Origin of the sequence: Mycobacterium sp. E2699 (assembly GCF_001666745.1) — a bacterium.
Classification (GTDB): domain Bacteria; phylum Actinomycetota; class Actinomycetes; order Mycobacteriales; family Mycobacteriaceae; genus Mycobacterium.
Map to the genome: position 1 here is coordinate 1 of NZ_LZJH01000149.1, position 50,937 is coordinate 50,937.

54 protein-coding genes and 2 tRNA genes are annotated in these 50,937 nt (G+C 68.7%); 32 read left to right on the forward strand and 24 right to left on the reverse strand.

The genetic code is table 11. The features are described from left to right. Both selA and A5696_RS26515 read right to left on the reverse strand, forming a co-directional pair. The coding region (gene selA, locus A5696_RS26510) for an L-seryl-tRNA(Sec) selenium transferase (RefSeq protein ID WP_156738604.1) at positions 1-1,168 on the reverse strand (1,168 nt) is incomplete at its 3' end. Positions 1,169-1,186: 18 nt separating this feature from the next. Next, a tRNA-Sec gene (locus A5696_RS26515) sits at positions 1,187-1,281 on the reverse strand. A gap of 27 nt (positions 1,282-1,308) precedes the next feature. Here A5696_RS26515 and selD point away from each other — a divergent pair. From selD to A5696_RS27470, 10 genes are all read left to right on the forward strand, one after another. After that, positions 1,309-2,301: a selenide, water dikinase SelD gene (gene selD, locus A5696_RS26520; protein WP_067884289.1), complete on the forward strand. Its 993-nt coding sequence runs from the start codon at positions 1,309-1,311 to the stop codon at positions 2,299-2,301. A 39-nt stretch (positions 2,302-2,340) separates the two neighbouring features. Beyond that, positions 2,341-5,658: a formate dehydrogenase gene (gene fdh, locus A5696_RS26530; RefSeq protein ID WP_231964597.1), complete on the forward strand. Its 3,318-nt coding sequence runs from the start codon at positions 2,341-2,343 to the stop codon at positions 5,656-5,658. Next, positions 5,621-6,592, forward strand: a complete 972-nt coding sequence (locus tag A5696_RS26535; protein ID WP_067884393.1) for a 4Fe-4S dicluster domain-containing protein — start codon at positions 5,621-5,623, stop codon at positions 6,590-6,592. The genes fdh and A5696_RS26535 overlap by 38 nt, the downstream gene beginning before the upstream one ends. A 7-nt stretch (positions 6,593-6,599) precedes the next feature. Beyond that, positions 6,600-7,685 (forward strand): NrfD/PsrC family molybdoenzyme membrane anchor subunit, encoded by a 1,086-nt coding sequence (gene nrfD, locus A5696_RS26540; RefSeq protein WP_067884297.1) that lies wholly within the window; start codon positions 6,600-6,602, stop codon positions 7,683-7,685. A 140-nt stretch (positions 7,686-7,825) separates the two neighbouring features. Beyond that, complete coding sequence (locus tag A5696_RS26545; RefSeq protein WP_067884300.1) at positions 7,826-8,812, forward strand: LLM class F420-dependent oxidoreductase; 987 nt, start codon at positions 7,826-7,828, stop codon at positions 8,810-8,812. A gap of 179 nt (positions 8,813-8,991) precedes the next feature. Continuing rightward, positions 8,992-9,936 (forward strand): SRPBCC family protein, encoded by a 945-nt coding sequence (locus A5696_RS26550; RefSeq protein WP_067884306.1) that lies wholly within the window; start codon positions 8,992-8,994, stop codon positions 9,934-9,936. Beyond that, positions 9,933-11,102: a zinc-dependent alcohol dehydrogenase gene (locus A5696_RS26555; protein ID WP_067884307.1), complete on the forward strand. Its 1,170-nt coding sequence runs from the start codon at positions 9,933-9,935 to the stop codon at positions 11,100-11,102. The genes A5696_RS26550 and A5696_RS26555 overlap by 4 nt, the downstream gene beginning before the upstream one ends. 14 nt (positions 11,103-11,116) lie before the next feature. Beyond that, on the forward strand, positions 11,117-11,671 hold the full coding sequence (locus A5696_RS26560; RefSeq protein WP_067884396.1) for a type 1 glutamine amidotransferase domain-containing protein: 555 nt from the start codon (positions 11,117-11,119) through the stop codon (positions 11,669-11,671). 110 nt (positions 11,672-11,781) lie between these two features. Then, the gene (locus A5696_RS26565; protein ID WP_067884309.1) at positions 11,782-12,471 is read left to right on the forward strand and encodes a HemK2/MTQ2 family protein methyltransferase; all 690 of its coding nucleotides are present in this window, start codon (positions 11,782-11,784) and stop codon (positions 12,469-12,471) included. After that, positions 12,468-12,731: a CDGSH iron-sulfur domain-containing protein gene (locus tag A5696_RS27470; RefSeq protein ID WP_082956214.1), complete on the forward strand. Its 264-nt coding sequence runs from the start codon at positions 12,468-12,470 to the stop codon at positions 12,729-12,731. The genes A5696_RS26565 and A5696_RS27470 overlap by 4 nt, the downstream gene beginning before the upstream one ends. Here the strand turns inward: A5696_RS27470 and A5696_RS26570 are convergent. Genes A5696_RS26570 through A5696_RS26595 form a run of 6 tightly spaced genes read right to left on the reverse strand, consistent with a single transcriptional unit; the run spans position 12,673 to position 18,279 of the window. Next, positions 12,673-13,698, reverse strand: a complete 1,026-nt coding sequence (locus A5696_RS26570; protein WP_067884310.1) for an iron-containing redox enzyme family protein — start codon at positions 13,696-13,698, stop codon at positions 12,673-12,675. The two genes, A5696_RS27470 and A5696_RS26570, sit on opposite strands and share 59 nt — an antisense overlap. Positions 13,699-13,741: 43 nt before the next feature. Next, positions 13,742-15,958, reverse strand: a complete 2,217-nt coding sequence (locus A5696_RS26575; RefSeq protein WP_067884314.1) for a SpoIIE family protein phosphatase — start codon at positions 15,956-15,958, stop codon at positions 13,742-13,744. Next, entirely contained in the window at positions 15,955-16,527 is a 573-nt protein-coding gene (locus A5696_RS26580) for a SpoIIE family protein phosphatase (RefSeq protein ID WP_082969161.1), read from the reverse strand. The genes A5696_RS26575 and A5696_RS26580 overlap by 4 nt, the downstream gene beginning before the upstream one ends. Positions 16,528-16,573: 46 nt before the next feature. Beyond that, positions 16,574-16,984, reverse strand: a complete 411-nt coding sequence (locus A5696_RS26585; protein WP_067884320.1) for an ATP-binding protein — start codon at positions 16,982-16,984, stop codon at positions 16,574-16,576. Continuing rightward, complete coding sequence (locus A5696_RS26590; RefSeq protein ID WP_067884322.1) at positions 16,974-17,363, reverse strand: STAS domain-containing protein; 390 nt, start codon at positions 17,361-17,363, stop codon at positions 16,974-16,976. Before A5696_RS26590 ends, A5696_RS26585 begins: the two co-directional genes overlap by 11 nt. A 22-nt stretch (positions 17,364-17,385) precedes the next feature. Next, positions 17,386-18,279: an STAS domain-containing protein gene (locus tag A5696_RS26595; RefSeq protein WP_067884323.1), complete on the reverse strand. Its 894-nt coding sequence runs from the start codon at positions 18,277-18,279 to the stop codon at positions 17,386-17,388. Between the two features lie 152 nt (positions 18,280-18,431). Here A5696_RS26595 and A5696_RS26600 point away from each other — a divergent pair, with 152 nt between their 5' ends. Both A5696_RS26600 and A5696_RS26605 read left to right on the forward strand, forming a co-directional pair. Continuing rightward, a complete protein-coding gene (locus A5696_RS26600) occupies positions 18,432-18,800 on the forward strand; it encodes an STAS domain-containing protein (RefSeq protein WP_231964598.1) in 369 nt (122 codons plus the stop codon). Positions 18,801-18,858: 58 nt separating this feature from the next. Continuing rightward, positions 18,859-19,359: a DUF6328 family protein gene (locus tag A5696_RS26605; RefSeq protein ID WP_067884401.1), complete on the forward strand. Its 501-nt coding sequence runs from the start codon at positions 18,859-18,861 to the stop codon at positions 19,357-19,359. Here A5696_RS26605 and A5696_RS26610 read toward each other — a convergent pair. Next, positions 19,333-20,037 (reverse strand): HAD family hydrolase, encoded by a 705-nt coding sequence (locus A5696_RS26610; protein ID WP_067884326.1) that lies wholly within the window; start codon positions 20,035-20,037, stop codon positions 19,333-19,335. The two genes, A5696_RS26605 and A5696_RS26610, sit on opposite strands and share 27 nt — an antisense overlap. Before the next feature lie 161 nt (positions 20,038-20,198). Here A5696_RS26610 and A5696_RS26615 point away from each other — a divergent pair, with 161 nt between their 5' ends. The 5 genes from A5696_RS26615 (at position 20,199) to A5696_RS26635 (ending at position 23,410) form a co-directional block, all read left to right on the forward strand. Beyond that, positions 20,199-20,510, forward strand: a complete 312-nt coding sequence (locus tag A5696_RS26615) for a hypothetical protein (RefSeq protein ID WP_369803397.1) — start codon at positions 20,199-20,201, stop codon at positions 20,508-20,510. Between the two features lie 54 nt (positions 20,511-20,564). Then, a complete protein-coding gene (locus A5696_RS26620) occupies positions 20,565-20,837 on the forward strand; it encodes a hypothetical protein (RefSeq protein WP_067884331.1) in 273 nt (90 codons plus the stop codon). Between the two features lie 140 nt (positions 20,838-20,977). Continuing rightward, a complete protein-coding gene (locus tag A5696_RS26625; protein WP_067884334.1) occupies positions 20,978-21,280 on the forward strand; it encodes a DUF4193 domain-containing protein in 303 nt (100 codons plus the stop codon). 34 nt (positions 21,281-21,314) lie between these two features. Continuing rightward, positions 21,315-22,724, forward strand: a complete 1,410-nt coding sequence (locus A5696_RS26630; RefSeq protein WP_156738605.1) for a cytochrome P450 — start codon at positions 21,315-21,317, stop codon at positions 22,722-22,724. Positions 22,725-22,810: 86 nt separating this feature from the next. Next, positions 22,811-23,410, forward strand: coding sequence for a restriction endonuclease (locus A5696_RS26635; RefSeq protein ID WP_067884335.1), 600 nt, complete (start codon positions 22,811-22,813; stop codon positions 23,408-23,410). Between the two features lie 61 nt (positions 23,411-23,471). On the opposite strand, the gene A5696_RS26640 is transcribed toward A5696_RS26635, so the two are convergent. From A5696_RS26640 to ponA2, 7 genes are all read right to left on the reverse strand, one after another. Further along, positions 23,472-23,876 carry a YkvA family protein gene (locus A5696_RS26640; protein WP_067884336.1) on the reverse strand — a complete coding sequence of 135 codons (405 nt, stop codon included), beginning with the start codon at positions 23,874-23,876 and terminating at the stop codon, positions 23,472-23,474. Between the two features lie 26 nt (positions 23,877-23,902). Beyond that, a complete protein-coding gene (locus A5696_RS28600) occupies positions 23,903-24,313 on the reverse strand; it encodes a hypothetical protein (RefSeq protein ID WP_082969163.1) in 411 nt (136 codons plus the stop codon). A 109-nt stretch (positions 24,314-24,422) separates the two neighbouring features. After that, entirely contained in the window at positions 24,423-24,644 is a 222-nt protein-coding gene (locus A5696_RS27480) for a three-helix bundle dimerization domain-containing protein (RefSeq protein WP_156738606.1), read from the reverse strand. A 169-nt stretch (positions 24,645-24,813) separates the two neighbouring features. Then, a tRNA-Pro gene (locus tag A5696_RS26645) sits at positions 24,814-24,887 on the reverse strand. 60 nt (positions 24,888-24,947) lie between these two features. Further along, on the reverse strand, positions 24,948-26,063 hold the full coding sequence (locus A5696_RS26650) for a PLP-dependent cysteine synthase family protein (protein WP_067884339.1): 1,116 nt from the start codon (positions 26,061-26,063) through the stop codon (positions 24,948-24,950). Next, a complete protein-coding gene (locus A5696_RS26655; RefSeq protein ID WP_067884340.1) occupies positions 26,060-27,019 on the reverse strand; it encodes a metallophosphoesterase in 960 nt (319 codons plus the stop codon). The genes A5696_RS26650 and A5696_RS26655 overlap by 4 nt, the downstream gene beginning before the upstream one ends. Before the next feature lie 86 nt (positions 27,020-27,105). Beyond that, positions 27,106-29,535: a transglycosylase/D,D-transpeptidase PonA2 gene (gene ponA2 / locus A5696_RS26660; protein WP_067884342.1), complete on the reverse strand. Its 2,430-nt coding sequence runs from the start codon at positions 29,533-29,535 to the stop codon at positions 27,106-27,108. 387 nt (positions 29,536-29,922) lie between these two features. Here ponA2 and A5696_RS26665 point away from each other — a divergent pair, with 387 nt between their 5' ends. Beyond that, positions 29,923-30,273 (forward strand): WhiB family transcriptional regulator, encoded by a 351-nt coding sequence (locus A5696_RS26665; RefSeq protein ID WP_067884344.1) that lies wholly within the window; start codon positions 29,923-29,925, stop codon positions 30,271-30,273. A 483-nt stretch (positions 30,274-30,756) separates the two neighbouring features. On the opposite strand, the gene A5696_RS26670 is transcribed toward A5696_RS26665, so the two are convergent. Further along, positions 30,757-31,911, reverse strand: coding sequence for an ArsA family ATPase (locus A5696_RS26670; protein WP_067884345.1), 1,155 nt, complete (start codon positions 31,909-31,911; stop codon positions 30,757-30,759). Then, a complete protein-coding gene (locus tag A5696_RS26675; RefSeq protein WP_067884348.1) occupies positions 31,908-32,933 on the reverse strand; it encodes an ArsA family ATPase in 1,026 nt (341 codons plus the stop codon). The genes A5696_RS26670 and A5696_RS26675 overlap by 4 nt, the downstream gene beginning before the upstream one ends. A gap of 74 nt (positions 32,934-33,007) precedes the next feature. Between A5696_RS26675 and A5696_RS27875 the strand changes: the two genes are divergently transcribed. The 3 genes from A5696_RS27875 to A5696_RS26685 are packed head-to-tail and all read left to right on the forward strand — an operon-like array spanning position 33,008 to position 34,427. Continuing rightward, the gene (locus tag A5696_RS27875; protein WP_007166633.1) at positions 33,008-33,169 is read left to right on the forward strand and encodes a DUF4177 domain-containing protein; all 162 of its coding nucleotides are present in this window, start codon (positions 33,008-33,010) and stop codon (positions 33,167-33,169) included. A 2-nt stretch (positions 33,170-33,171) separates the two neighbouring features. Beyond that, positions 33,172-33,636, forward strand: coding sequence for a RidA family protein (locus A5696_RS26680; RefSeq protein WP_067884349.1), 465 nt, complete (start codon positions 33,172-33,174; stop codon positions 33,634-33,636). Continuing rightward, positions 33,633-34,427 carry an MBL fold metallo-hydrolase gene (locus A5696_RS26685; RefSeq protein WP_067884350.1) on the forward strand — a complete coding sequence of 265 codons (795 nt, stop codon included), beginning with the start codon at positions 33,633-33,635 and terminating at the stop codon, positions 34,425-34,427. The genes A5696_RS26680 and A5696_RS26685 overlap by 4 nt, the downstream gene beginning before the upstream one ends. A gap of 68 nt (positions 34,428-34,495) precedes the next feature. On the opposite strand, the gene crp is transcribed toward A5696_RS26685, so the two are convergent. Both crp and A5696_RS26695 read right to left on the reverse strand, forming a co-directional pair. Further along, positions 34,496-35,170, reverse strand: a complete 675-nt coding sequence (gene crp / locus A5696_RS26690; RefSeq protein ID WP_036465140.1) for a cAMP-activated global transcriptional regulator CRP — start codon at positions 35,168-35,170, stop codon at positions 34,496-34,498. 97 nt (positions 35,171-35,267) lie between these two features. Continuing rightward, positions 35,268-35,663: a hypothetical protein gene (locus A5696_RS26695; protein WP_067884352.1), complete on the reverse strand. Its 396-nt coding sequence runs from the start codon at positions 35,661-35,663 to the stop codon at positions 35,268-35,270. Between the two features lie 161 nt (positions 35,664-35,824). On the opposite strand from A5696_RS26695, the gene nth reads away from it, so the two are divergent. From nth to marP, 4 genes are read left to right on the forward strand one after another with little or no spacing between them, the layout of a single operon-like run. Continuing rightward, positions 35,825-36,505 (forward strand): endonuclease III, encoded by a 681-nt coding sequence (nth, locus tag A5696_RS26700; protein ID WP_067884357.1) that lies wholly within the window; start codon positions 35,825-35,827, stop codon positions 36,503-36,505. Positions 36,506-36,521: 16 nt separating this feature from the next. Then, a complete protein-coding gene (locus A5696_RS26705) occupies positions 36,522-37,160 on the forward strand; it encodes a TlpA disulfide reductase family protein (RefSeq protein WP_067884360.1) in 639 nt (212 codons plus the stop codon). Positions 37,161-37,177: 17 nt separating this feature from the next. Further along, a complete protein-coding gene (locus A5696_RS26710) occupies positions 37,178-37,999 on the forward strand; it encodes a CoA pyrophosphatase (protein ID WP_067884407.1) in 822 nt (273 codons plus the stop codon). 11 nt (positions 38,000-38,010) lie between these two features. Continuing rightward, complete coding sequence (marP, locus tag A5696_RS26715) at positions 38,011-39,204, forward strand: acid resistance serine protease MarP (protein WP_156738608.1); 1,194 nt, start codon at positions 38,011-38,013, stop codon at positions 39,202-39,204. Here marP and A5696_RS26720 read toward each other — a convergent pair. Both A5696_RS26720 and A5696_RS26725 read right to left on the reverse strand, forming a co-directional pair. Beyond that, complete coding sequence (locus A5696_RS26720) at positions 39,197-40,174, reverse strand: alpha/beta fold hydrolase (RefSeq protein ID WP_067884365.1); 978 nt, start codon at positions 40,172-40,174, stop codon at positions 39,197-39,199. The genes marP and A5696_RS26720 overlap by 8 nt on opposite strands. Beyond that, positions 40,175-40,705 (reverse strand): phage holin family protein, encoded by a 531-nt coding sequence (locus A5696_RS26725; protein ID WP_067884368.1) that lies wholly within the window; start codon positions 40,703-40,705, stop codon positions 40,175-40,177. A 260-nt stretch (positions 40,706-40,965) separates the two neighbouring features. On the opposite strand from A5696_RS26725, the gene A5696_RS26730 reads away from it, so the two are divergent. After that, complete coding sequence (locus A5696_RS26730) at positions 40,966-41,661, forward strand: serine protease (RefSeq protein ID WP_156738609.1); 696 nt, start codon at positions 40,966-40,968, stop codon at positions 41,659-41,661. Positions 41,662-41,674: 13 nt separating this feature from the next. Here A5696_RS26730 and acs read toward each other — a convergent pair whose 3' ends face one another. Next, positions 41,675-43,642: an acetate--CoA ligase gene (acs, locus tag A5696_RS26735; RefSeq protein WP_067884374.1), complete on the reverse strand. Its 1,968-nt coding sequence runs from the start codon at positions 43,640-43,642 to the stop codon at positions 41,675-41,677. Between the two features lie 166 nt (positions 43,643-43,808). Here acs and A5696_RS26740 point away from each other — a divergent pair, with 166 nt between their 5' ends. Beyond that, positions 43,809-44,303: a DUF4232 domain-containing protein gene (locus tag A5696_RS26740; protein ID WP_067884410.1), complete on the forward strand. Its 495-nt coding sequence runs from the start codon at positions 43,809-43,811 to the stop codon at positions 44,301-44,303. Between the two features lie 11 nt (positions 44,304-44,314). Here A5696_RS26740 and A5696_RS26745 read toward each other — a convergent pair whose 3' ends face one another. Next, entirely contained in the window at positions 44,315-44,983 is a 669-nt protein-coding gene (locus A5696_RS26745; RefSeq protein WP_067884377.1) for a hypothetical protein, read from the reverse strand. A 235-nt stretch (positions 44,984-45,218) separates the two neighbouring features. Between A5696_RS26745 and A5696_RS26750 the strand changes: the two genes are divergently transcribed. The 5 genes from A5696_RS26750 to A5696_RS26770 form a co-directional block, all read left to right on the forward strand. Continuing rightward, positions 45,219-46,835, forward strand: a complete 1,617-nt coding sequence (locus A5696_RS26750; protein ID WP_067884379.1) for an ABC transporter substrate-binding protein — start codon at positions 45,219-45,221, stop codon at positions 46,833-46,835. Position 46,836: 1 nt separating this feature from the next. Beyond that, positions 46,837-47,763: an ABC transporter permease gene (locus A5696_RS26755; RefSeq protein ID WP_067884383.1), complete on the forward strand. Its 927-nt coding sequence runs from the start codon at positions 46,837-46,839 to the stop codon at positions 47,761-47,763. Then, a complete protein-coding gene (locus A5696_RS26760; RefSeq protein WP_067884385.1) occupies positions 47,756-48,631 on the forward strand; it encodes an ABC transporter permease in 876 nt (291 codons plus the stop codon). Before A5696_RS26755 ends, A5696_RS26760 begins: the two co-directional genes overlap by 8 nt. After that, a complete protein-coding gene (locus A5696_RS26765; protein WP_067884387.1) occupies positions 48,628-50,226 on the forward strand; it encodes an ABC transporter ATP-binding protein in 1,599 nt (532 codons plus the stop codon). The genes A5696_RS26760 and A5696_RS26765 overlap by 4 nt, the downstream gene beginning before the upstream one ends. Before the next feature lie 34 nt (positions 50,227-50,260). Beyond that, positions 50,261-50,937 (forward strand): oxidoreductase (locus A5696_RS26770; RefSeq protein ID WP_067884390.1); only part of this gene is annotated, 677 nt, incomplete at its 3' end.

Genomic DNA, 50,937 nt, shown 5'->3' on the forward strand with positions numbered 1-50,937 from the left:
CGTCGGCGTACGGCCAGCGCGTGGACAAACTGACCCTGGCCGCGCTGGAGGCGACCCTCACCGGGCCGCCGCCGCCCGTGCAGCAGGCGCTGGCCGCGGACGCGGCACGGCTGCGGGCCCGCGCCGAATCTCTTGCCGCCCAGTTGCCCGGGGCGGTGGCGGTGGAATGCGTTGCGGCCGTGGGCGGCGGCCCGGTGAGGGTCGCCTCCAGCGCGGCCAGGGTCAGTTTGTCCACGCGCAGGGCGCGCGCCGACGGGTGGCGGCGCAGCCGCTCGATGAGTTCGGCACGGCCGAGCAGCAGGCCGGCCTGGGGGCCGCCCAGCAGTTTGTCGCCGCTCGCGGTCACCAGGTCCGCGCCGTCGGCCAGCGTCGACGTCGCGTCCGGTTCGTCGGGCAGCGCGGGATGCGGGGCCAGCAGCCCGGAGCCGATGTCGACGACCAGCGGCACGCCCAGGCCCGCCAACTCGGCCACGCTCGCCGCCGAGGTGAACCCGGTGACGTGGAAGTTCGACGGGTGCACCTTGAGCACGAAACCGGTCTCCGGCCCGATCGCCTCCGCGTAGTCGCGCAGGCTGGTGCGGTTGGTGGTGCCGACCTCGCGCAGCCGCGCTCCGGTCGAGGCCAGCAGCTCGGGGATGCGGAACCCGTCGCCGATCTCGACCAGCTCGCCGCGGCTGAGCACGATCTCCTTGCCCCCCGACGGGCCCCCGGCCAGCGTGAGGGCCGTCAGCAGCAGCGCCGCGGCGTTGTTGTTGACGACGTGCACGCCACCGGCCGTCGGCACCGCCCGGGCCAGCGCGGCCAGCGCGGCCCGGCCCCGGCGGCCGCGTCGCCCCGTCGCCAGATCCAGCTCGACGTCGGTGGTTCCCGCGGCGGCGACCACCGCGTCGACGGCCGCCCGCGACAGCGGCGCCCGGCCCAGGTTGGTGTGCACCACCACACCGGTGGCGTTGAGGACGGGCCGCAGGCTCGACGCGGTGGCGGGAAGCGCGGCGACGGCGCATTCGGCGACCCGCTCGGGGTCGATCTCGCCGGCGCGCGCCCGCTGCTGGGCGTCGGCGATCACCGACTTCACCAGCGCACGGCCCAGCACCCGCTCGGCCTCGGCCAGCCGCGGATCGGCGAGCAGCGTATCGGTGCGGGGCACCCGCCGGCGCGGGTCGGTCATGTCGGGTCCGCTGGAGGATGGCGGAGGCGGACGGGAATCGAACCCGCCAACGGCAGCGACTGCCGCTCGACAGTTTTGAAGACCGCGCCGGTCACCAGACCGGGCACACCTCCTCGAGCCACGCAGACAATTATGGACGCGTGGCCTACCGACTGACTCAGTACGCCCACGGCGGCGGTTGCGCGTGCAAGATCCCGCCCGGCGAGCTGGAGGAGGTCGTCCGCGGGCTGGGGGCGGGCGCGCCGCGCAACCCGGTCGGGGAGCTGCTGGTCGGCCTGGATCACGGCGACGACGCGGCCGCGGTGAGTATCGACGGCGGCACGGCGCTGATCGCGACGACGGACTTCTTCACCCCGGTGGTGGACGACGCGTACGACTGGGGCCGCATCGCGGCCACCAACGCGCTGTCCGACGTCTACGCGATGGGCGGCCGCCCGGTGGTGGCGGTGAACCTGCTGGGCTGGCCGCGCGAGGTGCTGCCCTTCGAGCTGGCGGCCGAGACGCTGCGCGGCGGGCTGGACGTGTGCGGCCTGGCCGGCTGCCATCTCGCCGGCGGCCACAGCGTCGACGACCCCGAACCCAAATACGGGCTGGCCGTCACCGGGATCGCCGATCCGAACCGCTTGCTGCGCAACGACTCCGGCAAACCGGGCACGCCCCTGTCCCTGACCAAGCCGCTCGGCATCGGCGTGCTCAACAGCAGGCACAAGGCCACGGGCGAGCGCTTCGAGGACGCGATCGAGGCGATGACCACGCTCAACGCCGGGGCGGCCGCCGCGGCGCTGGCCGCCGGTATCGAATGCGCGACCGACGTCACCGGGTTCGGCCTGCTCGGGCACCTGCACAAGCTGGCCCGCGCCAGCGGCGTCACCGCGATCGTCGACGCGGCGGCCGTGCCCTACCTCGCGGGTGCGCGCGCGGCACTGGCGGCCGGCTACGTCAGCGGCGGCACGCGGCGCAACCTCGACTGGGTGGCGCCGCACGCCGACCTGTCGGCGGTCGGCGAGGACGAGGCCCTGCTGCTCGCCGACGCGCAGACCTCGGGCGGCCTGCTGCTCGCCGGCGAGATCCCGGGCGCGCCCGTGATCGGGGAGCTGGTGCCGCGCGGCGAGCACACCATCGTGGTGCGCTGAGCGAGCGGGGTTTCGGCGTCGCGCACTAGGGTGGTTGTCATGGCTATGCGCAAGCTTTTCCTGGAGTGGCCCGTCCTGCGGCAGTTGCGTTCACCGGACAAGCTCGGCCGCGGGCCGGCGGTGACCTCCAAGCGCACCCGGGCCATCACGCCGCGCACGACGACGGCCGACCGGGTGGTGCAGAGCATCTGCCCCTACTGCGCGGTGGGTTGCGGGCAGCGGGTGTACGTCAAGGACGAGCGGGTGGTCCAGATCGAGGGCGACCCCGACTCGCCGATCTCGCGAGGCCGCCTGTGCCCCAAGGGCGCTGCCAGCGAGCAGCTGGTCAACTCGCCGGGCCGGCAGCTGCACGTGCTCTACCGCCCGCCGCGCGCGACCGAGTGGCAGCCGCTGGATCTCGACACCGCCATCGACATGGTGGCCGACCGCTTCGTGGAAGCCCGTCGCCACTCCTGGCAGGACATCGACAAGAAGGGCCACCCGCTGCGGCGCACCATGAAGATCGCCACGCTCGGCGGCGCCACGCTGGACAACGAAGAGAATTACGTCATCAAGAAGCTCTTCACCGCCGCCGGCGCCATCCAGATCGAGAACCAAGCTCGTATTTGACACAGTTCCACGGTTCCCGGTCTGGGAACCTCCTTCGGGCGCGGTGGCGCCACCCAAACACTGCAGGACATGGCCAACGCCGACTGCATCGTCATCCAGGGCTCCAACATGGCCGAGTGTCATCCCGTCGGCTTTCAATGGGTCGAGGAGGCGAAAGCGCGCGGCGCCAAGGTGATTCACGTCGATCCGCGCTTTACTCGCACCTCGGCGGTCTCGGACAGGCACATCCCGATCAGGGCCGGCTCGGACGTGGTGCTGCTCGGCGCGCTGATCAACCACATCCTCACCAATGACCTGTGGTTCAAAGAGTACGTCGTCGCCTACACCAACGCGGCCACCCTGATCAACGAAAACTACCGCGACACCGAGGATTTGGGCGGTCTGTTCTCCGGTTATGATCCCGAGACCGGCCAATACGACTCGTCGACCTGGGCGTACGCGGGCCAAGAAGAGGACGAAAGCCGTCAAGAGCACGGCGCCAGCGCATCGGCCCGCGCGGCCGGCGATGTGCATGGCAGCGGCGGTCCGCCGCTGCCCCACGCCCGCGTCATGCGAGACGAGACCCTGCAGCATCCCCGAACGGTGTTTCAGATCGTCAAGCGGCATTACGCGCGTTACACGCCGGAGATGGTCACCGACGTGTGCGGCATCAGCCGCGCGGACTTCGACTACCTGGCCCGCGCCATTGTGGAGAACTCCGGGCGTGAGCGCACCACCTGCTTCGCGTACGCCGTCGGCTGGACGCAGCACACGCTGGGTGCCCAGTTCATCCGCACCGCAACGATTCTGCAGTTGCTGCTGGGCAACGTCGGTCGCCCGGGCGGCGGCATCATGGCGCTGCGCGGGCACGCCACGATCCAAGGGTCGACCGATATCCCGACGTTGTTCAACCTGTTGCCCGGTTACCTGTCGATGCCGAAGGCCGGTGTGCACGACACGTTCCGCGAGTACATCGAAGCGGTCGGGCCGAAGAACCAGAAGGGTTTCTGGGCCGCCGCGGACACCTACATCGTCAGCCTACTCAAGGCGTGGTGGGGAGACGCCGCCCGTGCCGACAACGACTGGGCCTACGACTACCTGCCACGACTTTCCGGCCCGCACGGCACATATCAGACGGTTACGTCGATGCTCGACGACGAGGTCGACGGGTACTTCTTGCTTGGCCAGAACCCGGCGGTGGGATCGGCGCACGGCCGGATGCAGCGCATGGGTATGTCGCACCTGAAGTGGTTGGTGGTGCGCGATCTCAACCTCATCGAGTCGGCCACGTTCTGGAAGGACGGCCCGGAGATCGCATCCGGCGAGCTGAAGACCGAGGAAATCGAGACGGAGGTGTTCTTCTTCCCGGCGGCGACGCACGTCGAGAAGGCCGGTTCGTTCACCCAGACCCAGCGCCTGGTGCAGTGGCGGCACAAGGCGATCGATCCACCCGGCGACTGCCAGAGCGAGCTGCAGTTCTTCGTCGAGTTGGGCAAGCGAATCCGCCAGCGGCTGGCCGGGTCCACCGACGAACGTGACCGGCCGCTGCTCGATCTGACGTGGGACTATCCCACCGACGAGCATGGCGAGCCTGACCCCACCGCGGTGCTCGCCGAGATCAGCGGCTGTTATCTGACCGGTCCCAAAGCCGGCCAGCCGGTTCCGGGATACACCGAGTTGGGTGCCGACGGATCGACGTCATGCGGATGCTGGATCTACTCGGGCGTGTACGCCGAAGGCGTCAACCAGGCCGCCCGCCGAGCGCCGCTGGGCGGTCCCAGTCCCAGCCAGTCGGAGTGGGGGTGGGCGTGGCCGGCCGACCGCCGCATCCTGTACAACCGTGCCTCCGCCGACCCGGACGGCAAGCCGTGGAGCGAGCGCAAGAAATACGTCTGGTGGGACGCGGAAAAGCAGCGCTGGGTGGGATACGACGTGCCCGACTTCGTCGCCGACCGTGCGCCGGGCAGCCGGCCGGATCCGGACGTCGGCGGCCCCGACTCCCTGGCCGGCGACGATCCGTTCATCATGCAGGCCGACGGCAAGGGTTGGCTGTTCGCGCCGAAGGGCATGGTCGACGGGCCGCTGCCCACACACTACGAACCGCAGGAGTCACCGGTTACCAACGCGCTGTATCCCCAGCAGCGGAATCCGGCGCGAATCACCTTCCCGCGCAAGGACAATCTGAGTGCGCCCAGCGCCGGCGAACCGGGTGCCGACGTCTACCCGTATGTGTTCACCACCTACCGGCTCACCGAACATCACACCGCCGGCGGCATGAGCCGGTGGCTGCCCTACCTCTCGGAGCTGCAACCGGAGATGTTCTGCGAGGTTTCCCCGGAGCTGGCCGCCGAGCGGGGCTTGGAGCCCTACGGGTGGGCCACCATCATCTCCCCCCGCGCGGCGATCGAGGCGCGGGTGCTGGTCACCAAACGCGTTGCCCCGCTGGTCATCAACGGGCACACGGTGCACCAGATCGGGCTGCCCTACCACTGGGGAGTAGGGAGCGACGCCGTGGTCAGCGGGGACGCGGCCAACGATCTGCTCGGCGTGACGCTGGATCCGAACGTGCAGATTCAGGAGTCCAAGGCCGGGTCGTGCGACATCCGCCCGGGCCGCCGCCCGCAGGGCGAGCAGCTGCTGCGCCTGATCGCCGAGTATCAATCCCGTTCCGGCGCCACCACCGAAACCGGCAACGTACGAATCAGCGACGGCGTATGGGAAGGGGGAGCCGATGGGTCAGCTGAGCGGGCCGACCGACCCGACGAGTAACGCCGGTTGGTCAGATCCCAAGCCGCGCAAGGGCTTCTTCACCGACACCTCCATCTGCATCGGCTGCAAGGCCTGCGAGGTGGCCTGCAAGGAATGGAACCGCAACCCCCAGGACGGCGACCTCGAACTGCTGGGCTCGTCCTACGACAACACCGGCTCGCTGGGCGCGAGCACGTGGCGGCACGTGGCGTTCGTCGAGCAGGACCGCGACCGCATCGCGGAGGCGCGCGAATCCGGGCGTGCCCTCATCGATTTGGGGATGCCCGAGATTTCCGCCGCCGCGCGCCGCCCGGACGTCACGCCGCCGGACACCCCGGAGTTCCGCTGGCTGATGTCGTCGGACGTCTGCAAGCACTGCACGCACGCCGGCTGCCTCGACGTCTGCCCGACGGGGGCGTTGTTCCGCACCGAGTTCGGCACCGTCGTCGTGCAGGACGACGTCTGCAACGGCTGCGGCACCTGCGTGGCCGGATGCCCGTTCGGTGTGGTCGAACGCCGCAACGACGGCACGTACACCACGCCGGCGCAGCGACCGGGCCGCCCCGCCGAGAAGCCCGTCTCCGGTGTCGCCCAGAAGTGCACCCTGTGTTACGACCGCCTGGTCGAGGACCAGATCCCGGCGTGCGCCAAGACCTGCCCCACGACCTCGATCAAGTTCGGCGACCACGACGACCTGGTGGTCAAGGCCCGCGAACGGGTCGCCCAGCTGCACGCCCAGGGGCTCACCGAGGCCCGGCTCTACGGCGCCAACGAGCACGACGGCGTCGGCGGCATCGGGTCGATCTTCCTGCTGCTCGACGAACCGGAGGTCTACGGCCTGCCGCCCGACCCGCGGGTGTGCACGGCCGACCTGATGACCATGTTCAAGCGCGCCGGCGTGGCCGCGGCCGGCATGGTCGGCGCGGCGGCCTGGGCTTTCTGGAAAGGCCGGTGAAGTACCGTTGAGCACTTCGGAATTCGACAGCTTCCGTCCGCCGGAGCCCGCGGGGGGCAGGCGCCGGAAAGGCAAGCGGGCGGGCCGTCGGGGCGGCGGCGACGGTTCCCGCGAGATGCCGATGGTCCCCGAGGCCGAGTTCACATCGTATTACGGACGGCCGGTCGTCAAGCCCGCGCCCTGGGGACACGAGGTGGCGGCGTACCTGTTTTTGGGCGGCGTCGCCGGCGGGTCGGGTCTGCTGGCGGCCGGCGCCCAGCTCACCGGACGAAACACGTTGCGCCGCAACACAAGGCTGTCCGCGCTGATCGCGGTGATGATCGGCGCGGTCGCGCTGGTGAAGGACCTGGGCCGCCCCGAGCGGTTCGTCAACATGCTGCGGACGGTCAAACTGACCTCGCCGATGAGCATCGGCTCGTGGATCCTCAGCCTGTTCAGCGCCGGCATCGGGGTGGCCGCGGTCGCCGAGGTCGACCGGATGACCGGTGAACGAATCCCGTTGGGCCCGTTGCGGCCCGTGCTGCGCGCCGCGGAGGGACCGGCCGGACTGGAAGCCGGTGTGTTCGCCGCACCGCTGGCGGTCTACACCGCGGTGCTGCTCACCGACACCGCGACCCCGACGTGGAACGCCGCGTATCGAGATTTGCCGTTCGTGTTCGTCAGCTCGGCGAGCCTGGCCGCATCCGGCCTGGCGATGATCACCACGCCGGTCTGCGAGGCGGGGCCCGCCCGCAGCCTGGCCGTCATCGGCGCGGTCAGCGATCTGATCTCCGCCAGGTTCACCGAGTACCGGATGGACCCGGTGACCAGGGAGCCGTTGCACGAAGGCCGTCCCGGCCGGCTGCTGGCCTGGAGCGAACGGCTCGCCGCCGCGGGCGGTTTGGGCGCCTTGCTCGGGGGGCGACACCGCGCCATCGCCGCCGCGTCCGGCGTGACGCTGCTGGCGGCGTCGGCGCTGCTGAGGTTCGGTTTCTTCGAGGCCGGCCTGGAGTCGGCCCGCCACCCCCGCTACACGATCGAGCCGCAGAAGCGCAGGCTCGCCGCCCGCCGGGCAGCCGGTGTCACCGGGGACTCCATCACCACCGCGGATTGACGGCGGGTCCTGTCCTGCATCGCCGCGACCGTAACCCCACCGCGATTTCCGGCCCGCTTTTTCGTGCTGCAGTTACGCTCGCGGGCGGCGCCCGCCGCTCGCGGCGGTTTGCGCCCCACGGACCGGGGTACGTATAGGGCATGACGAATTTTGGCTACACTCTGATGACCGAACAGAGTGGACCCAAAGACCTTGTCCGCCACGCAATCTCGGCAGAAGAGCGCGGTTTCGACTTCGAGGTCTGCAGCGACCACTTCTCGCCCTGGCTCACCTCTCAGGGGCACGCGCCCAACGCCTGGGCGGTGCTGGGCGCGGTGGCGCACGCCACGGAGCGGGTCGACCTGTACACCTACGTGACCTGCCCGACGATGCGGTACCACCCCGCGATCGTCGCGCAGCAGGCCGCCACCGTGCAGATCCTGTCCGACGGCCGGTTCACCCTGGGCCTGGGCAGCGGTGAGAACCTCAACGAACACGTCGTCGGCGGGGGCTGGCCCACCGTCGAGCGCCGGCAGGACATGCTGCGCGAAGCCATCAAGATCATCCGCGAGCTCTTCGGCGGCCAGCTGGTGAACTGGCGCGGCGAGTACTTCCAGGTCGACTCCGCCCGGCTGTGGGACGTCCCCGACGTCCCGGTCGCCATCGGCGTGGCGATGTCCGGGGCAAAGGGCGTCGACAGGTTTGCCAAGCTGGCCGAGCACCTGATCGCCGTGGAGCCCGACGGAGACCTCGTCCGCGAGTGGCACGCGGCGCGTCAGGCCGCGAACCTCGCCGGGGGCGGACGGGTGGTCGGCCAGATCCCGGTGTCCTGGGATCCCGACCGCGACGCCGCCATCCGGCGCGCGCACGACCAGTTCCGCTGGTTCGGCGGCGGCTGGAAGGTCAACGCGGACCTGCCCACGCCGGCCGGCTTCGCGGGCGCGACCCAATTCGTGCGGCCGGAAGACGTCGCCGATTCCATCCCGTGCGGTCCGGACCTGGACGCGATCGTCGAGGCGGTCCGGCCGTATTGGGAGGCGGGGTTCACCGACATCGCGCTCGTCCAGATCGGGGGCGAGACGCAGGACCTCTTCCTCAAGGAGGCGGCCCAGCCTTTGCTCGACGCGTTGCGCGACGCGTCCGGTTGATCACAAGTTTGGGCCGATTCTGCAGGGGTATCCGAGTGCCATCGTGGGCATCGGGCCACCACCGGCAGTTTGACATACCGACCAAGGCCTAGCACCGGGCGGGCGGACGCCCCGCAAAAGCGCTGTCCAGCAGCCGCATTGCGCTGACATCCGCGTTCGGCAGGGCAAGGGAGCAGACGATGAATGATCAATCCGGCAACCCCACCGCGCCATTGGTGAAGGCGCTCGCGGGTGCCAGCTTCGGGCTCGGCTTGGCCGAGTTGGTGGCGCCGCGGAAAGTTGCTGCCATGGCGGGCGTGGATGACACGCGCCGGTCCCGCCGGGTGATCCGCGCCCTCGGTGCGCGTGAATGCGGTCACGGAGCCGCCCTGCTGGGTGGTTCCGACAAGCTGGTCTGGACGCGGGTCGCGGGCGACGTGTTGGACGTGGCGCTGCTGGCGGCCGGGGTGGCCGCCCGCGGCGCGGGGCGCCGGCGCCGGGGAGCCGTGTCGGCCGCCCTCCTCGGCGGCATCGGGGCGGTCGACCTCTATGCGGCGTTGAGCGCCGGCCGCGACGGCGGGGCCCGGCACGCCAACGGCGCGCGGCACCGCACCCTGCGGGCCGCGGTCACCGTCCGGCGTTCGCCCGAGGACGTCTACCGCTTCTGGCGCGACCTGGAGAACCTGCCCAGCTTCATGCACCACCTGCAGTCCGTCACCGCCGGCTCCGACGGCCGCTCGCACTGGGTCGCCAGCGCGCCGGTCGGCCAGCCGGTGCAGTGGGACGCGCAAATCACCGAAGACCGGCCCAACAAGCGCATCGCCTGGCAGTCACTGCCCGGGTCGGCGATCCACAACGGCGGCAGCGTCGAATTCACGCCCGCGCGCGACGGCGACGGGACCGAGGTGCGGGTTCGGATCGGCTACCAGATGCCGGGCGGCGTCGTCGGCAAGGCCGCGGCGACCCTGTTCGGCGAGTCGCCCGACCAACAGGTCAACGACGACCTCCGGCGTTTCAAGCAAATCCTGGAGACGGGACAGGTGCTGCGGTCGGACGGGTCGCCGGAAGGCACCGCCGCGGCCCGCCAGCTGCGCCAGCAACCCGCCCAGCCCAACGGGCACACCAGCGAAGGAGCCACCGTATGAGAGCCACCGTGTGGGCGGGACGCAACAGCGTTGAGGTGCAATCGGTTCCGGACCCGCAGATCCTCAACGATCGCGACGTCATCGTGCGCGTCACCTCCACGGCGATCTGCGGGTCCGATTTGCACCTCTACGACGGCTACATCCCGACGGTCAAGCGCGGCGACGTGCTGGGTCACGAATTCATGGGCGAGGTCGTCGAGGTCGGCAAGGCGGTGAACAACCTGGCCGTCGGCAACCGGGTGGTGGTGCCGTTCCCGATCGCGTGCGGGGCGTGCTCGGCCTGCGAACGCGACCTGTACTCGCTGTGCGAGAACTCCAACCCCAACGCCGGCATCGCCGAGAAGTTCATGGGGCACTCCCCGGCGGGGCTGTTCGGCTATTCGCACATGCTCGGTGGATTCGCCGGCGGCCAAGCCGAATACGCGCGGGTGCCGTTCGCCGATGTGGGACCCCTGAAGGTCGACGACGACCTCACCGATGACCAGGTGTTGTTCCTGTCGGACATCCTGCCCACCGGTTACATGGGCGCGGAGATGTGCGACATCCGGCCGGGCCAGGTCGTGGCGGTCTGGGGGGCCGGTCCGGTCGGGCTGTTCGCGATCATGAGCGCGTACCTGCTGGGCGCGTCCAAAGTCATTGCCATCGACCGCGTGCCGTATCGGCTGGAGCTGGCCGAAAAGATCGGCGCGACGCCGATCAACTTCGAAGAAACGTCGGTACTGGGCGAGCTTCAGGACATCACCGCCGGGCGGGGCCCGGACCATTGCATCGACGCGGCCGGCATGGAAGCCCGCAACGGTTCGACCCCGGTAGACGCCTACGATCGCGTCAAGCAGGCGATGCGCCTGGAAACCGAACGCCCGCACGCACTTCGGGAAGCGGCGATGAGCTGCCGCAACGGCGGCACCATCTCGATCGTCGGGGTCTACGGGGGGCTGATGGACAAGTTTCCCATCGGCGCGATCATGAATCGCTCGTTGACCATCAAGACCGGGCAATGCCACGTGCAGCGCTACATGCGGCCCCTGCTGGAGCGAATTCGCGGCGGGGACATCGACCCGACCGTGATCATCACCCATCACCTGGGACTCGATCAGGCGCCGCACGGCTACGAGATCTTCAAACACAAGCAGGACGGCTGCACCAAAGTCGTTCTGCACCCGTGAAGGAGGTACCCGCGATGTCAAATGAATTGCAAGGCACGAAGATTGCCGTCTTAGCGGCCGACGGTGTAGAGAAGGTGGAGCTCGAACAGCCCCGGGAGGCACTCGAACAGGCCGGCGCCCAGGTCGAGCTGCTGTCGCTGAATACCGGCGAAATCCAGGCGCGCAACCACGATCTCGAGCCGGCCGGAACGTTCGCGGTCGACCGCGCGGTGTCGGACGCGTCGGTGGGCGAATTCGACGGGCTCGTGCTGCCCGGCGGCACGGTGAACCCGGACAAACTGCGCCTGGATCGGGCCGCGGTTTCGTTCGTGCGCGACTTCGTGGTCTCCGGCAAGCCCGTTGCCGCGATCTGCCACGGCCCGTGGACGCTGGTGGAAGCGGGCGTGGTGGTGGGGCGCACGCTGACGTCGTATCCGAGCATTCGCACGGACCTGCGCAATGCGGGCGCACACGTGGTGGACGAAGAGGTCGCGGTCGACGGCAATCTGATCACCAGCCGCTCACCGTCGGACCTTCCGGCGTTTTGCGAGACGATCATCAAGCAATTCGCCCGCGCCGCTGCGGAATAGCTGAAACCAAATCGTTCACACCGTTTTAACCCCCGAAATTGGGGGCATTACACAGGCCTGGGCCGTGATCGCCACGGCGATCGCTGATAAGGCTGACCGAAAGGCCAACATTGACCACCACCTATCCCGAACCCGCCATTTCGGTTACGCACAACGTTTATCAGCCGCAAGAAGATTCCAGGTTGCTGGTCGACGCGATGCACCATTCCGCGCTGATCCGGGGACGACGGGTTCTCGACCTTTGCACGGGCAGTGGATTCGTCGCGATCGCCGCGGCCGAAATGGGTTGCGCCAGCGTCACCGCCTTCGACATCTGCTCGCACGCGGTCGGTTGCTGCGCGACCAATGCCGCGCTGGCGGGCGTCGCGGTCGACGTCCGTGAGGGATCGTGGATGGACGCGGTAGAGCTCGCGCCATTCGACGTGGTGATGGCCAATCCGCCTTACGTTCCAACACCTCCCGGTGATGACTCGGCATCGATCAGCGCCAGCGCCGGCCCGTCCTTGGCCTGGAACGCCGGGGCCGACGGCCGTCTGATCCTCGATCCGCTGTGCGAGGTGGCGCCCAAGCTGCTGTGCGACGGGGGATCGTTGCTGCTCGTGCACTCCGCGATCGCCGGGGTGCAGCAGTCGCTGGAGCGCCTGAAGTGGGCCGGCATGGCGGCCGAAGTCATTGCCTCCAAGTGGATTCCATTCGGCCCCGTGATGTCGGCGCGCGAGCTGTGGCTGGAGGACACCGGCCGGATCCCGCGTGGCCGCCGCGAAGAGGAACTCGTCGTGATCCGGGCGGACAAGCCATGACGGCCACCCGGGTACAGGTGGTGGCCGGCGGACCCGTTTTGGTGTCCGGACCGGTACGCATCGAGATGCCCGACGGCGACGTCGTCGAGTCCGACCGATTCATGGTGGCGATCTGTACCTGCCGGCGCAGCGCCGACTATCCGTTGTGCGACACCAGCCATCGACGCTGCCGCGGCGCGGCAAAGCGGGCGGCCCGGAATTCTAAGGCCAGTCCAGCGGCAGGCGCAACGACGTCTGACCCCGCTGCCACGACTCCATAAGTCTCTCCGCCAAGCGGTTTTCCACCGCGGCGTGGGCCCTGATCCCGAACACCACGTCGGCGTCGAGGTGCGGTTCCCGGGCGACGAGATCCCCGACGACATCGATGCGCACCACCTGTTCGTGCACCGCGTCGGCCTCGACGTGCTCGCTGTAGAAGCCGATGCAGGCCGACGGTGCCCCCATCCTCTCCAGGGCCTGCACCATCCGGCGCGACCCCGGGGGCGAGCTGATCTCGGTCGACGCGAAATGCCCGATCGCCGCGCCCCGCAACGAGCGGTGCAGCCCGAACAGGGACATGAGATTCACCGCCGCCAACGACTCGGCCGGGACGGCGTCGAGGTAACCGAGGTACGTCGCATCCAGCTCCGCGGCCACCATCAGGTCGGCGAAGAGTTGCTGATGCAGGCGCGCACCGCGACCGGCGCCGTATTCGTCGAACTCGATGGCCACGAACGCCGCCTTGGCGGTACCCGTCAGCCGCGGAATGGCGAATGCGTGCGGGTCGCCCTCTTTCAGGTGATACAGCGACCGGTGCGCGAAGTATTCGCGCATGTGCTGCCAGGTTCCCGTGTCGCGCAGGTAATACGACGGTCCGGTGCCGTCAGCGGGTTCGACGGAGATGGCCTCCATTTCGGCCGCCGCCCTGCGGTCGGGCTCGATGGGGCCGACGTCGCGTCGCACGCCCGCGAGGAACACCCGTTCCAGTTCCGCGCGCAACTGCAGCAGTGCGGGATTCCACTCCCAGGCCGGATCGACGCCGGCGAAGCCCCGGTAGTGCAGCTCATAGCACATGCACAAGGCGAGCTGAAGGTCCAGGCCATAGGGATCGGAGTCTCGGACGGACGCGCCGATACGCGCCAGGTGGTCGTGGGAGGGTGGCCCGACCAGCGCATGCCGGACGGCGGTCGACAGCGGTCCATGTGCCGCCGGGAGCGCGGGCTCCACCGGGATTGATGTGCGGGTCACGCCGATGACTACCCGTCAATCGGGTGGGGCAAACGATGGGTCGTCACTGCCCCGCTGCGGGGACGCGGAAGGTGATGTCGACGGTGGTTCCGGTCGGGGTGTTGTGCAGTTCCACCCCGTCGCTCAGGGCCCTCATCAACACCAGCCCGCGGCCGCCGTTACTTGGCTTGGCCGGCGTGGTCTTCCAGGAGCCGGCGTCGGTGATCCTGGTCCGGACCTGGCCGTCTGCGATTTCCGCTTCGAGCAGCATCGTCCCGATGCGGTGTCCGCGGTAGGCATGCTCGACGCAGTTGGTGCAGGCTTCGTTGACCACCAGCACGATGTCGGCGGCCGTCGCTTCGGGCACGTCGGCGGTGCGAAGCCAGGCCGCGAGCCGATGCCGGATATTGGCCAATTGCCCTGCAAAGGCCTCGCTTTCGATCCGGAGCTGCGTCGGCAGGTGCCGATAGATCACCATCGCGACGTCGTCGTCGTAGCCCGCCGCCGGAGCCAGCGCGCGGACCACCGCCTCCGGCACGCTTTCCAGCGGCATCTTCGTCGTTCCGAGCAAAACGTCTGCGGCGCGGGCGATTCCGATGTCGATCGACTCGTGCTTCCGCTCGACCAGGCCGTCGGTGTACAGCATCAGCGTCGAGCCCGGTGGCAGCACCCGGGAGGCCTGCGGCCGCGGTTCCCGCCGGCGGACCGCGAGCGGCACCGACGCGGCGTCGGTCAGGACGGTCGTGTTCGCGGGCGGCGGGCCGGCGATCATCGCGGGCATGTGTCCCGCGTTGCTGTATTCCAGCACCCCGGTCTCGGTGTTGAGGATCGCGAGAAACACCGTGGTGCAGTACGCATTCGGGATGAGGGAGGCCGCCAGGTCAAGTTGCTCGAGCAGGAGAGCCGGCTGGGCGCCGTTGATCAACAGCGCGCGTGCCGAGCTGCGGAGCTGGCCCATGGTGGCGGCCGCCTGCAGACCACGGCCGACGCAGTCGCCGACGACGATGCCGATGCGGTTGTCGCCGATGGGCAGCACGTCGTACCAGTCGCCCCCGATCTCCAGGGGCGGGACCGCGGGTTCGTAGCACACCGCGAAGCCGGAAGGCGTCTGCACGGTGGGCAGCATGGCGCGCTGCAGGGTCAGCGAAGTTTCGCGGGCACTTTCGAATTGGCGCACGTGCTGCATCGCCAGACTGAGATGGCCGATGAGGACCGTGACCAGCAGCCGATCCTCGGCGCTGACCCAGCGGGGGGACCGGAGCTCCAGCCACAGCGCGAGGTCCCCGGTGTTGGACAGCACCGCGACCAATCCCTGTGCCTTGCCGGGGTTTTCGGGCCGGTCGACGGTCTTGGCCGTCAGCGGCAGCTGGTGGCGCGCGTCCTCGAACGTGCCGCGCAACCAGGGATCGATTGCGCGCCAAGACGTTCCGGAAGGTTCTCCGGCCACCTGGACGGTCGGATCGCCGCCGCCTGCGGGCCACGAAACGGCGATCACGCGGTGAACGTCGATCGCCGTCCGGCACTCGTCGAGAGTGATCGACAGCAGTTCGGCGACGCTCTTGGCCACGGCCACGGCCGTGGCCAGCCGCAGGACCGCGCTCTCCCGCGCGGCGAACGCCCGTTCCGCGGTGACGTCCCGGATCGTTCCCACGTAGACGTCTCGATCGCTGCCGGCCTCGGTGACCGCGTTGATGCTGACCATCACCCACGCGAGATGGCCGTCCCGATGCCGGATCGGGGTTTCGTACTCGGCGCTGCCGTTGCTGCGGACCAGGGACTGCTGTTCACGGGCGGTCTTCTTGTCGACCAGCCACGGGTGCGGCCATCGGTAGGGCAGGCCCGCCGCGGGGTAGCCCAGGATCTCGATGAGGGCGTTGTTCATCTCGACCACCGAGCCTTCGTGATCGGCGACGAAGAAGCCCTCCTGCAGCGAATTCACCAGGGCGGTGCGGAATTTGTCGCGATCGGCCAGGCCCTCGGCACGGGCCCGCTCCCGCGCGTAGAGCCTGGTGCCGTCGAGGAATCCCCGGGTTGCGACGTCGAGCGGCGCCAACGTCTGCAAGAGGAATTCGAGGGCGACCGGCGCCTCGACCGGGTAGTCCCTGGCGATCTCGAGAACCAGCCGCACGTGCTGCTCGATGATGTCGAGCATGCTGATCTGCTGTTCCAAGGCACGGCGTCCGAGCTCATGGCCGACGGACAGGCGGTCCTCGTCGCGCGCGTCCAGATAGGCGCGCAGCGCGGCCGCGTACTCGGCGTGGAACTCGTGGTTACCGCTCATGTCGAAACTCCGCGATGACGCGCGGTCAGTATCATGGCATCGTCGGTTTCCTTGGCGTGCTTACCGAGCAGGTCTTCGGCGATGACCACGGCATGCGCCGCAAAGTCGATGTGGTCCAAGTAATCCTCCGCGATGCCGTCGGTGCTGATAACCAGCAGGTCGCCGGGACGGATCGAAAGCGTCTGGGCGGGCTTGATTTCCGGGATGCGGTAGCCGACGATCCCGGCCGTCAGCCGCGCGCTGGCCCGGATCTCGATGCCGGTCGGGGCCTTGGCCACCAGATCGGCGGTGACGTTGCCGACGCCCGTCCACGTCAGCGTGTTGACCGCGAAATCCACTCGCGCCAAGGTCATGGCGACACCCCGGGTGCCGCCCAGCATGCGATGGCAGAGCTGGACCAGAACCTCGAGCCGCTCGGAACTCGCGCGCTTGACCGCGTCGACGGCGCGCAGCGCGGCCGTGGCGGCTTCCGGGCCGTGACCGAGCCCGTCCACCACGCCGAACAGTGCGGCCTCACCGCCGAGGTCGACCGCGATGCCCTGGTCGCCGGACAGATACTCGCTGGGCATCGGGCGACCCGCCCTTGCCCACTCGATCGGCCCGAAGCGCCCATTCTCATGCACGGGCGGGAACCCACTTCCACATCTCGATGACGGTCCCGCGGCCCAGCGTCGAGTCGATGACCAACCGGTCCATCAGCCGTCGCGCTCCGGGGAGCCCCAGCCCCAACCCGCGACCGGTCGAGTAGCCGTCCTCCAGCGCGCGCTCGATGTCGGCGATGCCCGGGCCGTCGTCCTCGGCGCGCACCACCAGGGCCTTGCGGCCGTCCCGGTCGGTCACCCAGAGATGAACCGTGCCCCGACCCGCGTAGCTGGTGATGTTGCGGGCGACTTCGGAGATCGCCGTGGCGATCATGGTGACGTCGGTCAGCGAGAATCCGAGATCCAGGGCGAGCTCGTGTCCGGCTCTGCGGGCGGCGACGATGTCGTCGGAATTGTTGATGTCGACGACAACGTCAGCCGCCACTATCGCGCCCGATCGTCGATTTCCGCAGTCCCAGTTGCCGGTTCAGCAGGGCCAGGCCCTCTTCCAGGTCCAGCGCGGTGTTCATGTCGTCGAACGCCAGCCCGAGTTGGACCATCGCGAAGGCGACCTCTGGCTGCAGGCCCACGATGACGGTGTCCGCGCCCCGCAGCCGGGTCATGTGCGCGATGGTCCGCAGCGACCGGGCCGCGAAGGAATCCATCACGTCGATGGCGGTGACGTCGACGATGATGCCCTGCGCGCGAAACCTGCTGACCCGCTCCATGAGGTCGAGCCGCAGCCGCTCGGTCTCGGAGTCGGTCAGGGCGGACTGCACCGTTGCGATCAGGATCGCGCCCTGTTTCAGGATGGGGACTGGCATGGGGTGCTCGCGCTGATGATGTCTACCCGGTGGTCTCGCCGGTGCGGGTGACCTCGTAGCCCAGCAGGCGTTCGGCTTCTTCGATGCCGCCCTGCAGGTCGCCGACGGCGTTCATCTTGGACAGGTCCAGCCCGATCGTCACCAGCGTCAGGGCGATCTCCGAGGACAGGCCGGTGATGATGACGCTCGCACCCATCAGGCCCGACGCGTCGACCGTCTGCACCAGGTGGTTGGCCACGGTGGAGTCGATGGTCGGCACACCGGTGATGTCGATGACGACGACCTTCGCGCGGTTGGCGCGGATCGCTCTCAGCAACTGTTCGGTCACCTGGCGGGCGCGCTGGCTGTCGAGGACCCCGATGATCGGCAGAATCAGCAGCTGCTCGCGCACCTGCAGCACCGGGGTGGACAGCTCCCGGATCGCCTCCTGCTGCTGCCGGATGATGCGCTCGCGTTCCTGCACGAAGCTGACGCCCACGGTGTTGGCGATGCGGTTGGCCGCCGGCTCGTAGGCGTCGAGCACCCGGTTGAGCATCTCGAAGTCGGTCTGGTACTTCTCGAACAGCGAGCGGGCCAGCACGTCGCGCAGCAGCAACACGATGCCGAGGACCTCGTCGGTCTCCACGCCCCGTGGGATGATGCGTTCCGACAGGTCGCGCGCGTAGGCCTGCAGCGCCTCGACGCTACCGGTCTCGAGCACCTCGACGTAGTTGTCGTAGACGGCGGTGGCCTCCGAGAACAGCTCCTCGGGGGTCATCGCGGTCAGCAGTTGCGCCTCGGTGATCCTGCGGGCCCATTCCTCCCGCAGGACGGTGCGATTCTGACGCAGGTGCTGGACCAGTTGGGGCAACAGGCCCTCGCTGACCGTCTGCGCGGCGGTGGTCGTGCTCCCGAAATCCGACGACGAATCTGACATCTGGCCTCCCGTTGCCGCGTCACGCTCCGCAGTGCCTAAAGGGGAGACTAGTCTGAGTTGTCGCGTCGCAAGTGTCGAGGGCATATTCTTCTCGCAGTTCGCACGGCAGGTTACGCTTGCAGCACGCTTACGCCCGGGACGAAGGATCGCCATTGTCAGCTCCTGATTCGATTACCACGCTGGTTACCGACCACGATGGCGTGTCGGTGGTCAGCGTCAGCGGCGAAATCGATCTGGTCACCGCGCCGGCGCTCGAACAAGCCATCGGCGCTGTGGTCGCGGACGGCCCGGCAGCACTGGTCATCGACCTCTCCGCAGTGGAGTTTCTCGGCTCGGTCGGCTTGAAGATCCTGGCCGCGACGTATGAAAAGCTCGGTAAATCCACCGAGTTCGGCGTGGTTGCGCGCGGACCCGCGACGAGGAGACCGATTCATCTGACCGGGCTGGACAAAACCTTCCCGCTCTACCCGACGCTGGACGACGCGTTGACCGCGGTCCGGGACGGCAACCTCAACCGCTGAAGGCAGCCACCGCGAGCCTTCGTATCGGTTCGCGGCCGCCGGTGCGATGATCACCACCATGGACGTCGATCATCCCGAGGACGACCAGCGGTGGGACCGCGATAAGCGTGGTGAGACCGAAATTGAACGGCTGGACCGCAATTGGACCAGCCTGCTACAGGAGCTGCGCGTGGTGCAGACCGGGGTGCAGCTGCTCACCGGCTTCCTGTTGACGTTGCCGTTCCAGCAACGCTTCGACATTCTCAGCCAGCCGATGCGGATCGTGTACCTGGCGACGGTCGGGTGTTCGGTGGGAGCGACGGTGCTGCTGATCGCCCCGGTCGGCATTCACCGGCTGCTGTTCCGGCGGCACCGTCTCCAAGTCCTGGTGTCGGCCGCGCACCGGTGCGCCTACGCCGGGCTGGCGCTGTTGGGCGCGGCGCTGACCGGTGTGACCGTCATTGTTTTCGCCTCTGTGGCCGGAAACCGGCCGGCGTTGATAGCGGGAATTTGTGCGCTGGCGTTGTTTACGTTCTTTTGGTGGGTGCTGCCCCTAGTGCTTCGCACCCGCGGTATGTAGCGCCGCGATGCGGGTGGATCCCAGTTGATCGAGCAGATCCTGCGGATCCGCGAAAATCGGTGTCGCCCCGGCCGCCTGCAGTTCGGCACCCGAAATGCCGCCGCTCAACAGTCCGATGCACGGCAGCCCCGCGGCCGCCGCGGCGTGTGCGTCCCAGACGGCGTCGCCCACGAACACCGCGTCATCGGCGCCCACACCGGCGCGGTCCAGCGCGATCTGCACGATGCCGGGCTCGGGTTTGGCGGTGTCGACGTCCCGTGACGAGGTCGTTTCGGCGATGACGTCGTCGCAGTCGAGCACCTTTCGCAGCGCCTCGAGTTCGTCACCGGGCGCCGAGCTGGCCAGCACCACTTGCAGGCCGAGGCCGGCGACGTGCCGGAGCAAGTCGCGGGCGCCGGGCAACGGTGCGAGCAGCGGTATGAGGCCGCGGTAATACCGGCTGTGACCATCGCTCAGCCGGTCCTGCACATCAGCCGGCGCGTCGTCGGACAGCGTGCGCACCAACTTGGAGCCGTCCATGCCGATGCAGCGGTGGATCTTCCAGGCGGCTACGGGCATGTGTTCGTCTTCGAACGCGCACTGCCAGGCGTAGACGTGCAGATAGTTCGAATCGACGAGGGTTCCATCGACGTCGAACAGGACGGCAGGCGTGCCGCGACCGGCTCCGGCGGTTGTCATCTGCGCGGCATACCCACGCCGCGCCGGGCTGACACCAATCGTTTCACGCTCCGGTCGGCGGGTACGCGTTGCGGGAGGCCGTAAGCGGCACCACGTTGTGAAACGGCGAATCGGTGTGCCGCCGAAAAGCCTTGGCAGCAAGCATTTTACAAGGAGTGAACTTGAGGACCCAAAAGGCTGACCCGGTTGACCACGCACGCACATTTCGTCAGCACGCGGGCGAGACGCTCACGCACGGCCCCCACACCGTCGGTGTGGCCGGGGCCGTTGTCGCCGTGGTCGCCCTGGTGATCGGCTTGTGCGCGTTCGCGACAGGGCACGTCACCGGCGGCGCCGTGGCCGTGACAGTGGCCGCCGTGCTGGGCGCCGTGGCGACGGCCTGGTTGCTGCACTCCCATCGCCGGGTACGCGACGCCGAGCTGCGCTGGCACGCCGAGAATTCCGATGAGCCCGCGCCGCCGCCGGCAAGCTGACGGGCCGGCCAGCCGAAACGTTTGAATTCGGGCCTGACCGGGTAAAACGTGGGGATGCTCGACACGTCCAACAGGGTGCACACGGGAATCGATTTCGGGATCCCCGGCCGCGTGGCGGCGGCGCTCTGGGCGGTCGGCGTCCTGGCCGGGGTCCTGGCGTTGCTGACCGGGCACGCCGCGTTGGCCATCATGGGGCTGGTATTGGCCGTCGCGTCGCCATGGTGCGGGCTGGCCTGGGTGTCCCATAGTCAACGTCGGGCCGCCGGTTCGACCTGGGCTACCGGCTCAGCGCCGGTGGTCAGCGGCCCAATCCGCCTGCGCGGCTGAGCTCATCGAGAGCGCAATTGTCGTGGCCGCAATTTTTGTGAACCGGATAGGTGTGACGGGCGCCGGATCGGGGTACCGACTCAGCCACGGGTGAGTACAGGCAAGTGCGTCAACCCGTCATTCAGCAGGAAGGAACACCCATGGCGACCGCAAGCGATTACGACGCACGCCGTGTATCCGACGTCGAGACTCAGGACCCCGCCGCACTGCGCGAGCTGGCGCCCACCCTGCCCCTCTCGTCGACGGCCGTTGTCGACGAGGACCCCAACGATGTGCTCTTCTTCGAGCTGCCCGGCGCGGACCTGTCGAGCGAGGAGCTGTCGGTGACGGTGATCCCCCAGCGGGCCGACGAGTTCACTTGTTCGAGCTGCTTTTTGGTGCAGCACCGGAGCCGCATGCGCAAGTCGGGCTCGGGACTTTCCGTCTGCGCGGACTGCGCATAGCACCGGGCGCGACCGGGGGACCGATCGTCGCACCTTGACCAACCGGGGACACCGTGTTTCTGTCGTCAGCGTGGCAGCATCCGCGACTCGCCCGGACGGTACGCCGGATGCCTTGAGCCGGCCGCCGGGCCTGCCCGCCCCGCGCGCGCTTCGCTCGGCGTTCGCCGCCGCGTATGCGGTCGCCTACCTAATCGGCGGCGAGCGCCGGATGCTGCGGCTGATCCGTCGGTACGGGCCCATCATGACGATGCCCGTGCTCAGCCTGGGCAACGTCGCGATCGTGTCGGACCCGGAACTGGTCAAGCAGGTGTTCACCGCGGCCCCGGACGTGCTGCTGGGCGGCGAGGGTGTCGGGCCCGCGGCCGCCATCTACGGATCCGGATCGATGTTTGTGCAGGAGGAGCCGGAGCACCTGCGGCGGCGCAAACTCTTGACGCCCCCGCTGCACGGCGCCGCGCTGAGCAGTTACGTACCGATCATGCAGAGCTGCGCCCGCGCCGCGATGCACAGCTGGCCCGTTGACCGGCCGTTCGAAATGCTCACGGCGGCGCGGGCACTGACCCTCGACGTGATCGTCCGGATCATCTTCGGCGTTGACGAACCCGACGAGGTTCGGCGCGTGGGTAGGCCCTTCGAAAGTCTGTTGAAGCTCGGGGTTTCCGAGCAGTTGACGCTCCGCTACGCCCTGCGCCACCTGGGCGCGCTGCGGGTGTGGCCCCGGCGCGCCCGCGCCAACCGGGAGATCGACGACGTGGTGATGCCGCTCATCGCGCGGCGGCGAAGCGATCCGCGCCTGACCGAGCAACTCGACATCCTGGCGTTGCTGATGCGCGCCCGCGGCGAAGACGGGAAAGGCCTGTCCGACAGCGAGATTCGTGACGATCTGATCACCCTGATGCTGGCGGGGCACGAAACCACCGCGACCACGTTGGCGTGGGTTTTCGATCTGCTGCTGCACCACCCCGATGCGCTGCGACGGGTGCAAGCCGAAGCACAGAGCGGGGGGGAGGCGTTCACGACCGCGGTGATCCACGAGACGCTGCGGGTACGGCCGCCGGCGCCGTTCACGGCGCGCGTTGCGGCGCAACCCTTTCCGATCGGCGGCTACCTCGTCGACGCCGGCACCCGCATCGTCGTGCACATCATCGCGATCAATCGCAATCCCGCGATCTACGAGCACCCGAACGAGTTCCGACCGGAGCGATTCCTCGGCAGCCGGCCCGAGACGTATGCGTGGGTGCCGTTCGGTGGCGGCGTCAAACGCTGTCTGGGCGCAGCGTTCTCGCTGCGCGAGTTGGTCACCGTGCTCCACACACTGCTGCGCGAGGGCGAGTTCAGCGCCGTCGACGACGAGCCCGAGAGGATCGTGCGCCGCTCCATCATGCTGGCGCCGCGCCGCGGCACCAGGGTGCGCCTGCGCCCCATTCAGGCGGGCGCGCGATAACCGGCTCGTCGCTGTGCGCCTGCGTGTGATTGTCGTACCCATCCACTAGGTTCATCGGCGAGTCCGCGTCGGCACCGTGGGGAGTCATGGAGAAGATACTCGGGTCCTTCCTGCTGTTGGGGTTCGCTCTCCCTTGGTTTTTCACCCAGCACGCGACCGGTAGCGTGGTCGCGGGATTCTCGGCGGGACTCGGCGGCCTCGTCCTGACGGTGCCGGCCCTGTTGTGGCTCGGTGTTCGACGGGACCGCTACCGGGATGAGCGACGGCGCAGGCGCGACCTCCGGTACGCGATGTCGGATCTGGCGGCCGTCGATGACATGTCGGGCGTCGAGTTCGAGGAATTCGTCGCCGCGCGGCTTCGCACCGCGGGGTGGGGCGTCACTCACACCGCCACCACGGGCGACTACGGCGTGGACCTGATCGCCACCAGGGACGGCGCCCGCATGGCGATCCAATGCAAGCGGCAGGCGAAGGCCGTCGGTGTGGCCGCCGTGCAGCAGGTCGTCTCCGGCGCCCGGCACCACGGCTGCAACCAGCCGGTCGTCGTGACAAACCGGGCGTTCACCAAGGCGGCTCGCCAGTTGGCGGCCACGCATCAATGCCGTCTCGTCGGGCGCGAGCAATTGCACATCTGGGCGCGGGCCGCCGGGCCGACAAGCGGCTTCGCAAAGCGACACCGCACGTAAGACCGCTTCGGATATCGAGTGCTCACAAGATGATGCGGCACATGACCCGACCGCGCGTCATTCAGCCCTGTTGGGCCACGCCACAGACGCGACTCAACGCCCGCAGTCCCTCGGGCGTGCCAGGCCAATGTTTTTGCAGCATCTGCGGACCGGCGGTGCGCACGACGACGCGCAGCATGATCGCGACCAGGACGGCGTCGTCGAGGAATCCGATGACGGGGACGAAATCCGGTATCAGTTGGATGGGCGAGAAGATATAGCCCAGCACCAGCATCAGTTCGATGCGGACCATCCGCGGCACCGCGCGGTCGGTGGCCACGCGCTTGAGCAGTCGCAGCAGGTCGGGCAGCAACCGGATTATGTCGCCGAGGCTGAGGTCGTCGGGTTTGGCCACCCAGATGGTGGCAGCCAGGATGAGCCAGGCGAGCATGATGCCGCTGAGGGCACCGGCGAGTATCGACCACACCGCGCGTTATCCGTCGCTCGGAACCGCTAGGGTCGCGGCGACCGAGCGGGGCGCGACCTTGCCGCCGTGTGTGGCGTTGACTTGGGCGAGCCCGAGCGCCCTCTGGTTCTGGAGCGCGAGGTGGCGCGTCGAGCGGGGGTTGGCTTGCGCTGGCCGTCGGATCGGTGCGTCAGATAATGCACGCCCAAAAGCGTTCCGCCAACCGGTAATAGCAGCGGCCACTCCACCAGGCCGGCCGCGCCGACCGCAGCGACCGCTAGCGCCGCCGCGGGAAGGGACCGACTGCCGGTGCGCAATCCGCTTTGGACGCCGCTGACCGCTCCGCGGACGCCGCCCACCACTCCATTGACGGCCGCGCCTCCAACCGCTCCTGCCGCCGCGACGCTCGCGTCAACCGTGCTGCTGGCCGCATTCAGTGCGCCTCGCAAAATATTCATTGTTGCTCCTTCGCCAAAACTCCAATTCGGCGCCTCCCCAATGGGATTCGCTGCTCGCATAGCGCCGCATGGTCTCCGGCTGCTCACCGGGCCGGCGTCCGGGCATCGCCTAGCGGTCCAAAGTGGAGTTAGCCAGTTCTTCTTCGGCGCGGCGCTCTACCAGCAGTGGAACGAAATTGCGTAGCGTGCACTGCTCGAACCGCCCGTAGGTTTGCTCGACTACCGCCGCGACGTGAGCGTGCGGAAGCTGCGCGTACTTCTGGGCAAGACGACGCTGAACCGCCTCGATCTGTGCCCGCTCTTCTTGGAGCACACCCGCAGCCCCATCCACCTATGGAGCTTAACCTAGTAGTCGCCGCAGCAACACCTGGAGTTCACCAAGCCGCTGCGCGTTGCCGCAGGTGCCGTCGCCGCCCGGGTCGGGTACCGGTGACCGATAAGTTTCTTGATATCGGGGATCAGCAAACGTGCTGCGGCCGATCACACTCGTGACCTAACGGTCGGGGTGGCGGGATTTGAACCCACGGCCTCTTCGTCCCGAACGAAGCGCGCTACCAAGCTGCGCCACACCCCGCTTGAAGCCACGACAGCCTATCGCACCGGCCCGCCGGCTGACCAAACCGCAGGCTACGGGCTAGGTCCACGCGCAGGTGCGCTCGAATTCCGCCAGCGCCTCGGCCGGGCCGGTCGGGTCGAGACCCTGGGCGCTGACCCATTCGTCGCTGAAATAGGTGTCGGCGTAGCGGTCGCCGCTGTCGGCGAGCAGCGTGACCACCGACCCGCCGCGGCCCTCGGCGACCATCTCGGCCAGCAGCCCGAACGCGCCCCACAGGTTGGTGCCCGTGGACGGCCCCACCCGGCGCCCCAGAACGGCGCTGACGTGGCGAGCGGCGGCGATCGACGCCGCGTCGGGCACGGCGACCATGCGGTCGACCACGCCGGGCAGAAACGACGGCTCGACGCGTGGCCGTCCGATGCCCTCGATCCGGGAGGACGTCGGTATCACGACATCGTCGCGGTCCTCGGAATAGGAGGGGAAGAACGCGGAGTTCTCCGGGTCGACGACGCACAGCCGCGTCGCGTGGCGCCGGTAGCGGATGTAGCGGCCGATCGTCGCGCTGGTGCCGCCGGTGCCGGCCCCGACGACGATCCACTCCGGAATCGGGTATTGCTCCTCGCCCATCTGCTCGAAGATGGACTCGGCAATGTTGTTGTTGCCGCGCCAGTCCGTGGCGCGCTCGGCGTTGGTGAACTGGTCCAGGTAGTGCCCGCCGGTGTCATGGGCGATACGCTCGGCCTCGGCATACACCTGACTCGAGTCGGCGACGAAATGGCAACGGCCGCCTTGTGATTCGATCAGTGCCACCTTTGCCGCACTGGTTGACGCCGGCATCACGGCCACGAACGGCAGCCCCAGCAGGGCCGCGAAATACGCCTCCGACACCGCCGTCGACCCCGAGGACGCCTCGACCACCGTGGTGCCCTCGCCGATCCACCCGTTGCACAGCGCGTACAGGAACAGCGAACGCGCCAACCGATGCTTGAGGCTGCCGGTGATGTGCGTCGTCTCGTCTTTGAGGTACAGCGCGACCTGCGCATCGGGGCCGCCGGTGTCCCAGGCCGACGGCAGGGGATACCGCAGCAGGTGGGTGTCGGCGCTGCGCCGGGCGTCGGCCTGGATCAGCCGGATCGCGTTGTCCGTCCAGCCTCGCGGCAGGGTGCGGACCGCGATCCGGGTCCGATCGCTCAACGCACCGAAGCGGTTGGCTGCGAACGGCTCAGATCGCTGGTGGTGTCGCGGTCGCCCATCGGGGTGGCGATCAGTGTCAGCAGCGTCGCCTCCGGCCGGCAGCAGAATCGCACGGGTGCGAACGGCGAGGTGCCGATGCCGGCCGAGACATGGAGCTGCATGTTGGCGCCCCATCGGGACGGTCCCTTGGCCCGGGAGCGGTCCAGGCCGCAGTTGGTCACCAAAGCGCCGTAGAAGGGCAGGCAGAGCTGGCCGCCGTGGGTATGCCCGGCCATAACGAGCTGGTAGCCGTCGGCGGCGAAGCGGTCCAGCACCCGCGGCTCGGGGGAGTGGGTCAAGCCGAGCCGCAGGTTGGCCGCCGGGCTGGCCGGGCCGGCGATCGTGTCGTAGCGGTCCCGGTCGATGTGCGGGTCGTCCACGCCCGCGGCGGCGATGTGCAGGCCGGCCACCTCGAACTCGCGGCGGGTGTGGGTGAGGTCGAGCCAGCCGCGCTCGGTGAACGCCGCCCGCAGGTCCTGCCAGGGCAGCGGCTCGCCGCGGACCCGGTGCGACGGGTTGGTCAGGTAGTTCAACGGGTTCTTCAGGCGCGGCCCGAAGTAGTCGTTGCTGCCGAAGACGAAGACGCCCGGCCGCGACAACAGGTCGCCCAGGGTTTGCACCACCGCGGGCACCGCCTTGGGGTGCGCCAGGTTGTCGCCGGTGTTGACCACCAGGTCGGGCTCCCAGGCGGCCAGCTCGCGCAGCCACGCCCGTTTGCGACGCTGGTTGGGCAGCATGTGCAGATCGCTGATGTGCAGCACCCGCAGTGGCGTGGATCCCGGGGACAGGACGGGCATGGTGATCTCGCGCAGAACGAACGCATTGCGCTCCACGAAGGCGGCATAGCCGATGCCGGCCAGGGTCGAGGCAACCGCGACCGCGCCGGTGCGCATCAGGACGGGCGTAACTTCAGCCATGAAGGGCAGCCTACTGCCGGTTGGGTTCTGGTCGCGTATAGCTCGCGCCACGGTGCTTCAATCTCTCGCGCCACGGCGCCTCAATACTATGGCGGCGGCGGCGCTCCCGGGGGCGGTGGCGGGGCCAGCAGCGGAATGGTAATCGGCGGTAGGCCGGGAATCTCGACCACCTGTGACCCGACCACCGGTGGCGCGCCCTCCGGCGGGGGCGGGGGCGCGGGCGGGATGCCGTTGCTGACTTGAATCGTGATAATCGAGCCCGGGATCGTTTGGCCGCTGGGCGTCGTTCCGACGACCTCGCCCGCCTTTGCGCTGCTGTTCACGGAGTTCGTCTGGTCGGCGACCTGGAAGCCGGCGTCCTTGATGCGCTGGCGCGCCATGTCGACGTCCAGGCCGGTGACGGCCGGCACCCGGCCGGCGGGTGAACCCTCGACGTAACGGGGGTCCGTCGGCGGCAATGCCACCGGCCCGAAGTTGAGGGCGATCGGCTTCATCGCGGTGAACCAGGTGCGCGCGGGCTCGTTACCGCCGTACAGGTCACCCTCGCCGCAATGACGAAGCGGGGAGGAGCACAAATCGGTCGGGTTGGTCGAGTCGTCGTAGATGTAGTTGGCGGCCGCGTAGTGGCTGGTGAAACCCACGAAGCCGGACGAGCGGTGGGCCTCGGTGGTTCCCGTCTTACCCGACACCGGGAGGTCCCAGCCCGCCGCGGAGGCCGAACCGGCCGCCGTGCCACTGCCCACCGCGTCCTTGCTCATCGCGTTGGCCATGGTGTTCGCCAGACCCTCGGGGACCACCTGATCGCAGGTCTCGGTGGTCACGGCGACCTCATTGCCGTTGCGGTCGATCAGCTTGTCGATCGGGTTCGGCGGGCACCACACACCGCCCGATGCCAGCGTGGCCGCGACGTTGGACAACTCCAGGGCGTTTACCTCGATCGGGCCGAGGGTGAACGAGCCGATGTTCTGCCGTTTGACGAAATCGGCCAGGCTCTCGTTGCTGTCGCGGTTGTAGTCGCGGGCGGTGCCGGGATTCGCATAGGAGCGCAGCCCGAGCTTGATCGCCATGTCGACCGCGCGCCCGACTCCGATCTGGGTGATCAGCTTGGCGAACGCGGTGTTGGGCGAGGTGGCCAGCGCGTCGGTCACGCTCATGGAGCCGCGGTAGTTACCCGCGTTGACCACGCACCAGGTGTCCTTGGGGCAGCCCTTCGCCCCGCCGCTGCCGAAGCCCTTGGCCTGAAACCGCGGCGGCGCTTCGAGCGTGGCGTTGATGCCCATGCCCATGTCCAGCGCCGCGGCCGTCGTGAAGATCTTGAAGATTGACCCGGCACCGTCGCCGACCAGGGAGAACGGCTGCGGTCGCATGGTTTCGCCGGCCTCGGTGTCGAGCCCGTACTTGCGGTTACTGGCCATGGCCATCACGTGGTGGGAGGTCTTGCCGGGCTCGATCACGCTCATCACGCTCGAGATGCCCGGCAGGGTCGGGCTGGCGAATTTGTCGATGGCCGCCTTGACCGGGATCTGCACGTCGGGGTCCAGCGTCGTGCGGATCAGGTAGCCGCCCCTCGCCACCTGTTCCTTACTGATCCCCGCGCGCGAGAGGTATTCCTGGACGTAGTCGCAGAAGAACGCGCGGTCGCCTGCCGCGATGCAGCCGCGCGGCAGCTCGTTGGGCTGCGGCAGCACGCCCAGCGGCGTGGCCTTCGCGGCGCGCAGGGCGTCGGCCTCCTGCGGCAGGTTCTCGATCATGGTGTCCAGGACCAGGTTCCGCCGGGCCAGGGCGCCGTCGGGGTTCGTGTACGGGTTCAGCGCGCTGGTGGACTGCACCATGCCCGCCAGCAGCGCCGCCTGCTGCCAGTTCAGGTCGGACGCGTTGATGCCGAAGTAGGTCTGCGCCGCGTCCTGCACGCCGAACGAGCCGTTTCCGAACGAGACGAGGTTGAGGTACCGGGTCAAGATCTCGGGCTTGCTGAAGGTCTTGTCCAGCGTGAGCGCCATCCGGATCTCGCGGAGCTTGCGCGCCGGCGTGGTTTCGACGGCCGCGCGTTTCTCGGCGTCGGTCTGAGCGGTCACCAGCAGTTGATAGTTCTTCACGTACTGCTGCTCGATGGTCGAGCCGCCGCGCGTGTCGACGTCGCCGGACGCGTACCCCGCGAGGCCCGTCAGGGTGCCCTTCCAGTCCACCCCGTTGTGGTCGGCGAACCGCTTGTCCTCTATCGAGACGATCGCCAGCTTCATGGTGTTGGCGATCTTGTCGGTGGGCACCTCGAACCGGCGCTGCGAATACAGCCAGGCGATGACGTTGCCCTTCTTGTCGACCATCGTCGACACGGCCGGCACCTCGCCCTGCAGCAGCTGCGCCGACCCGTTGGCGACGACTTCGGAGGCCCGATTGGACATCAGCCCGACTCCGCCGGCGAGCGGAAACATCAGTGCCGTGGCGACGACGCTGGCCAGCAAGCAGCACCCCGCGAGCTTGAGAATGGTGAGAGCGGCCGGGGGGCGGTCTGACATGCGTACTAGGTTAGCGGCCCCCGGTGACCAGGCCACGCCGCGAGTTGACCAAAGGCCCTCACATGGCGTGACCACAGACCCTGCCGCACCATGACCAGCGAACTTACGATCGGACTGGACAGAAAATTTGCGACTCCGTCATTGGTGGTCAACCGGGACGAAGTGCGCGCTCCCGTGGCCGGATTTATCCTGCTTTCGAAAGACTGCACGCTCGTCCCAAAAAAACCGTTATCAGACTGTTGCGCAATTGCCACCTGACCACCTAACTTAGACACACGGTGAGATTCAGGTAACACCGAAATGCATGGTGTGGCGTAGATCGCAAGCAGTGGGTCTGCACCTGAGGAGGGCGGCCGCGACGAGTGGCCGGAAGGAAGGGAACAGCTCGTGTCAGGTTCACGGCCGGCCGCGCGTAGAACAAACATTGCGGCTGCACAGGGGGTACTCCGCAGTGTTGACGCCGAAGATCGGATCGCCTGGGTCTCGCAAGCGCTGTGTCGGACCACTGACCCCGATGAACTGTTCGTTCGAGGCGCCGCCCAACGCAAGGCGGCGGTGATCTGCCGGCACTGCCCGGTGATGCAGGAGTGCGGCGCGGACGCGTTGGACAACAAGGTCGAGTTCGGCGTGTGGGGCGGCATGACCGAGCGCCAGCGCAGGGCCTTGCTGAAGCAGCACCCCGAGGTCGTCTCGTGGTCGGACTTCTTCGAAAAGCGCCGCGGCCGCACCGCTGGCTGACATAGTGGTTCGAGCGCGTATCTCGCTACCGCGCGATTAATCCGTCCCCTGGTCCTGAAAACTTGGGTTTTCATCATTACTTTTTTGTTACGGCTCTCCTGTGCCGTCCTGGCTGGTAGGCGTCCAATAGCGGGCTGACGCGTGTTCAATACGAGCTAGCTTGTGACCAATAGGGATTCGGCAGCAACGAAAACAGTCGTTCCAAAAAAGACTGGCCCGTGTCAAATAGCTCCGAGCGGGCCCTAATTGGCGTGTGCGCAATAGGGGCTTTAATTCAGCGGACCCGGCCAATAATTGCCGAGCGTGAATGCTGCGACGCATTTCCGGTGGTGTGCCCGCCGTGAATTTCGCGCCGGGATTCCCCGCTCCTCAGCGGCTCGTTGCGCGAGCCGCCTCGTCGCCGGCGGTTTTCGGATTCGCCGCTCCTCAGCGGCTCGCTGCGCGTGCCGCCTCGTCGCCGGCGGGGCCGGGATTCGCCGCTCCTCAGCGGCTCGCTGCGCGTGCCGCCTCGTCGCCGGCGGCGGTGATCTGGTCGGCGAGCGCGCGCAGCGCGTCCAGGTCCGAGACGTCGAACGGCAGCGACGGCACCCCGATGACCGGCACGTGCGGGTGGGCCCCGGTGAAGCGGGATAGCAGCCTGACCTCCCGCTTGGCGGTCTGCGCGCGGTCGGCGTGGATGCGCAGCACCGCGGCTGCCAGCGCGGCGGCCTCGGAATCCGAGGCGTCCAACGTCTCGCTTCCATCGATCGCCCGCTCGACCGGTAGGGAACACAGCGTCGGGTGGGTGCGGTTCAAGACCAGCCCCGCGAGGGGCATGGCCTCCTGCGACAGGCGGTCGACGAAGAAGGCCGCCTCGCGCAGCGCGTCCGGCTCGGCGGCCGACACCACCACGAATTGGGTGCCGCGCCTTTTCAGCAGCGCGTAGGTGCGATCGGCCTTCTCGCGGAAGCCGCCGAAGGTGGCGTCCAGCGACTGCACGAATGCCGCCGCGTCGCCCAGCATCTGCGAACCGAGCACCGTCGACAGCGCCTTCATCGCCAAACCCATTGCGCCGGTGACCAATCGACCAATGCCTCGGCCGGGCGCGAGGAGTAGCCGCCATAATCGGCTATCCATGAAGCTGCCCAGTCGTTTCGGCGCATCCAGGAAATCCAGCGCGTTGCGCGACGGGGGAGTGTCCACCACCACCAGGTCCCAGCGATCCTGGGCCAGCAGTTGACCGAGCTTCTCCATCGCCATGTACTCTTGCGTGCCGGCCAGCGAAGTCGCCACGGTCTGATAGAACTGGTTGTCCAGAATCCCTTGTGCCCGACCGGGTCCCGAATACTGGACCACCATTTCGTCGAAGGTGCGGCGCATGTCGAGCATCATCGCGTGCAGCTCGCCGGAGACCTCGGGCGCCAATGGCACCCGCTGCGGGGTGTTGCCGAGATCGTTGACTCCGAGCGCTTGCGCCAGCCGCTTGGCCGGATCGATCGTCAAAACGCATACCGTTCGGCCGTATTCGGCAGCGCGCAGCGCCATTGCCGCCGCGGTGGTGGTTTTGCCCACGCCGCCGGCGCCACAGCACACGATCACGCGGTTGGTCCGATCGGCCAGGATCGCCGCCATGTCAAGGGTTGTCGGGGCGATACTCATCGAACTCCCTGCTGTGCAAGCGATTCCGACAGCTCATAGAGGCTGCCGAGGTCGACGCCGTCGGAAATCGCGGGGAGCTCCAGGCGCGGCACCTTCAAGGCATCGAGCTGCTGCGCGGTCTCCGCCCGCGCGGTGATCCGGGTCGCGTGCTGGATCGTCTCGGTCAGCAGGCCGGCGAAGTCGGTGTCGTCGAGCTTGATTCCGGCCATCTCCAGCCCCGCCCGCACCGAGTCGGCGTCCACATCGCCCTCGGCGGCCTTCGCCAGATCGCGTGGCTCGAGGAACGACGGGATGTTGCGGTTCACGATCACGCTGCCGATCGGCAGCTCCATCTCCGCGAGCTCCTCGATGGCTTCCAGCGTTTCCTGTACGGGCAGCGCTTCCAGCAGCGTGACCAGATGGATGGCGGTCGCCTCGGAGTGCAGCAGGCGCACCACGCCCTCGGCTTGCGAGAACACCGGGCCGCCCTTGGCCAGGTCCTTCACCGCCTTGGTGACATCCAGGAACCGGGCGATCCGCCCCGTCGGTGGCGCGTCGACGACGACCGCGTCGTAGACCGGATCCTTGGACCCCTTGTTCAGGCGCACCACCGACTCCTTGATCTTGCCGGTCAGCAGCACGTCGCGCAGGCCGGGCGCGATCGTCGTCGCGAACTCGATGGCACCGATGCGGCGCATCGCCCGGCCCGCGATGCCGAGGTTGTAGAACATGTCCAGGTATTCGAGGAACGCGGCCTCGATGTCGATCGCCAGGGCGTTGACCTCGCCGCCGCGCTCGGCGGTGGCGATCTTGAGTTCCTGGTAGGGCAGGGGCGGGACGTCGAAAAGCTGCGCAATCCCTTGGCGGCCTTCGACTTCGATGAGCAGGACCTTGCGGCCGCCCGCCGCCAACGTCAGTGCCAGCGCGGCCGCCACCGTCGACTTACCCGTCCCGCCTTTGCCGGTCACGAAATGCAAGCGGGCCTTCGACAGGCGCGTTGGCCAGCCGACCGAGTTGCCGCCGCCAGGAGTGGATGCCACCATCGCATGCTAGCCCGGCCGCCGCAGGCCGCTCGGGCTGGCCAGAGCCGTTCAGCGCCGACCGATAAGCTCGCGTCATGAGCCAACCCACCGCATGGGAATACGTCACGGTCCCCCTGCTCACGCACGCGACCAAGCAGATCCTCGATCAGTGGGGGGCCGACGGCTGGGAGCTGGTGTCCGTGCTGCCCGGGCCCACCGGCGAACAGCATGTCGCGTATCTGAAGCGCCCCAAATAAAGATGAGTGCCTCCGCCCGGCTGGGGCAGCTCGGGGTCAACCTTCCGGAGGTGGCGGCGCCGCTGGCCTCATACGTGCCCGCGGTACGAACCGGCAACCTGGTCTACACCTCGGGCCAGCTGCCGATGGAGGCCGGACGGCTGGCGGCAACCGGCAAGGTCGGCGCCGAGGTCAGCCCCGACGACGGCAAGGCGCTGGCGCGGATGTGCGCGCTCAACGCGCTCGCGGCGGTGGATTCGCTGGTGGGCATCGACGACGTCACCCGGGTGGTCAAGGTGGTCGGCTTCGTCGCGTCGGCCCCGGGGTTCAACGGCCAGCCGGGCGTCGTCAACGGGGCATCCGAGCTGCTCGCCGAGGTGTTCGGCGACGCGGGGGCGCACGCGCGTTCGGCGGTCGGCGTCTCCGAGCTGCCGCTGGACGCGCCGGTGGAGGTGGAGCTGATCGTGGAGGTCGGCGCGGGCCCGTGACCGAGATTGCCGAGTCGCCGACCCATCCCGCGTACGGCAGGTTGCGGGCGGTCACCGCGACCGTCTCGGTCCTGCTGGCCGACAACCCCGGCCTGCTGACGCTGGACGGGACCAACACCTGGGTGCTCCGCGGCCCGGGCAGCGACGAGATGGTCGTCGTCGATCCCGGCCCCGAGGACGACGAGCACATCGCCCGGGTCGCCGCGGTCGGTCGCATCTCCCTGGTGCTGATCAGCCACCGCCACGGCGATCACACCGACGGCATCGACAAGCTGGTCGAACGCACGGGCGCGACGGTCCGTTCCGCCGGTAGCGGGTTTCTGCGCGGCCTCGGCGGTCACCTGACCGACGGCGAGGTGATCGATGCGGCCGGCCTCAAGATCAAGGTGATGGCCACGCCCGGGCACACCGCCGACTCGCTGTCGTTCGTCCTCGACGACGCCGTGCTCACGGCCGACACCGTGCTGGGCCGTGGCACCACCGTCATCGACAAGGAGGACGGCGGCCTGGCCGACTACCTGGAATCCCTGCGGCGGCTGCGCGGCCTGGGGCGCCGCCGGGTGCTGCCCGGCCACGGCCCGGACCTGCCGAACCTGGAAGCCGTCGCGGCCGGCTACCTGACACACCGGCGCGAACGCCTGGAACAGGTGCGCGCGGCGGTGCGGGACCTCGGCGACGACGCCACCACCCGCCAGGTCGTCGAACACGTCTACGTCGACGTCGACGAGAAACTCTGGGACGCGGCGGAGTGGTCGGTGCAGGCGCAGTTGGACTACCTGCGCACTCAGTAGCGAGCAGACGCAAAGGCTCCCGTTTTCTCGGCGTGTCGGGTGCTTTTGTGTCTGGTGGCCGAGGAACGCTAGCGAGCCCGCCGGGCCAGCCGCTCGGAGTCCGAAATCAGCACGCTCTTGCCCTCCAGGCGAATCCAGCCGCGGTGGGCGAAATCGGCCAGGGCCTTGTTCACCGTCTCCCGGGAAGCGCCCACCAGCTGGGCGATCTCCTCCTGCGTCAGGTCGTGGGTGACCCGCATCGCGCCGCCCTCCTGGGTGCCGAAGCGCTGCGCAAGCTGCAGCAGCTGCTTGGCCACCCGACCGGGGACGTCGGTGAAGATGAGGTCGGCCAGGTTGTTGTTGGTCCGCCGCAGCCGCCGGGCCAGTACCCGCAGCAACTGTTCGGCGATCTCGGGCCGATCGGCGATCCAGGCCCGCAGCGCGTCGCGGTCCATCGACACCGCCCGCACCTCGGTGATCGTGGTCGCGCTGGAAGTCCGTGGGCCCGGGTCAAAGATCGACAATTCGCCGAACATGTCCGACGGGCCCATGATCGTCAGCAGATTTTCCCGGCCGTCCGGCGAACGCCGCCCGATCTTGACCTTCCCCGAGACGATGATGTAGAGCCGATCGCCCGGCTCGCCCTCGGCGAAAACCGTGTGCCCGCGCGGGAAGTCGACGGGTTGCAATTGCTTGGTCAGCGCGGTGACCGCGCCGGGCTCAACCCCTTGGAAGATTCCGGCCCTTGCCAGGATCTCGTCCACGTTGCCTCTTCAGCTTTCCAATTATGTGTGCGGGCAGGCCAACCCTGCTCGTGTGACGTAAGTCTAGAGGTAGGCGAAGTGTGTCCAACGTGCCACGCTACACACGATTGACGTGTCCGGTCCCCCTAAATTGCGGATTGACGTGGGAGTGGGCTCCCAGTCGCGTCGGTAATCCGGGCTCGTCGCGCTCACCGAAAGCGATGGCAAACTCCGGCGCGGCGTGCCGCGGCCCCCCGTGCCGGCCGGACTGCGGCGACTCGGCCAGCCGCAGCGCCTGGCGCCGATGCAGGTATTCCAGCGCCTCGGGCATGCCTTCGCGGGCCAACGTGTGCACGTCGACGGGCTCGGCATGGTCGAGGAAATCGTCGACGTCGATCGCCGTGACGGCGTCGCGGGCAAGGTCGGATTCCAGCCGTCCCAAGCCGAGCGCCACGAGCATCAGCAGCCCGGGAACGCACGCCACCAGCAACCATGACACAAGGAGAGTAAACATGGCTTAGGTCTCAGTGAGATCACGAAATCAGTACTCTGTCGTAGGTGACAGCGGCAAAGGCATCCGGGCGCACGAAGTCAACGCCATCCTCGCCCGACGGTGCCTCCGCCGACCGCTGGTCCAAAGAAACGCGCGTCGGGCTGGTTCGTCGCGCGCGCCGAATGAATCGGGCACTGGCGCAAGCTTTTCCGCATGCGCATTGCGAACTCGATTTCACGACGCCGTTGGAGCTGACGGTGGCCACCATCCTTTCGGCGCAGAGCACCGACAAACGGGTCAACCTGACGACACCCGCATTGTTCAAGCGGTATCGCACGGCGCTGGATTATGCGCAGGCCGACCGCGACGAACTCGAGAACCTCATCCGCCCCACCGGCTTCTTCCGCAACAAGGCGGCGTCGCTCATGGGTCTCGGACAGGCCCTGGTCGAACGGTTCGACGGCGAGGTGCCGTCGACGATGGCGGAGCTGGTCACCCTGCCCGGGGTGGGCCGCAAGACCGCCAACGTCATCCTGGGCAACGCCTTCGACATCCCGGGAATCACCGTCGACACCCATTTCTCGCGGCTGGTACACAGGTGGCGCTGGACCGCTGAAAACGACCCGGTGAAGATCGAGCACGCGGTCGGCGACCTGATCGAACGCCGGGAGTGGACGATGCTGAGTCACCGGGTGATCTTCCACGGCCGCCGCGTGTGCCATGCCCGCAAACCCGCCTGCGGCGCCTGCGTCCTTGCCAAGGACTGCCCTTCGTTTGGCCTCGGGCCGACGGAACCGCTGCTCGCCGCGCCCCTCGTGCAGGGTCCCGAGACCGAGCACTTGCTGGCCCTGGTGGGGCTCTGATACCGGGCGCGAGGCCGTGACCCGCACGACGCGCTGGACCGTCGCGATCCTCGCGGTGGTGGCGGCTTTGGTGGTGGCCCTGGTGGCCCAGTTGCACGACGATTCCGCACCGACCGCCACCACCCAGACGCCGGCGCCGCGGGAACACCGCGACGCCGACACCCCGTCCGCGCTGGCGGGTCCCCGGCGGCGCGCCGACCTGCCGCCGTGTCCGGCCGCCGGGGATGGCGCCGGCCCGGCGGCGCTGCGCGGTGTCACGGTGGAATGCGCCGCCGACGGTTCGGCCGTTGATGTCGCGCGCGCGGTGGCCGGACACCGGGTGGTCCTCAACCTGTGGGCCTATTGGTGCGGTCCCTGCGCCGCCGAGCTTCCCGCGATGGCCGAGTATCAGCGACGGGTCGGCTCGGACGTGATGGTGGTGACGGTGCACCAGGACGAGAACGAGACGGCTGCGCTACTGCGGTTGGCGGAGTTGGGCGTTCGGCTCCCGACCCTGCAGGACGGCCGTCGTCGGGTCGCGGCCGCGCTGCGTGTGGTAAATGTGATGCCCGCGACGGTCGTCCTCCGGCCGGACGGTAGCGTTGCCCAAATGCTGCCGCGGCCTTTTGCCAATGCCGACGAGATCGCGGCTGCCGTCGGAAACGACGCGGGTTGAGGCCGAGGGAGGTGCCGGTGAGCGCTGGGGGCACACCCCCGCCTGACGGGGGCCAAACCCATCGGCGGGCGCCGGTTTCGCTCAGACCCGACGCGTCACCGTCCTGGTTGCGTCCGCTGGTGGACAACGTGGGCCAGATCCCCGAGGCGTACCGGCACCGGCTGCCGGCAGGCGTGCTGGCGATGGTGACCGCCGCCAAGGCCGCGTCCTCGATGGCAACGCTGCTCGGTGACGATCGCGAGGCGGCTGTTTTGGTGTTGTTCTCGGGTCCGGAGTCCGGGCCATCCGGCGGCGGGCTGCCCGACGACGCCGATCTCCTGCTGACCGTGCGGGCCTCGACGCTGCGCCATCACGCCGGGCAGGCGGCCTTCCCCGGCGGCGCCTCCGATCCCGGCGACGAGGGCCCGGTCGCGACCGCGCTGCGCGAGGCGCGCGAGGAAACCGGGCTCGACGTGAATCGGCTGCATCCGCTGGCCACCATGGAGCGCACTTTCATCGCGCCGTCGCGGTTTCACGTCGTCCCGGTGCTCGCCTATTCGCCGGATCCCGGGCCGGTGGGCGTCATCGACGAGACGGAAACGGCCATCGTGTCGCGAGTTCCGGTGCGCGCCTTCATCAATCCGGAGAACCGGCTGATGGTGTACCGGGGCAACCTCGGCCGCCGGTGGGCCGGGCCGGCGTTTCTGTTGAACCAGATGTTGGTCTGGGGATTCACCGGTCAGGTGATTTCCGCGGTGCTCGATGTGGCCGGCTGGTCCGAGCCCTGGGACACCACCGACATCCGCGAGCTGGACGAGGCGATGGTGCTGGTCGGCAACGAGGGCGGGCCCCGCCGATGAACATCAATTCGATGACCCCGTCGCAGTGGCTGGACATCGCCGTCCTGGCGGTCGCGTTCATCGCGGCGATCTCGGGCTGGCGCTCGGGTGCGCTGGGCTCGCTGCTGTCGTTCGTCGGGGTGCTGCTGGGCGCCATCGCGGGCGTGCTGCTGGCGCCGCACATCGTCAGCCATATCGCCGCACCGCGCGCCAAACTGTTCACCGCGCTGTTTCTGATCCTCGCGCTGGTCGTCGTCGGTGAGGTCGCCGGCGTGGTGCTGGGGCGCGCCGTTCGCGGCGCAATCCGCAGTCGCGCAATAAGAACGATCGACTCGGTCATCGGCGTCGGTGTCCAGCTCGTCGTGGTGCTGACCGCGGCGTGGCTGTTGGCCACGCCGCTGACGCAGTCCAAGGACCAGCCAGAGCTGGCTTCCGCGGTCAAGGGCTCGCGGGTGCTGGCCCAAGTCAACGAGCTGGCACCGCCCTGGCTCAAGACGGTGCCCAAGCGGCTCTCGGCACTGCTGAACACTTCCGGGCTGCCGGCGGTGCTCGAGCCGTTCAGCCGCACCCCGGTGATCCCGGTGGCGTCTCCGGACCCGGCCCTGGCCGCCAATCCGGTGGTGACGACCGCCGCGCCCAGCGTCGTCAAGGTGCGTAGCCTGGCGCCGAGCTGTCAGAAAGTGTTGGAGGGCAGCGGATTTGTGATCGCTCCCGACCGGGTGATGACCAACGCGCACGTGGTGGCCGGATCCAACAACGTGCAGATCTACGCCAGCGGCAATCCCCTCGACGCGACCGTGGTGTCCTATGACCCGTCGGTGGACATCGCGATCCTGGCCGTCCCGAACCTGCCGCCGCCGCCCCTGGCCTTCGCCCAGGGCGAGGCGAAGAGCGGCGAAAGCGTTGTGGTGCTGGGTTATCCGGGCGGCGGCAACTTCACCGCGACGCCGGCCAGGATTCGGGAGGCGATCAGGCTCAGCGGCCCGGACATCTACCGGGACCCGGCGCCGGTCACCCGCGACGTGTACACCATCAGAGCCAATGTTGAGCAAGGCAATTCGGGCGGGCCGTTGATCGACTTGAACGGTCACGTGCTCGGCGTGGTGTTCGGCGCGGCCGTCGACGATCCCGACACCGGGTTCGTGCTGACGGCCGACGAGGTGGCCTCCCAGCTTTCCAAGATCGGCGACACCCAACAGGTGGCTACCGGGGCCTGCGTCAGCTGACGCCGCGCCGGTGCACCTGCTCGAGGAACTTCAACAGGTGCCTGTTGACCTCCTCGGGCGCCTCCTCGTGGCTGAAATGGCCTGCGCCCGCGATGGATAGGTAGCGGCCCTGCGGCGCGTAGCGCTGGGTGTGGTCCACCGGGTCGGCGAGCACGTAGGGATCGGCGTCACCGCGCAGGTGCAGCAGCGGCATGCCGAGCTGTTGGGACATCGACCGGATGAATCGCCGGCCCTCGCCGCGTAGCTGGCTTCGCACCGCCCACCGCTGGTACTCCAGCGCGCAGTGCGCCGCGCCGGGGATCTGGATTGCCGTCCGCAGGTGGCCAATGGTCTGCGAAAAGTCCTCGGAAGCAACCCATTTGGCGCAGCTTCGAATCCGGACGAGGCGTTCGATCTCCGCCGCGTTGTCCCGGGTCAGCAGGTGCTCCGGCCAGACGGGCAATTGATATCGCAGCAATGTAGGCAGCAGCGCGTAACTTTGGTCGCGGCGCGTCAGCGTGGATCGGCGCAGCGCCGCCGGATGCGGCGAGCTGATCAGCGCGATGGCGAGCACCAGCCGCGAATGCAGCAGCGCGGTGGCCCAGCAGGCCAGCCCGCCGTCGGCATGGCCAACCAGCGTCGCCGACGAATGCCCGAGCGCGCGGATCAGCCCCGCCGTGTCGCCGGCGAGCGTCCAGCCGTCGTAGCCGCGGGGCGGCTTGTCGCTGCCGCCGTAGCCGCGCAGGTCGACCGCGACCACCCGCGCACCGGTCAGCCCGCGCAGCTGATGGCGCCAGGACCACCAGAACGATCCGAAACCGTGCAGCAGCATCACCAGCGGCCGCGCCGTCGCCGGCTCCGAGGGCGGAACCGCATGATCCTGTCGGTCCGGCAGGGCTTCGACGACGTGGAATCGGATGCCGTTGGCGTGCACGTCGAAGTGGCGCCACGGCCCGTCGATGCGAGTGACCGACGGATCTGGTGCCGGCATCTACCAACCCGAGGGATCCGCGGGTTTTTCGTGCCTGCCGCCGGAGGACTCGGGAAGTTCCCTGGGTTCCCCGGCGGGCTTGTCGTGGCCGGGTGTGAGCGCGGTGCGCGTCTCCCTGACCGATTCGATCGTCTCCCGCGGCCCGCGGATGCGGCGGACCTTCAGGAAGCCCAGCAGCCCCAGCAGGGCGCCGAACACCACCATGATCCCGAACACGATCAGGTAGGCCACCCAGCGCCACAGCCAGGTGTCGAGCAGTTCGGCGATGAAGAAAAAGAAGAAGAACGTGGAGTAGAACAGCACCACCAGCGCGGCGATGAAATAGACGCTGCCGGTCAGGCCCTTCTTGACGTCCCGGGTGATCTCGGAGCGGGCCAGTTCGACCTCGGCGCGCACCAGGGTCGACACCTGGGCTGAGGCGTCCTTGATCAGGTCCCCGATCGACGGTTCGGCGGGCCTGGCGTGCGGGTCGGCCAACGGAATCGTGGTCAGCGTGCTGGGCACGCCGTTGTTGCGATCGACTTTGCTCACAGGCCGTCCTCTCGGTGTTCTCGTCGCGGCTTATGTTGCCATGCGGCGGCATGCCAGACGAGGGCAGCCGAAGCCCACTCCCGCCCGGCGTCCCCGCAGCGAAGCCGGACGCCGGGAAATAAGCTGATGGATCCCCTTGAGCGGGAAAGGAATAGGGAAAGCGGCGTGGCGACGACACCGACCATGGCGAACCGGACACCATAGCCGACTAGACTGACCGGGCCACTGGGGATGCCCGACCGCGCGATGGGAGTGTTGCTTTGCAGACGGCCTACCGTTGCTACCGGGCGGCGATCGTGGCCGTACTGGTCGCACTTATGGGTGTGCCCGCCCGTGCGGCCGCCGACGACAGGGTTCCGATGGGCGGTGGGGCCGGCATCGTCATCAACGGCGACACCATGTGCACCCTGACGACGATCGGCACCGATACCGCCGGCGACATGATCGGCTTCACCTCCGCGCACTGCGGCGGTCCCGGCGCGCAGGTCGCCGCCGAGGGAGCGCAGAACAGGGGCCCGCTGGGCGTCATGGTCGCCGGCAACGACGTCCTCGACTACGCGGTGATCAAATTCGATCCGGCCAAGGTGGCGCCGGTGGCCAACTACAACGGCTTCCTGATCAGCGGCATCGGCCCGGATCCGGCCTTCGGCCAGATCGCCTGCAAGCAGGGCCGAACGACCGGCAACTCATGCGGGGTCACCTGGGGGCCGGGCCAGGACCCGGGCACCATCGTCATGCAGGTGTGCGGCCAACCCGGTGACTCCGGGGCGCCGGTGACCGTCAACAACCTGCTGGTCGGCATGATTCACGGCGCGTTCAGCGACAACCTGCCGACGTGCATCATCAAATACATCCCGTTGCACACGCCCGCGGTGGTGATGTCGATCAACGCCGACCTCGCCGATATCAACGCCAAGCACCGCCCCGGCGCGGGGTTCGTGCCGCTGCCGGCCTGATCCGCTCGCCGCCCTACTTTCCGGCCTTGATCGCGTCGAAGACTCCGGGATCCAACAGCGTCGACGTGTCACCCAACTCCCGGTTCTCGGCGACGTCGCGCAACAGCCTGCGCATGATCTTGCCGCTGCGGGTCTTCGGCAGCTCGGGCACCACGTGGACCTCCCGTGGCTTGGCTATCGGCGAGATCTCCCGCGCCACCTCGACGCGCAACTCGTCGACGATCCCGTCGTGCACCTCGAAGTCGGCGCACAAGACGACGAACGCGCAGATGGCCTGCCCGGTGGTCTCGTCCGTCATCCCGACCACGGCCGCCTCGGCCACCGCGACGTGGCCGACCAGCGCCGACTCCACCTCGGCGGTCGACAGGCGATGGCCCGACACGTTCATCACGTCGTCGATGCGGCCGACCACCCAGATGGCGCCGTCGGAGTCGTAGTAGGCGCTGTCGCCGGCGAAGTACCAGCCCTGCTCGGCGAACCGGGACCAGTAGGTCTCGACGTACCGTTCCGGGTCGCCCCAGATGCCGCGCAGCATCGACGGCCAGGGCTGGTCCAGGACAAGGTAGCCGCTGGCGTGCTCGCCCTTGTCGTTGCCCGGCGGGATCTGATCGCCGTGGTCGTCGACGATCTTGGCCGAGATGCCCGGCAGCGGCCGCATCGCCGAACCCGGTTTGGCCGCGGCCACGCCGGGCAGCGGGGAGATCATCGCGGCACCCGTCTCGGTCTGCCACCAGGTGTCGACGATCGGGAGGCGCTCGGCGCCGATCACGTTGCGGTACCAGCGCCATGCCTCCGGGTTGATCGGTTCACCGACCGTCCCCAGCAGCCGCAGGCTGGACAGGTCGTGCGCGTCGGGAATCTCGCGGCCCCACTTCATGAACGTGCGGACGAGGGTGGGCGCGGTGTAATAGATTGTCACGCCGTACTTTTCGATGATCTCGAAATGCCGGTGCTGGGTGGGCGAGTCGGGCGTGCCCTCGTACAGGACCTCGGTGACGCCGTTCGAGAGGGGACCGTAGACACCGTAGCTGTGTCCGGTGACCCAGCCGATGTCGGCGGTGCACCAGAACACGTCGGTCTCGGGTTTGATGTCGAAGACGTAGTAGTGCGTGTAGGAACACTGGGTCAGGTACCCCCCGCTGGTGTGCACGATCCCCTTGGGCTTGCCGGTGGTGCCCGAGGTGTACAGCAGGAACAACGGCTGCTCGGCGCCGAACGGCTGCGGGACGTGCTCGGACGACGCGGCGTCGACGACGTCGTGCCACCACAGGTCTCGCTCGTCGTTCCAGGACACGTCAATCCCCGTGCGGCGCACCACCAGAACGCGCTGGATGGAGCTGGGGCCGTCGGGGCCGGGCGCGACCGCCTCGTCGGCCGCTTCCTTCAGCGGTGAGGGCTTGCCCCGGCGGAACTGCCCATCGCTGGTGATGAGCAACTTGGCCTCGGCGTCGGCGATTCGGGCGCGCAGCGCCTTCGCGGTGAATCCGGCGAACACGACGCTGTGCATGATGCCCAAGCGCGCGCAGGCGAGCATCGATATCACGGCTTCCGGAATCAACGGCATGTAGATGGCGACCCGGTCGCCGGCGACCAGCCCGAGCTCGGTCAGCGCATTGGCCGCCCTGCAGACCTCCGCCTGCAGATCGGAATACGTCAGGCTGCGACTGTCGCCCGGTTCACCCTCCCAGTGGATCGCCACCCGATCGCCGAGCCCCGCCTCCACGTGGCGGTCAACGCAGTTGTAGGCGACGTTGAGCTCGCCGTCGGCGAACCACTTGGCGAACGGCGCTTCCGACCAGTCCAGGATCTCGGTGAACGGCGTCGACCACGAGAGGCGACGGGCCTGTTTGGCCCAGAAGGCCAGCCGATCCAGGTCGGCCTCGCGGTACAGCTCCTCACCGGCGTTGGCCTGCTCGGCGAACTCCGCCGGCGGCGGATACGACGACGGATACGGCGGGCCCTCGGTGCGCGTGGCGGTCACTGGTTTCCTCCTAATGTTTCAGGCGCGTCAACCGTCAGTGAGCCTAGACCTTCGAGGTGAAAAGCGGTTCCCCAATCGGGGTTCAATTGCGCCCCCAAGGCGCATAATCACCGATGTGCCGAGACCGCACGGGCGGCGGCTTCGCCGATGGGTGCCCAGCTTCGCCGTGGCCGCAACGAGTTACGTGGCCACCGCCTCGGCTGGGCCACTCGCCTGGGCCGAACCGGCCGACAGCGTCGACCAACCGACGCCGTGCTGGTCCGAACAGGTCGCCGTCAGCGCATCCCCCACCCAGGGTGCCGCGGGCCACCGCGGGCTGACGTTGATGTTCACGCTCGCCGGCGGAGCGGACCCGTGCACGCTCACCGGTTACCCGGTCGTCGACTCCGGCGCCGGCGGCCCGGCGATCCATGCCCAGCCCACTCCGCGCGGGTACATGGGCGGCCTGCCGGCCGGGGTGGACGTGCCGCCCAGCGCCGTCCTCTCGCTGTCGACTTCAGCGCAAGCCATCGTGGAGGGCGTGGGCTACGACGACCAGGGCAACGCATGTCCCACCTACACCGACCTGGCAGTCAGCCCGCCCGGCATCATCGAGGTGTTCAACGTGCCGGCCACCATCGACGCCTGCCGCCTGCAGGTCCACCCCGTCACGGCCGGCTGAACGGCGCGCGGTCAGGAACCGGCCGGCGCCAGGCAGTAGACGCGGGCCGGCGAGGGATAGACGATCGTCTTATCGCCGGGCGGGCAGCGCGTCGTGTCCGTGCTGCCGTCGATGCGCTGCACAACCATGGTTTGCGACGGCTGCGGCTCTCCGCAGTCGCCGGGCCGCATTGTCAGGTTCCCGGCGCCGCTGGCCGGCTGGTAACACTGACCCTGCCTGAGGTTGAGCGCGAAGCACAGCAGCGTGACCCCATCGGTGTACCGGCTGTAAACGGAGTCACCGCGTTTGCCGTCCGGGCAGGCCTCGCCACCACCTTTGAAGGCGAGTTCGTAGATGTTGGCCCGGTTGGCACAGTCGTTTCCCGGATTGGAACTGAAACGCATTGTGAGAAAGGCGGTTTGGTCGACGCACTCACCCACCCGGATGGACTTGTCGGTGTCGAACGGGCTCCGGAAGTGTGGTCGCAGCAGAATTCCGGCGATTCCCAGTGCACCCGCTGCCAGCAGCACGGCACCGGTGACGATCAGCGTGTTGCCCGACTTCAAGGGTTGGCGCGGCCGTCCCGGGGCCGCTCGACTGCGTGAGCGTGACCCGATCAACAGACAGGCGAATCCGATCGCGATAATCACGAACATCGCCGCCAGATACCCGACCTGAACGCCGACGTCCTGCGCTGTCACAGCGCAATCCTAGTCACGGCGAGCGCCACGTTCGGCCATCGGCGCCGGAGGCTTTAGGTCGTTTGGTGACGGCCCGCTGCGCCCGGCTGCGCCGCGCTTGCGACCGTCACTAGGTCTGTTGGTGACGGCCCGCTGCGCCCGGCTGCGCCGCGCTTGCGACCGTCACTAGGTCTGTTGGTGACGGCCCGCTGCGCCCGGCTGCGCCGCGCTTGCGACCGTCACTAGGGTCGCTGGCATGCGTCGGATGCGGGCCGCGCTGGCCGTGATCGCCGCCGGGATGCTGGCGGCCGGGTCCCTGGGCGGCTGCGGTGGCGGCGTCCTGACTCCCGATCTGGTGCTGGTCAACGGCGGGGAACCGCCCTACCCGCTGGTTCCCACCAGCACCAACGACAGCAACGGCGGGCGGATCATCGACCGGCTCTTCGCCGGCCTGGTGTCCTATGACGCCGCGGGGCACCCGGCAAACGAGGTGGCCCAGTCGATCGAGACCACCGACAACGTCAACTATCGCGTGGTCCTCAAGCCCGGCTGGAAATTCACCGATGGCTCGCCGGTGACGGCCCACTCGTTCGTCGACGCGTGGAACTACGGCGCCCTGAGCTCCAATGCCCAACTGCAGCAAAGCTTTTTCAGCCCGATCGACGGGTTCGACGAAGTGGCCGGGCGTGATGCCAAGCGCACCACCATGTCCGGGCTGCGGGTGGTCAACGATCTCGAGTTCACCGTGCGCCTGACGGCGCCGACAATCGACTTCGTGTTGCGGCTGGGCCACAGCGCGTTCTACCCGCTGCCGGACGCCGCATTCCGCGACATGGCCGCCTTCGGCCGCAACCCTTTTGGCAACGGCCCGTACCAGCTCGCGGGCGGTCCCGACGGGCCGGCCTGGGAGCACAACGTCAAGATCGACCTGCGGCCCAATCCCGGCTACCACGGCAACCGGACACCGCGCAACAAGGGCTTGCGGTTCGAGTTCTACGCGAACCTCGACACCGCCTACGCCGACCTCCTGTCCGGGAATCTCGATGTGCTGGACACGCTTCCGCCGAGCGCGCTGCCGGTCTACAAACGCGACCTCGGTGACAACGTGACCAGCGGCCCGGTGGCGGTCAAGCACAGCCTCGACACCCCGCTGCGGCTGCCGCACTTCGGCGGCGAGGAAGGGCGCCTGCGCCGGCTTGCGCTGTCGGCCGCCGTCAACCGCGAGCAGATCTGCCAGCGGATCTTCCTGGGCACCCGCACGCCGTCGCGTGATTTCACCGCCCGGTCGTTGCCGGGCTTCGACCCGAACCTGCCGGGCAACGACGTGTTGAACTTCGATCCCGATCGCGCGCGGCAACTCTGGGCGCAAGCCAACGCGATCTCGGGGTGGGCCGGCCAGTACGCTATCGCCTACAACGCCGACGCCGGTAATCAGGAATGGGTGGACGCGGTGGCCAACAGCATCAAGAACGTGCTGGGAATCGACGCCGTCGGCGCGCCGCAGCCGACCTTCGCCGGCTTTCGCACCCAGATCACCAACCGCACCATCGCGACAGCGTTCCGCGCCGCGTGGCAGGGCGACTATCCGTCCATGATCGAATTCCTCGCCCCGCTGTTCGCCACCGGCGCGGGCTCCAACGACGTCGGCTACGCGAACCCCGACTTCGACGCGGCGCTGGCGGCCGCCGAGGCCGCGCCGACCATTGCGCAGTCGGACGACCTGGTCAACGCCGCGCAGCGAATCCTGTTCCACGACATGCCCGTCGTGCCCCTGTGGGACAACATCGGCGTGGTGGGCTGGTCGGCGGAGGTCAGGGACGTGCACGTCACCTGGAACGGCCTGCCCGACTACGAGAACATCGTGAAGGCCTGAGATGGGCTGGTACATCGCGCGGCGGATCGCCGTCATGGTGCCGGTCTTCCTCGGCGCCACCCTGCTGATCTACGGCATGGTGTTCCTGCTGCCCGGCGATCCGGTGGCGGCGATGGCCGGGGACCGGCCGCTCACTCCCGCGGTGGCGGCCGCGCTGCGCGCGCGCTACCACCTCGACGATCCGTTCGCTGTGCAGTACCTGCGCTACCTGGGCGGCATCCTGCGCGGCGACTTGGGGCGCTCCTATTCCGGGTTGGCGGTCAGTGCCGTTCTGGCCCATGCCTTTCCGGTGACCCTGCGGCTGGCGCTGATCGCGGTGGCGGTGGAGACGGTGTTCGGGATCGGCTTCGGGGTGGTCGCGGGCCTGCGCGAGGGCGGAGTTTTCGATTCGACGGTGCTGATCGCCGGCCTAGTCATCATCGCGATCCCGATATTCGTCCTGGGCTTCGTGGCGCAATTCGTGTTCGGTGTGCGGCTGGGAATCGCGCCCGTCACGGTGGGCGAGCGGGCGACCTTCGGGCGGTTGCTGCTGCCCGGAATCGTCTTGGGCGCGGTGTCGTTCGCGTACGTGGTGCGGTTGACCCGGTCCGCGGTGGCCGCCAACGCGCACACCGACTATGTCCGGACCGCCACCGCCAAGGGGTTGTCGCGGCGCCGGGTCGTGACGGTGCACATCCTGCGGAACTCGCTGATCCCCGTGGTGACGTTCCTCGGCGCCGACCTCGGGTCGCTGATGGGCGGGGCCATCGTGACGGAAGGCATCTTCAACATCCACGGCGTCGGCGGCGTCCTGTATCAGGCCGTCACCCGGCAGGAGGCGCCGACGGTGGTGTCGATAGTGACGGTGCTGGTGGTCATCTACCTGATCACCAACCTGGCGGTGGACCTGCTGTACGCCGCCCTCGATCCCCGGATCCGCTATGGCTGAACGCAGCCCCGATCGCCACGGCTTCTGGCGCGACACCTGGCGCGGGCTGCGGCGGCGCCCGAAGTTCATCGTCGCCGCCGCGCTGATCGCGCTCATCGTTGCCGTCGCCCTGTTCCCGGCGTCGTTCACCGGCATCGATCCCGGCTACGCCGATCCGGGCCAGAGCCTGCTGCCCCCGTCGGCCGCGCACTGGTTCGGCACCGACCTGCAAGGCCACGACATCTACGCGCGAACGGTTTACGGGGCGCGGGCCTCGGTCATCGTCGGTCTCGGCGCCACCCTGCTGGTGTTCGCGGTGGGCGGCGCCCTGGGCGCGTTGGCCGGCTTCTACGGGGGCTGGATCGACGCCGTCGTCTCGCGCATCACCGACGTGTTCTTCGGCTTGCCCCTGCTGCTGGCGGCCATCGTGATCATGGGCGTCATGCACCACCGCAGGGTGTGGACCGTGGTGGTCATCCTGGCCTTGTTCGGCTGGCCGCAGGTGGCCAGGGTCGCCCGCGGCGCGGTGCTCGAGGCGCGGGCCGGCGACTATGTGCTTGCGGCGAAGGCGTTGGGAATGAGCAACTTTCAAACGCTGATTCGGCACGTGCTGCCCAACGCCCTGGGTCCGGTCTTCGCGGTGTGCACCCTGGCCTTCGGCGTGTTCATCGTCACCGAGGCATCGCTGTCCTACCTTGGCGTCGGCCTACCGGCGTCGGTGGTGTCCTGGGGCGGCGACATCAATCTGGCGCAGAGCCGCCTGCGGTCGGGCTCGCCCATCCTGTTCTATCCGGCCGGCGCGCTGGCCATTACGGTGCTCGCCTTCATGATGATGGGCGACGCCCTGCGTGACGCGTTGGACCCGGCCTCGCGGGGGCGGCGCGCATGAATCCCGGCGAGCCGCTGCTGTCGGTCGAGGGCCTCGAGGTCAGTTTCGGGGATCGGGCCGTGGTGTGTGGCGTGGATCTGACGGTGCGGCGCGGTCAGACCGTCGCGGTGGTCGGCGAATCCGGGTCCGGGAAATCCACCACGGCCGCCGCGATCCTCGGGCTGCTGCCACCCGGCGGACGAATCTCGGCCGGTCGCATCGTCTTCGACGGGCTCGACATCACCGCTGCTGACCGCCGGGTGCTGCGGTCGATCAGGGGCCGCGACATCGGCTACGTCCCGCAGGATCCGATGACCAACCTCAACCCGGTCTGGAAGGTGGGGTTTCAGGTCCGGGAAGCGTTGCGGACCAACGCTTCTGGTCGCGATGCGCGACGGCGCGCGCTCGAGCTGCTCGCCGAGGCGGGCATGCCGGATCCCGTGCGGCAGGCCGCCAAGTATCCCCATCAGCTTTCCGGCGGCATGTGTCAACGCGCGCTGATCGCGATCGGCTTGGCCGGACGGCCGAAGCTGCTCATCGCCGACGAGCCGACGTCGGCGCTTGACGTCACGGTCCAGCGGCGGGTGCTGGACCACCTCCAGGGGCTTACCGCGGAACTCGGGACCGCGTTGCTGCTGATCACCCACGACCTGGCGTTGGCCGCTGAGCGGGCGGAGACCGTGGTGGTCGTCCATCGGGGCCTGGTGGTGGAAACCGTTGCGGCGCAATCGATTCTACGGGAGCCGCGCCACGAATACACCCAGCGCCTGGTGGCGGCCGCGCCGTCGCTGACTCCCCGGACCCGGGCGCACATCCCGACTCGGCCCACCGACGATCTTCTGGCCGCCTCCGAGCTCACCAAGGTCTACCGGGAGTCACGCGGGGCGCCGTGGCGGCACACGGAATTTCGCGCGGTCGACGCCGTGTCGTTCCGCGTGCGTCGGGCGAGCACGTTGGCAATCGCCGGGGAGTCGGGCTCGGGCAAATCGACGCTGGCGCGGATGGTGCTGGGCCTGTTGCCGCCCACCTCGGGCACCGTGGTGTTCGACGGGACCGACATCAACGACAAGCTGGGCCGCGAGAGGGCTTTGGCGTTTCGCCGGCGGGTACAGCCGGTGTTCCAGAACCCTTACAGCAGTTTGGATCCCAGGTATTCGGTGTTTCGTGCCGTCGAGGAGCCGTTGCGGATCCATCGGGTGGGCGACCGCAAGCAGCGCGAACGGGCGGTGCGCGAGCTCCTCGACCAGGTGGCTCTGCCATCGTCTGTGTCGGCGCGGCTGCCCCGCGAACTCTCGGGCGGCCAACGGCAACGTGTCGCCATCGCCCGGGCGCTGGCGCTGCGGCCCGAGGTCCTGGTGTGCGACGAGGCGGTGTCGGCGCTCGACGTGCTCGTGCAGGCGCAGATACTGGACCTCCTGGCGGAGCTGCAATCCGAACTGGGCCTGACCTACCTGTTCATCAGCCACGACCTGGCGGTGATCCGGCAGATCGCCGACGATGTCCTCGTGATGCGCGCGGGCCGGGTGGTCGAGCGGGCCCCCACCGAGGAGCTGTTCACCCGGCCGCGCCACGAGTACACGCGCCGGTTGTTGGAGGCGATTCCCCGCCCGTCCTGAGGCCTTGGGCGGGGCCCCGATAGGTTGGCACGTTGTGACCGCTGACCCGCTGGCCTCGCTGATGGAGCTGTCCGGCGTCGCCGAGGCCAGCGACCGGGCCCGCGACGCGCTGGGGCGCGCACACCGCCATCCGGCCAACCTGCGCCGCTGGCCGGTGACCGCGGCCGAGGCGGCGCTGCGGGCGGCGCGCGCGTCGTCGGTGCTCGACGGCGGTCCGGTCCGGCTGGACGACCTGGCTGAGGCCGGCCAGATCCGTGACCCGGTGTTCGGCGGGGCGCTGCGGGTGGCCCAGGCGCTGGAAGGCGGGGGTGGGCCCCTGATCGGGATCTGGCAACGGGCGCCGTTACAGGCGCTGGCCCGCCTGCACGTGCTCGCGGCGGCCGACCTGGCCGACGACGATCGGCTCGGTCGCCCGCGAACCGACGCGGAGGTGGGCACCCGCCTGGCGCTGCTGGCACGGCTGGTGGCCGGCGGGACCCGCGCTCCGGCGCCGGTGGTGGCCGCCGTCGCACACGGCGAGTTGCTGACGCTCGGGCCGTTCGGCAGCGCGGACGGCGTCGTGGCCCGCGCGGTTTCGCGGCTGGTGACGATCGCCAGCGGACTGGATCCCCACGGGTTGGGCGTGCCCGAGGTGAATTGGATGCGCCGGCCCGCCGACTACCGCGATGCCGCGCGGGGGTTCGCCGACGGCACGCCGAGCGGGGCGTGCAT

Bases quoted from the DNA above. Each gene is read 5' to 3' on its own strand.
- A5696_RS26535 (WP_067884393.1), top strand. From the start codon at position 5,621: ATGGGTCAGCTGAGCGGGCCGACCGACCCGACGAGTAACGCCGGTTGG.
- A5696_RS26695 (WP_067884352.1), bottom strand. From the start codon at position 35,663: ATGTTTACTCTCCTTGTGTCATGGTTGCTGGTGGCGTGCGTTCCCGGG.
- A5696_RS26550 (WP_067884306.1), top strand. From the start codon at position 8,992: ATGAATGATCAATCCGGCAACCCCACCGCGCCATTGGTGAAGGCGCTC.
- A5696_RS26755 (WP_067884383.1), top strand. From the start codon at position 46,837: ATGGGCTGGTACATCGCGCGGCGGATCGCCGTCATGGTGCCGGTCTTC.
- A5696_RS27470 (WP_082956214.1), top strand. From the start codon at position 12,468: ATGACGGCCACCCGGGTACAGGTGGTGGCCGGCGGACCCGTTTTGGTG.
- A5696_RS26625 (WP_067884334.1), top strand. From the start codon at position 20,978: ATGGCGACCGCAAGCGATTACGACGCACGCCGTGTATCCGACGTCGAG.
- A5696_RS26765 (WP_067884387.1), top strand. From the start codon at position 48,628: ATGAATCCCGGCGAGCCGCTGCTGTCGGTCGAGGGCCTCGAGGTCAGT.
- A5696_RS26575 (WP_067884314.1), bottom strand. From the start codon at position 15,958: ATGAGCGGTAACCACGAGTTCCACGCCGAGTACGCGGCCGCGCTGCGC.
- A5696_RS28600 (WP_082969163.1), bottom strand. From the start codon at position 24,313: ATGAATATTTTGCGAGGCGCACTGAATGCGGCCAGCAGCACGGTTGAC.
- A5696_RS26580 (WP_082969161.1), bottom strand. From the start codon at position 16,527: ATGCCCAGCGAGTATCTGTCCGGCGACCAGGGCATCGCGGTCGACCTC.
- A5696_RS26760 (WP_067884385.1), top strand. From the start codon at position 47,756: ATGGCTGAACGCAGCCCCGATCGCCACGGCTTCTGGCGCGACACCTGG.
- A5696_RS26680 (WP_067884349.1), top strand. From the start codon at position 33,172: ATGAGTGCCTCCGCCCGGCTGGGGCAGCTCGGGGTCAACCTTCCGGAG.
- nth (WP_067884357.1), top strand. From the start codon at position 35,825: ATGAATCGGGCACTGGCGCAAGCTTTTCCGCATGCGCATTGCGAACTC.
- A5696_RS26720 (WP_067884365.1), bottom strand. From the start codon at position 40,174: ATGCCGGCACCAGATCCGTCGGTCACTCGCATCGACGGGCCGTGGCGC.
- A5696_RS26555 (WP_067884307.1), top strand. From the start codon at position 9,933: ATGAGAGCCACCGTGTGGGCGGGACGCAACAGCGTTGAGGTGCAATCG.
- marP (WP_156738608.1), top strand. From the start codon at position 38,011: ATGACCCCGTCGCAGTGGCTGGACATCGCCGTCCTGGCGGTCGCGTTC.
- A5696_RS26635 (WP_067884335.1), top strand. From the start codon at position 22,811: ATGGAGAAGATACTCGGGTCCTTCCTGCTGTTGGGGTTCGCTCTCCCT.
- A5696_RS26560 (WP_067884396.1), top strand. From the start codon at position 11,117: ATGTCAAATGAATTGCAAGGCACGAAGATTGCCGTCTTAGCGGCCGAC.
- ponA2 (WP_067884342.1), bottom strand. From the start codon at position 29,535: ATGTCAGACCGCCCCCCGGCCGCTCTCACCATTCTCAAGCTCGCGGGG.
- A5696_RS26545 (WP_067884300.1), top strand. From the start codon at position 7,826: ATGACGAATTTTGGCTACACTCTGATGACCGAACAGAGTGGACCCAAA.
- A5696_RS26655 (WP_067884340.1), bottom strand. From the start codon at position 27,019: ATGGCTGAAGTTACGCCCGTCCTGATGCGCACCGGCGCGGTCGCGGTT.
- A5696_RS26595 (WP_067884323.1), bottom strand. From the start codon at position 18,279: ATGTCAGATTCGTCGTCGGATTTCGGGAGCACGACCACCGCCGCGCAG.
- A5696_RS26750 (WP_067884379.1), top strand. From the start codon at position 45,219: ATGCGTCGGATGCGGGCCGCGCTGGCCGTGATCGCCGCCGGGATGCTG.
- A5696_RS26675 (WP_067884348.1), bottom strand. From the start codon at position 32,933: ATGGTGGCATCCACTCCTGGCGGCGGCAACTCGGTCGGCTGGCCAACG.
- A5696_RS26620 (WP_067884331.1), top strand. From the start codon at position 20,565: ATGCTCGACACGTCCAACAGGGTGCACACGGGAATCGATTTCGGGATC.
- A5696_RS26590 (WP_067884322.1), bottom strand. From the start codon at position 17,363: ATGCCAGTCCCCATCCTGAAACAGGGCGCGATCCTGATCGCAACGGTG.
- A5696_RS26605 (WP_067884401.1), top strand. From the start codon at position 18,859: ATGGACGTCGATCATCCCGAGGACGACCAGCGGTGGGACCGCGATAAG.
- A5696_RS27875 (WP_007166633.1), top strand. From the start codon at position 33,008: ATGAGCCAACCCACCGCATGGGAATACGTCACGGTCCCCCTGCTCACG.
- A5696_RS26610 (WP_067884326.1), bottom strand. From the start codon at position 20,037: ATGACAACCGCCGGAGCCGGTCGCGGCACGCCTGCCGTCCTGTTCGAC.
- A5696_RS26670 (WP_067884345.1), bottom strand. From the start codon at position 31,911: ATGAGTATCGCCCCGACAACCCTTGACATGGCGGCGATCCTGGCCGAT.